General features: G+C 71.9%; 52 protein-coding genes and 2 pseudogenes (2 of these 54 running past the window's edge). 25 read left to right on the top strand and 29 right to left on the bottom strand.

The features are described from left to right. From JOD54_RS27590 to infC, 6 genes are all read right to left on the bottom strand, one after another. Positions 1–686, bottom strand: the 5' portion of a protein-coding gene (locus tag JOD54_RS27590; protein ID WP_204454730.1) for a Rossmann-like domain-containing protein. 97 nt of this gene lie to the left of the window's left edge; 686 of the gene's 783 nt are visible here — the first part of the coding sequence; it begins with the start codon at positions 684–686; its stop codon lies beyond the left edge, outside the window. Continuing rightward, positions 683–1,927 carry an ATP-grasp domain-containing protein gene (locus JOD54_RS27595; RefSeq protein WP_204454732.1) on the bottom strand — a complete coding sequence of 415 codons (1,245 nt, stop codon included), beginning with the start codon at positions 1,925–1,927 and terminating at the stop codon, positions 683–685. Before JOD54_RS27595 ends, JOD54_RS27590 begins: the two co-directional genes overlap by 4 nt. A 135-nt stretch (positions 1,928–2,062) precedes the next feature. After that, complete coding sequence (locus JOD54_RS27600; protein ID WP_307860340.1) at positions 2,063–2,851, bottom strand: TrmH family RNA methyltransferase; 789 nt, start codon at positions 2,849–2,851, stop codon at positions 2,063–2,065. Positions 2,852–2,877: 26 nt separating this feature from the next. Then, positions 2,878–3,255, bottom strand: a complete 378-nt coding sequence (gene rplT / locus JOD54_RS27605; RefSeq protein WP_204454734.1) for a 50S ribosomal protein L20 — start codon at positions 3,253–3,255, stop codon at positions 2,878–2,880. A gap of 62 nt (positions 3,256–3,317) precedes the next feature. Further along, complete coding sequence (gene rpmI, locus JOD54_RS27610) at positions 3,318–3,512, bottom strand: 50S ribosomal protein L35 (RefSeq protein ID WP_204454736.1); 195 nt, start codon at positions 3,510–3,512, stop codon at positions 3,318–3,320. Between the two features lie 91 nt (positions 3,513–3,603). Next, positions 3,604–4,266 (bottom strand): translation initiation factor IF-3, encoded by a 663-nt coding sequence (gene infC, locus JOD54_RS27615; protein ID WP_204454738.1) that lies wholly within the window; start codon positions 4,264–4,266, stop codon positions 3,604–3,606. 285 nt (positions 4,267–4,551) lie between these two features. Between infC and JOD54_RS27620 the strand changes: the two genes are divergently transcribed. From JOD54_RS27620 to JOD54_RS27630, 3 genes are all read left to right on the top strand, one after another. After that, on the top strand, positions 4,552–4,926 hold the full coding sequence (locus JOD54_RS27620) for a DUF1844 domain-containing protein (protein WP_204454740.1): 375 nt from the start codon (positions 4,552–4,554) through the stop codon (positions 4,924–4,926). 81 nt (positions 4,927–5,007) lie between these two features. Continuing rightward, complete coding sequence (locus JOD54_RS27625; RefSeq protein WP_204454742.1) at positions 5,008–6,432, top strand: cation:dicarboxylate symporter family transporter; 1,425 nt, start codon at positions 5,008–5,010, stop codon at positions 6,430–6,432. 115 nt (positions 6,433–6,547) lie between these two features. Continuing rightward, a complete protein-coding gene (locus JOD54_RS27630) occupies positions 6,548–7,759 on the top strand; it encodes a hypothetical protein (protein ID WP_204454744.1) in 1,212 nt (403 codons plus the stop codon). Here the strand turns inward: JOD54_RS27630 and JOD54_RS27635 are convergent. From JOD54_RS27635 to uvrA, 4 genes are all read right to left on the bottom strand, one after another. Continuing rightward, positions 7,756–9,009: a phytase gene (locus JOD54_RS27635; protein ID WP_204454746.1), complete on the bottom strand. Its 1,254-nt coding sequence runs from the start codon at positions 9,007–9,009 to the stop codon at positions 7,756–7,758. The genes JOD54_RS27630 and JOD54_RS27635 overlap by 4 nt on opposite strands. 47 nt (positions 9,010–9,056) lie before the next feature. Next, positions 9,057–11,744 (bottom strand): YcaO-like family protein, encoded by a 2,688-nt coding sequence (locus JOD54_RS35810; RefSeq protein WP_204454748.1) that lies wholly within the window; start codon positions 11,742–11,744, stop codon positions 9,057–9,059. Beyond that, on the bottom strand, positions 11,734–11,934 hold the full coding sequence (locus tag JOD54_RS27645; protein ID WP_204454750.1) for a hypothetical protein: 201 nt from the start codon (positions 11,932–11,934) through the stop codon (positions 11,734–11,736). The genes JOD54_RS35810 and JOD54_RS27645 overlap by 11 nt, the downstream gene beginning before the upstream one ends. Positions 11,935–12,105: 171 nt before the next feature. After that, positions 12,106–14,958 carry an excinuclease ABC subunit UvrA gene (gene uvrA, locus JOD54_RS27650; protein WP_204454752.1) on the bottom strand — a complete coding sequence of 951 codons (2,853 nt, stop codon included), beginning with the start codon at positions 14,956–14,958 and terminating at the stop codon, positions 12,106–12,108. A 374-nt stretch (positions 14,959–15,332) separates the two neighbouring features. Between uvrA and JOD54_RS27655 the strand changes: the two are divergent. Beyond that, a pseudogene (locus JOD54_RS27655) lies at positions 15,333–16,025 on the top strand (maleylpyruvate isomerase N-terminal domain-containing protein); the annotation flags it as partial. Here JOD54_RS27655 and JOD54_RS27660 read toward each other — a convergent pair. After that, positions 15,989–17,224: an acyltransferase family protein gene (locus JOD54_RS27660; RefSeq protein ID WP_307860341.1), complete on the bottom strand. Its 1,236-nt coding sequence runs from the start codon at positions 17,222–17,224 to the stop codon at positions 15,989–15,991. The pseudogene JOD54_RS27655 and the gene JOD54_RS27660 overlap by 37 nt on opposite strands. A 103-nt stretch (positions 17,225–17,327) precedes the next feature. Here JOD54_RS27660 and JOD54_RS27665 point away from each other — a divergent pair, with 103 nt between their 5' ends. Beyond that, positions 17,328–18,005: an MBL fold metallo-hydrolase gene (locus JOD54_RS27665; RefSeq protein ID WP_204454756.1), complete on the top strand. Its 678-nt coding sequence runs from the start codon at positions 17,328–17,330 to the stop codon at positions 18,003–18,005. A 48-nt stretch (positions 18,006–18,053) separates the two neighbouring features. On the opposite strand, the gene JOD54_RS27670 is transcribed toward JOD54_RS27665, so the two are convergent. Beyond that, positions 18,054–18,500 (bottom strand): hypothetical protein, encoded by a 447-nt coding sequence (locus JOD54_RS27670; RefSeq protein ID WP_204454758.1) that lies wholly within the window; start codon positions 18,498–18,500, stop codon positions 18,054–18,056. A gap of 365 nt (positions 18,501–18,865) precedes the next feature. On the opposite strand from JOD54_RS27670, the gene JOD54_RS27675 reads away from it, so the two are divergent. From JOD54_RS27675 to JOD54_RS27685, 3 genes are all read left to right on the top strand, one after another. Further along, positions 18,866–20,113, top strand: coding sequence for a hypothetical protein (locus JOD54_RS27675; protein ID WP_204454760.1), 1,248 nt, complete (start codon positions 18,866–18,868; stop codon positions 20,111–20,113). Between the two features lie 63 nt (positions 20,114–20,176). Further along, on the top strand, positions 20,177–21,013 hold the full coding sequence (locus JOD54_RS27680) for a DUF4262 domain-containing protein (protein WP_204454762.1): 837 nt from the start codon (positions 20,177–20,179) through the stop codon (positions 21,011–21,013). A gap of 11 nt (positions 21,014–21,024) precedes the next feature. Next, positions 21,025–22,269: an alpha/beta fold hydrolase gene (locus JOD54_RS27685; RefSeq protein WP_307860342.1), complete on the top strand. Its 1,245-nt coding sequence runs from the start codon at positions 21,025–21,027 to the stop codon at positions 22,267–22,269. Here JOD54_RS27685 and JOD54_RS27690 read toward each other — a convergent pair. Both JOD54_RS27690 and JOD54_RS27695 read right to left on the bottom strand, forming a co-directional pair. Further along, positions 22,235–23,272: a DUF4429 domain-containing protein gene (locus JOD54_RS27690; RefSeq protein WP_204454766.1), complete on the bottom strand. Its 1,038-nt coding sequence runs from the start codon at positions 23,270–23,272 to the stop codon at positions 22,235–22,237. The genes JOD54_RS27685 and JOD54_RS27690 overlap by 35 nt on opposite strands. A gap of 81 nt (positions 23,273–23,353) precedes the next feature. Beyond that, positions 23,354–25,633, bottom strand: coding sequence for an ATP-binding cassette domain-containing protein (locus JOD54_RS27695; protein WP_204454768.1), 2,280 nt, complete (start codon positions 25,631–25,633; stop codon positions 23,354–23,356). Between the two features lie 64 nt (positions 25,634–25,697). Here JOD54_RS27695 and JOD54_RS27700 point away from each other — a divergent pair, with 64 nt between their 5' ends. After that, positions 25,698–26,477: a TetR/AcrR family transcriptional regulator C-terminal domain-containing protein gene (locus JOD54_RS27700; protein WP_204456711.1), complete on the top strand. Its 780-nt coding sequence runs from the start codon at positions 25,698–25,700 to the stop codon at positions 26,475–26,477. Here JOD54_RS27700 and JOD54_RS35815 read toward each other — a convergent pair. Continuing rightward, the gene (locus JOD54_RS35815; protein WP_204454771.1) at positions 26,464–27,582 is read right to left on the bottom strand and encodes a chromate transporter; all 1,119 of its coding nucleotides are present in this window, start codon (positions 27,580–27,582) and stop codon (positions 26,464–26,466) included. The two genes, JOD54_RS27700 and JOD54_RS35815, sit on opposite strands and share 14 nt — an antisense overlap. A 59-nt stretch (positions 27,583–27,641) precedes the next feature. On the opposite strand from JOD54_RS35815, the gene JOD54_RS27710 reads away from it, so the two are divergent. From JOD54_RS27710 to JOD54_RS27720, 3 genes are read left to right on the top strand one after another with little or no spacing between them, the layout of a single operon-like run. Beyond that, positions 27,642–28,079 carry a YdeI/OmpD-associated family protein gene (locus JOD54_RS27710; protein ID WP_204454773.1) on the top strand — a complete coding sequence of 146 codons (438 nt, stop codon included), beginning with the start codon at positions 27,642–27,644 and terminating at the stop codon, positions 28,077–28,079. 28 nt (positions 28,080–28,107) lie between these two features. Continuing rightward, complete coding sequence (locus tag JOD54_RS27715; protein ID WP_204454775.1) at positions 28,108–28,500, top strand: helix-turn-helix domain-containing protein; 393 nt, start codon at positions 28,108–28,110, stop codon at positions 28,498–28,500. Further along, positions 28,497–28,826 carry a DUF4180 domain-containing protein gene (locus JOD54_RS27720; RefSeq protein ID WP_204454777.1) on the top strand — a complete coding sequence of 110 codons (330 nt, stop codon included), beginning with the start codon at positions 28,497–28,499 and terminating at the stop codon, positions 28,824–28,826. Before JOD54_RS27715 ends, JOD54_RS27720 begins: the two co-directional genes overlap by 4 nt. A gap of 37 nt (positions 28,827–28,863) precedes the next feature. Here JOD54_RS27720 and JOD54_RS27725 read toward each other — a convergent pair whose 3' ends face one another. Both JOD54_RS27725 and JOD54_RS34740 read right to left on the bottom strand, forming a co-directional pair. Continuing rightward, positions 28,864–29,577 carry an endonuclease I family protein gene (locus JOD54_RS27725; RefSeq protein WP_204456714.1) on the bottom strand — a complete coding sequence of 238 codons (714 nt, stop codon included), beginning with the start codon at positions 29,575–29,577 and terminating at the stop codon, positions 28,864–28,866. 60 nt (positions 29,578–29,637) lie between these two features. Then, positions 29,638–30,042, bottom strand: a pseudogene (locus JOD54_RS34740) (DUF6359 domain-containing protein); the annotation flags it as partial. A 78-nt stretch (positions 30,043–30,120) separates the two neighbouring features. Here JOD54_RS34740 and JOD54_RS35340 point away from each other — a divergent pair. Next, entirely contained in the window at positions 30,121–30,243 is a 123-nt protein-coding gene (locus JOD54_RS35340) for a hypothetical protein (RefSeq protein ID WP_275592690.1), read from the top strand. 74 nt (positions 30,244–30,317) lie between these two features. On the opposite strand, the gene JOD54_RS27730 is transcribed toward JOD54_RS35340, so the two are convergent. After that, a complete protein-coding gene (locus JOD54_RS27730; RefSeq protein WP_204454779.1) occupies positions 30,318–31,466 on the bottom strand; it encodes a sensor histidine kinase in 1,149 nt (382 codons plus the stop codon). Beyond that, complete coding sequence (locus JOD54_RS27735; protein ID WP_307860344.1) at positions 31,466–32,173, bottom strand: response regulator transcription factor; 708 nt, start codon at positions 32,171–32,173, stop codon at positions 31,466–31,468. The genes JOD54_RS27730 and JOD54_RS27735 overlap by 1 nt, the downstream gene beginning before the upstream one ends. A gap of 190 nt (positions 32,174–32,363) precedes the next feature. Here JOD54_RS27735 and JOD54_RS27740 point away from each other — a divergent pair, with 190 nt between their 5' ends. Next, positions 32,364–33,062 (top strand): GAF and ANTAR domain-containing protein, encoded by a 699-nt coding sequence (locus JOD54_RS27740; RefSeq protein ID WP_204454781.1) that lies wholly within the window; start codon positions 32,364–32,366, stop codon positions 33,060–33,062. 82 nt (positions 33,063–33,144) lie between these two features. Beyond that, a complete protein-coding gene (locus JOD54_RS27745) occupies positions 33,145–33,519 on the top strand; it encodes an FKBP-type peptidyl-prolyl cis-trans isomerase (RefSeq protein WP_204454783.1) in 375 nt (124 codons plus the stop codon). A gap of 62 nt (positions 33,520–33,581) precedes the next feature. Here JOD54_RS27745 and JOD54_RS27750 read toward each other — a convergent pair whose 3' ends face one another. From JOD54_RS27750 to JOD54_RS27770, 5 genes are all read right to left on the bottom strand, one after another. Next, positions 33,582–34,262: an alpha/beta fold hydrolase gene (locus JOD54_RS27750; RefSeq protein ID WP_204454785.1), complete on the bottom strand. Its 681-nt coding sequence runs from the start codon at positions 34,260–34,262 to the stop codon at positions 33,582–33,584. Between the two features lie 23 nt (positions 34,263–34,285). Continuing rightward, entirely contained in the window at positions 34,286–34,822 is a 537-nt protein-coding gene (locus JOD54_RS27755; protein WP_204454787.1) for a hypothetical protein, read from the bottom strand. Positions 34,823–34,942: 120 nt separating this feature from the next. Continuing rightward, the gene (locus JOD54_RS27760; RefSeq protein WP_204456719.1) at positions 34,943–36,307 is read right to left on the bottom strand and encodes an MFS transporter; all 1,365 of its coding nucleotides are present in this window, start codon (positions 36,305–36,307) and stop codon (positions 34,943–34,945) included. Positions 36,308–37,221: 914 nt separating this feature from the next. Further along, the gene (locus JOD54_RS27765; protein WP_204454789.1) at positions 37,222–38,277 is read right to left on the bottom strand and encodes a Gfo/Idh/MocA family oxidoreductase; all 1,056 of its coding nucleotides are present in this window, start codon (positions 38,275–38,277) and stop codon (positions 37,222–37,224) included. A gap of 18 nt (positions 38,278–38,295) precedes the next feature. Further along, a complete protein-coding gene (locus JOD54_RS27770; RefSeq protein ID WP_204454791.1) occupies positions 38,296–39,333 on the bottom strand; it encodes a transposase domain-containing protein in 1,038 nt (345 codons plus the stop codon). Between the two features lie 278 nt (positions 39,334–39,611). Here JOD54_RS27770 and JOD54_RS27775 point away from each other — a divergent pair, with 278 nt between their 5' ends. Together JOD54_RS27775 and JOD54_RS27780 are read left to right on the top strand one after the other, a co-directional pair. Continuing rightward, complete coding sequence (locus JOD54_RS27775; RefSeq protein ID WP_204454794.1) at positions 39,612–40,004, top strand: SSI family serine proteinase inhibitor; 393 nt, start codon at positions 39,612–39,614, stop codon at positions 40,002–40,004. Between the two features lie 376 nt (positions 40,005–40,380). Further along, positions 40,381–41,676, top strand: a complete 1,296-nt coding sequence (locus JOD54_RS27780; protein ID WP_372440348.1) for a nitric oxide synthase oxygenase — start codon at positions 40,381–40,383, stop codon at positions 41,674–41,676. Positions 41,677–41,756: 80 nt separating this feature from the next. On the opposite strand, the gene JOD54_RS27785 is transcribed toward JOD54_RS27780, so the two are convergent. After that, positions 41,757–43,640, bottom strand: coding sequence for a beta-propeller domain-containing protein (locus JOD54_RS27785; protein ID WP_204454796.1), 1,884 nt, complete (start codon positions 43,638–43,640; stop codon positions 41,757–41,759). 144 nt (positions 43,641–43,784) lie between these two features. Here JOD54_RS27785 and JOD54_RS27790 point away from each other — a divergent pair, with 144 nt between their 5' ends. Together JOD54_RS27790 and JOD54_RS27795 are read left to right on the top strand one after the other, a co-directional pair. Next, complete coding sequence (locus JOD54_RS27790; RefSeq protein ID WP_204454799.1) at positions 43,785–44,369, top strand: DNA-binding protein; 585 nt, start codon at positions 43,785–43,787, stop codon at positions 44,367–44,369. 23 nt (positions 44,370–44,392) lie between these two features. Further along, a complete protein-coding gene (locus JOD54_RS27795) occupies positions 44,393–45,046 on the top strand; it encodes an RES family NAD+ phosphorylase (protein WP_204454801.1) in 654 nt (217 codons plus the stop codon). A gap of 152 nt (positions 45,047–45,198) precedes the next feature. Here the strand turns inward: JOD54_RS27795 and JOD54_RS27800 are convergent, their stop codons facing one another. Then, positions 45,199–47,145 (bottom strand): S9 family peptidase, encoded by a 1,947-nt coding sequence (locus tag JOD54_RS27800; RefSeq protein WP_204454804.1) that lies wholly within the window; start codon positions 47,143–47,145, stop codon positions 45,199–45,201. 142 nt (positions 47,146–47,287) lie between these two features. Continuing rightward, positions 47,288–48,358, bottom strand: coding sequence for a TerC family protein (locus JOD54_RS27805; protein WP_204454806.1), 1,071 nt, complete (start codon positions 48,356–48,358; stop codon positions 47,288–47,290). Positions 48,359–48,714: 356 nt separating this feature from the next. Between JOD54_RS27805 and JOD54_RS27810 the strand changes: the two genes are divergently transcribed. The 4 genes from JOD54_RS27810 (at position 48,715) to JOD54_RS27825 (ending at position 54,838) form a co-directional block, all read left to right on the top strand. Beyond that, entirely contained in the window at positions 48,715–51,564 is a 2,850-nt protein-coding gene (locus JOD54_RS27810; protein ID WP_204454809.1) for an alpha/beta fold hydrolase, read from the top strand. A gap of 71 nt (positions 51,565–51,635) precedes the next feature. Further along, positions 51,636–52,517, top strand: a complete 882-nt coding sequence (locus JOD54_RS27815; protein WP_204456724.1) for an ABC transporter permease — start codon at positions 51,636–51,638, stop codon at positions 52,515–52,517. 38 nt (positions 52,518–52,555) lie between these two features. After that, positions 52,556–53,698, top strand: coding sequence for a nucleoside 2-deoxyribosyltransferase domain-containing protein (locus JOD54_RS27820; RefSeq protein WP_204454812.1), 1,143 nt, complete (start codon positions 52,556–52,558; stop codon positions 53,696–53,698). Between the two features lie 18 nt (positions 53,699–53,716). Next, on the top strand, positions 53,717–54,838 hold the full coding sequence (locus JOD54_RS27825) for a J domain-containing protein (protein ID WP_239573528.1): 1,122 nt from the start codon (positions 53,717–53,719) through the stop codon (positions 54,836–54,838). On the opposite strand, the gene JOD54_RS27830 is transcribed toward JOD54_RS27825, so the two are convergent. Further along, complete coding sequence (locus JOD54_RS27830; RefSeq protein WP_204454814.1) at positions 54,835–55,617, bottom strand: alpha/beta fold hydrolase; 783 nt, start codon at positions 55,615–55,617, stop codon at positions 54,835–54,837. The genes JOD54_RS27825 and JOD54_RS27830 overlap by 4 nt on opposite strands. A 54-nt stretch (positions 55,618–55,671) precedes the next feature. Between JOD54_RS27830 and JOD54_RS27835 the strand changes: the two genes are divergently transcribed. Together JOD54_RS27835 and JOD54_RS27840 are read left to right on the top strand one after the other, a co-directional pair. Continuing rightward, positions 55,672–56,067, top strand: a complete 396-nt coding sequence (locus JOD54_RS27835) for a MarR family transcriptional regulator (protein ID WP_204454817.1) — start codon at positions 55,672–55,674, stop codon at positions 56,065–56,067. Positions 56,068–56,076: 9 nt separating this feature from the next. Then, complete coding sequence (locus JOD54_RS27840; RefSeq protein ID WP_204454819.1) at positions 56,077–56,901, top strand: ADP-ribosylglycohydrolase family protein; 825 nt, start codon at positions 56,077–56,079, stop codon at positions 56,899–56,901. Between the two features lie 550 nt (positions 56,902–57,451). Here JOD54_RS27840 and JOD54_RS27845 read toward each other — a convergent pair. Beyond that, positions 57,452–57,671 carry the final stretch of a toll/interleukin-1 receptor domain-containing protein gene (locus JOD54_RS27845; protein WP_204454821.1) on the bottom strand. The gene runs 980 nt beyond the window's last position, so the window shows 220 of its 1,200 coding nt (coding positions 981–1,200); its start codon lies off the right edge, out of view — the gene reads right to left on this strand; it ends in the stop codon at positions 57,452–57,454.

Here is a 57,671-nt window from a genome sequence, read left to right on the forward strand (position 1 = left end):
CGGGGCAGCACCGCGCTCGCCGTCTGCGCGAACATCACCAGCGGCACACCGCGCGCGGCGGCCTTGTCCCGCAACGCCTCGAAGGTCCCGTTCCCCACCGTCATCCCGGTCGCGAGCACGGCGTCGCACCCGTCGAGGTCGGCGTCGTCGGTGATCGGCTCGCCCCACTCGGTGGTGCCGCCGCGCAGGTCGCACGGCCGGTACCGCACGCCGCGCTCGCGCAGGTGGTGCAGCAACGAGTTCACCACGCCGACCACGAGCACCCGCTGCCCGCGCTGGGCACCGAGCAGGTCGACCACGAAACCGGCCCTGGTCAACGACTTCTCCAGCGACGTCCCCGCCGGGACCCGCACGCTGTCGGTGGCGTGCTCCTCGTGCGGCCGCGCCGCCATGAGGTACGCGTCCAGCGCGGCCACCCGCACCGCGAGGTCCGGGTGGTCGAACAGGGCGTCCACTGTGGATCCGACGCAGTCCTGCACCAGGTCGTCGTCCACCGCGCCCGGTTCCACCGCGCACGACCCGACCGCCTTGCCGACGCGCAGGCTCAGCACGTGGTTGCGGTACCCGGTCCCCCGCGTGCTGTGCCGAACACCTTGGCGCGTCACGAATCCGACGCTGACCTCGGCGTCGAGCGCCCCGAACCGACCGAGGCGCGCCTGGTCGATGAGCTCGTCGACGACGCTCATCCCGCGTACCGGACCTTGAGCCCGGCCACCAACTCCTCGACCCGCGCCCTGGCCCCGAGCCCGAACCGGTCCACCACCATGGCGTGCCCGAGGTAGGTGTTGTTGCTGGTCGGCTCCCCCGCCGCGTGACCGGCGGGTTTCACCGCCCACTCCACGACATCCGGTGCCGCGAGCGCGTCGACGCCGTCGATCTCAGCCACCACTCCCCGGTGCGGCGGCAGCAGGAACGCCACCGCGGCACTGCGCGCCCCGGTCGTGGCCGCCACCACCTCCGGCGTTTCCCCGAGCGCCAGGCGGGCGTGCAGCATCGGCAGGTCGACACCTGTGGTGCGCCGGACGAGTTCGGTGATCCGGTTGCCCGCCGGGCGCGGGTTGACCTCGACGACCTTGGGGCCGCGCGAGGTCAGCTTGATCTCGGTGTGCCCCACGACGCGGTCCAACCCCAGCGCCTCGATCGCCGCGACCGCGGTTTCGGTCACCAGCGCCGTTTCCGCCGCCGTGAGGTCGGCCGGGAACATGTGTCCACTTTCGACGAACCAGGGCGCGCCGACGATCGACTTGTCCGTCACGCCGACCACCGTCGTCTCGCCGTTGGCCGTGACCGTCTCGACGCTGACTTCCGGTCCGTCGAGCAGTTCTTCCACCAGGACAGCGGAACTGCGCACCTGTTGCCGCGCGTTGACCGGGAACCCCTGCAGCGCGCGGACCGCCTCGCCCAACTCGGTCTCGTTGGTGACCACCCGCACGAACATCCCCGCGCACAGGTCGACCGGCTTCACCACCACGGGGAACCCGATCCGCCGGGCCGCGAGCACGACCTCGTCCCACCCGCCGGTCACGGCGAACTCCGGACCCGGAACCCCCGCCCGGCCGAGGACCTCCCTCGTGAGGTCCTTGCGGCAGGCCCGTTCCACGGCTTCCGGTGCCGCGCCGGGCAACCCCAGCCGCTGCGCGATCCTGGCCACGGTCGGCAGGTAGTAGTCGCAGGAGCTGAACACGCCGTCGAACTCCAGGGCGCGGTGCAGGGCGGCGACGTGCTCGAGGAGGGGTTCGACGTCGTTGGTCTCGGCGGTGAGCACGTTGTCCGCGGCGAGCAGGGGGTGCGGGCCGGGGCCGGAGCGCAGGTAGTGCTGCAGGTCCCTGGTCAAGAAGCTGAACCGGTGACCGGCCTCGCGCACCGCCCTGGGCAGCAGGGTGCTCATCGCCCCGACCCAGCTCTCCACCATCAACAGGTGCCCCACGACGCTCCTCAGCTACCGACCCGACATCGGCCGCCAACGATAACCATTGTCGACAACCGCGTATAGATCAGAACTGTGCATATGTCGCGTGAGGACACCGCGCCCTAGCGCGGCGAGAAGAGGGTCGAACGAGGACTACGCGCGCCGCTGGTCCCGGGCGCTCGCGTACAGGCAGACCGCCGCGGCGGTGGCCAGGTTGAGGCTTTCCGCTCGGCCGTACAGCGGCACCTTCACCGCTTCGTCCACAAGCGACAACACCTCGTCGTCCAAACCGTGCGCCTCGCTGCCGAAGACCCAGGCGGTCGGCGCGGTCAGCTCCACGGTGTCGAGGTCCACCGAGGCGTGCCCGTCGGCGGCGACCAAGCGCAGACCCGCGGCCCGGCAGGCCGCCAACACGGCGGCCACGTCCCGGGACCGGGCCACCGGCAGGTGGAAAACACTGCCGGTGGACGCCCGAACGCACTTGCCGTTGTGCGGGTCCACGGTGTCCCCCGCGAACAGCACGGCCCCGGCACCTGCGGCGTCCGCCACCCTCGTCACGGTCCCGGCGTTGCCCGGGTCGGACACGCCCACCAGCACCGCCACCAGCGACGGTCCCCCGGACAACGCGGACGCGACGCTCTGGTCCAGCAGCGAGCACACCGCCACCAAACCCTGTGGCGACACCGTCTCCGACAGGCCATCGGCGGCCTTGTCCGTGACCTCGGAGACGGGGATCCCGAGCTCAGCGGCCCGGTCGAGCAGATCGGCGTTGCGCGCCGCGGCGGCCGCGGTCGCGAACAGCTCGTGGACCTCACCGAAGGCCAGCGCCTCGCGGACGGCCTGGCTGCCCTCGGCGAGGAAGCGGCCCGCCTTGTCGCGGCCCTGGCGTCGGGTGAGGGCCCGAGCGGCAGCGACCCGGGGCGTGCGTTCGGTGAACGGCACTGCCCCGGGTCGCTGGACGCGCGTGCTCAGGAAGCGGCCTTGCCCTGGGTACCCGCGTTCGCGCGGGCGATCTCCACCAGGGCGGTGAAGGCGGTGGGGTCGCTGACCGCGAGCTCGGCGAGGATCTTGCGGTCCACGTCGACACCGGCCACGCGCAGGCCCTCGATGAAGCGGTTGTAGCTCATGTTGTTCTGGCGGGCCGCGGCGTTGATCCGCTGGATCCACAGCTTGCGGAAGTCGCCCTTGCGGGCACGGCGGTCCCGGTAGGCGTAGTTGAGCGAGTGGAGCACCTGCTCCTTGGCCTTGCGGTACAACCGCGAGCGCTGGCCGCGGTAGCCGCTGGCGAGCTCGAGGGTCGTGCGGCGCTTCTTTTGGGCGTTGACCGCCCGCTTGACGCGTGCCACGGGGTCCGTCCTGTCGATCTAGTGGGCGCGCGGGCGCCCGGTGGTCAAGGGTGGGGTGGCCTCTAGCGGCCGAGCAGGCGGTTGAGCCGGGGGGCGTCGACCTTGGCGACCTCTTCGGTGCCCGAGAGCCTGCGGGTGACCACGCTGGACTTCTTCTCCAGCTTGTGGCGCAGACCGGCCTGCTGGCGGCGAAGCTTGCCCTTGCCGGTGATCCGCACGCGCTTGGCGGTCCCGGAGTGGGTCTTCATCTTCGGCATGTTCGATCCTCGTCGTCGTGCCGCCCGCGGGCGCGTGGGCACGCGGGCGGCATTCGGGGGGTTGAGCGCTGACCGGGGCGTCCCGGTCCGGTCACTCCTCGGCGCTGACCTCGGTGGTGGTCACCTCGGCGGTGCTCACCTCGGTCGGTTCCTCGGAGCCTGCTTCTTCGGAGTTCGCCGAGGTCGACTTCGGCTTCGGCTTGATGTTCTTGTGCGGCGCCAGGACCATGATCATGTTGCGGCCGTCCTGCTTGGCGGACGACTCGACGAAGCCCAGCTCCTGCACGTCCTCGGCGAGCCGCTTGAGCAGGCGGAAGCCCAGCTCGGGGCGGGACTGCTCGCGGCCGCGGAACATGATGGTGACCTTGACCTTGTTCCCGTGCTCGAGGAAGCGCACGACATTGCGCTTCTTGGTCTCGTAGTCGTGGGAGTCGATCTTCGGCCGGAGCTTCTGCTCCTTGATGACGGTGAGCACCTGGTTGCGCCGGGACTCGCGGGCCTTCTGCGCGCTCTCGTACTTGAACTTCCCGAAGTCCATGAGCTTGCACACCGGCGGGCGGGCCTGGGGAGCGACCTCGACGAGATCAAGATCCGCTTCCTGCGCCAGGCGGAGGGCGTCCTCGATCCGGACGATCCCGACCTGTTCGCCGTTGGGCCCGACGAGTCGGACCTCCGGCACGCGGATGCGGTCGTTGATGCGTGTCTCCGTGCTGATGGGGCCTCCTTGGTCCGATTGCTGCGTTCCGCCGTCCACCCCAGGGTGGGCGGGCGACGGCACACGTCCGTCTTCGCGACGTGCTCGGCACGTGAGGTCCCCAAAAACAGCTCGAGCCCCACTGCCAGGTGGCAGACGGGGCCCGCTTCCAACCGATTCGCCCGACGCACGCGTCGGGACACACCACAAAAACCACCAGGTCAGACCCGGTGGATCGCGGCAACCGGACCCGGCCGCCGTGAGGTGGCGCGGGTGGGAGCGGGGGCTCCACTTTGCCGCCCCCGAGCTAACGGGGGCTGGTCGCACGTGCAAGGGTAGCAGACCGTGAACGACGCTTCCGCCGCACCCGACCCGGCCACCTCGGACGACACCGACGACAACCTCCGCGAACTGGGCGACATTCCCAGCGTCGAGGTGATCAGCCGAGCCGCGGTCATGCTGATGTCGGCCGCCGCCGAGCGCCTCGGCCTGGCCGACCCCGACCCGCACACCAGCCCCCGCCGCGACCTCGACGAGGCGCGCAGGCTGATCACCGCGCTCGCGGGCCTGGTGACCGCCTCGGTCGAGTACCTCGGCCCGCACGCCGCCCCGATCCGCGACGGGCTGCAGTCGCTGCAGAAGGCGTTCCGCGAGTACTCCGCTTTCCCGGACGAGCCGGGCCAGGGCCCCGGCGAGAAGTTCACCGGACCGGTCCACTGATCGCGAACTCTATGACCACAAGGGTGACCGCGGGCACACCCGGGAGGAGGGTGGAACGACCGGATCCCCAGGGAGGCACCCGTGTCGGACGCCCGCTCACCCGCTGCCCAGCCACCTGATCCCCCCGACCGCACAGCACCGCGGCGCGACCGCACGCACCTGCTCTACGTGGCGGTGATCGCCGCCGTCGTGCTGGGGGTGGTGGTGGGGTTGGTGTTCCCGGCGGCGGCGAAGTCGTTGGCGCCGTTGGGGAGCGGGTTCGTGGCGCTGGTGAAGATGATGATCAGTCCGGTCATCTTCTGCACCATCGTGCTCGGGGTGGGCTCGGTCGCGAAGGCGAGCAAGGTCGGCCGGGTCGGCGGGCTGGCGCTGGGTTACTTCCTGGTGATGTCAACGGTCGCGCTGGCGGTAGGACTACTGGTGGGGAACCTGCTGCACCCCGGCGACGGGCTCCAGTTGACCGACGCGGTGCGCGGTAGCGGGGAGGCCCAGGTCAAGGGCGGCGAGTCGACGACCGGGTTCTTGTTGGGGTTGATCCCGACCACGCTGGTGTCGGCGCTGACCGGGGGCGAGGTGCTGCAGACGCTGCTGGTCGCGTTGCTGGTCGGGTTCGCGCTGCTGCTGATGGGGCGGTCCGGCGAGCCGGTCCTGCGCGGGGTCGGGCACCTGCAGCGGTTGGTGTTCCGGGTGCTCGCCATGATCATGTGGGCCGCGCCGGTCGGCGCGTTCGGGGCGATCGCGGCGGTGGTGGGGGCGACCGGGCTCGCGGCGCTCAAGAGCCTGGCCGTGATCATGCTGGGGTTCTACGCGACGTGCGTGCTGTTCGTCGTTCTTGTGCTGGGACCGCTGTTGTGGGCCGTGGCGCGGCTGAACCTGTTCTCCCTCTTGCGCTACCTGGGCCGCGAGTTCCTCTTGATCCTGTCGACGTCGTCGTCGGAGGTGGCGCTGCCTCGGCTGATCGCCAAGATGGAGCACCTGGGTGTCAGCAAGCCCGTCGTCGGCATCGCGGTGCCGACCGGGTACTCGTTCAACCTCGACGGCACAGCGATCTACCTGACGATGGCGACGCTGTTCGTGGCCAACGCGACCGGGGCGCCGCTGTCGGTCGGCGAGCAGTTCGCCCTGCTGGCGTTCATGGTCATCGCGGCCAAGGGCGCGGCGGGGGTCACCGGGGCCGGGCTGGCGACGCTGGCGGGCGGGCTGCAGTCGCACCGACCGGACCTCGTCGACGGCGTCGGGCTGATCGTCGGGATCGACCGGTTCATGTCCGAGGCGCGGGCTTTGACCAACTTCGCGGGCAACGCGGTGGCGACGGTGCTCATCGGGGCGTGGACCCGGGAGTGGGACCGCGACCGCGCCGTCGCGGTGCTCGCGGGCCGCCAACCGTTTGACGAGGCGACCCACTTGGACGCCGCGGCCGATCACGCTACGCGGGAGTCACCGCCACCGGGCGGCGCGGACTCGTCCGCACGGGCGAACGCACGGGAAGATGACCGTGAGGCGTAGCCTGGCCGCGCTGTCGTTCGTTGTACCGCGTGAGCCGCCCGCGACCGATGCCCCCGGTGCGGGCGGTTCGGCGTAGCGGGGCCCGATCCACTCCGTGCGTTGTACGGTTCTGATCATGACCTCTCGGTGGACCTTCGTCGCCGCCCTCGCCACCACCGGCGCCTTGCTGCTGCGGCACCCCGCGCCGCCGTCGCGGCTGTCGGGCTGGCTGGGGCCGGTGGGCGGGTGGGGCTGGCTGGTCCTGGGTGTCGCGGTGGTCGCTCTGGTGGCGCTGTGGCGGTTCCCCGGGCGCGCGTGGCCGTGGGTGCTGGTCGTCGGTGGCGCACTGAGCATGGCCGACGCGGTGCTGTGGGTGGACAACTGGCCGCTGCCACCGGAGGTCAGCGCCGCGACCCGGCTGCTCGTGGTGTCGGTGGTGACCTCCTCGGCCGCGGTCTTGTTGCTGCTCGGCGCGTTGGGCGGGGCCGCCCGGCTGCTGTCGGTGGGGCACCGGGCGCACGGCGCGGCGCTCGCGGGGACCGCGGTGGGGGCGTTCGCCGTGGGTGGACCGCTGGCGACATCGCGGTTCGAGCCGTCGATCTGGGACTTGGTGCCGTTCGTGGCCGCCGGGGTCGCGATTGCGGGCGCGGCGGGAGCAGTGCTGGTCAGCAGGCGGGACAACCGGGCCGCTGCGGGTCCGCCGTGGCTTCTTGTCGCCGGACTCCTCGCGGTGGCGTTAGGCGCGCTGCCCGAGCTTGATAGGCGTCTGACACTGGTGTCGCTGATCGCGTTGCTTGGCCTAGCAGCGCTCACCACCCTAAGAGCCACACTCGAAACCACTGCGCTCGTAGTGGTCGCCGTAGTAGGGATCGCGCTAGTGCGAGCCGGAGTGCAGCTCGACGGGCACCCTGTCGGCGCGCGACCTGCTTTCCTGGCGTGGGTCGCATTGGTTGGTGGCGTGTTGGTGTTCGCCGCGCTCGGGCTGAGTTCGGCGCGCGCGGTGGTGTTCGCGGCTGTGGCCGCAACGGCGGGGCTGACCCTGCCGGTGTTCGTCGACGACGGCGCCGGGTACGCGGTGGCGTTGCTCGCGGTGGGCGCGGGGCTGATCGTCCTGGTCGGCGCGGTCGTGGCCGATCGCTGCGAGGCGTCGGTGGCGCTGGTGGTGATGCTGGGGGTGATCGCGGCGCCCGCCGGACCGGCGGTGGACCTCTGGCTCGACGGCACTGTGCTGCTGGACAACAACCACCCGACCTGGTGGGTGACCCTGGCGTTGGTCGGCGCCGCGGCTCTGGTCGCCATCGGCGCTGTCGCGGACAAGTACACGACAGCGCCAACAGCCACCGGCTAGCGGAGAACGCCCGCGACCTTCTCCCACCGGACGAACTTGAAGTTCGTGCTCTCCCGGTCGTCGTTGGGCGTGTTCTCGCCGTCGTGCAGGACGAGCAGCCCGTGCGGGTAGTCCCGGCCGAGCGGGGTCGTGACAACGGCCGCGCCGTCGCTGTGCTGGACACCGTCCACAGTGGAGCCATCGGACACGGCGAACCCGCCGGTGCGGCGCGGGTACCCGTGGCTGATGTCGTAGGCGACGAACGTGCTGTCACCCTGGCTCGACGCCAGCAGCTGCTTGGCGCCGTTCTTGCCGTAGGCGATGGTCAGCCCCTCCGCGTCGGCGGTGAGGTAGCGACCGGCGGCAGACGACGGCGGCCCGGTGAAGGCGCACTCCTCGGTGGCCTCGTCATACACGGCGGGCCTGCCGAACTCGCGGACCTTGTCGACCAGGGTCGCCGAACCGAAGTGCCCGTTGCGCACCGGCACCCGCCACACACCGACGTCCTCCTGGGCGGCGTAGAGCACGCCGTCGGTCGGGTCGAAGACCATGCCCTCCACCTGCGGCCCCTCCCCCGGCTCGGCGCACGGCGTCCACGTGCCACCCGGGACCGCGAAGGTGGCCGGCAAATCCAGGGTGTCGACTCGGCGGTAGGTGATCCGACCGGCGCCGTCGTCGGCCAAGCGGAACACGCCGAGGCGCGTGTCGTGCCGCCTGCTGACGATCACCCACGGCGCACCGCCCTCGGGATCGGGCGCGACGGTCAAGCCGTAGGCGGTGCGCTGCTCGTCGACCTCGGCCTCGGTGGCGCTGAACGCGCGCGGCGGGGCGGCGGTGGTGACGTCGGCGAGCGCGCCGTCGCGGATCGCGTAGACCCGGATCCGGTCGCGGCCGCGGTCGGAGACCACGGCGAGGTCGAGGGTGCGGCGGCCGATCCGGGCACCTTGGACGACGTCGACGTTGTTGAAGCGGCCCGCCTCGGCGTCCGGGGTCGGCGCCTGCGGGGTCGCGATGTGCTGGACCTGCTTGCCGTGCAGGTCGAACACCGCCAGGCCGCCGTTCTTCAGCGTGCCGACGACGCGGCTGCGCTCCGGCCGCGCCCGGTCGACCCAGATGGCGGGGTCGTCGGCGTCGGCGTTGCCGCCTTCGTCGTCGTCGAAGTTGGGCGGCGTCTCCGCGCTGGCCCTGACCGTCGGGAGGTCAGCGGCGGCGGCGGGCAGCGCCAGCAGTGGGAGCAGGACCAGGGAGCCGAGGACGGCGGCGGTGCGCATGGGCGGTCATCCTGCCCACCGGCCTTGGCCGTACGGTGAACGCGGGATCACCAGATCGGGTGCACCAGCCTGCGGATGGGGGCGCCGCGGTGGCGCAGCCTGGCCACCGGCAGCCGGTCGACGCCGTGGCCGTAGCTGATCGGCTGCAGGTCCGGGCTGACCGCGCGGACCACCCGCAGCGGGCTGGTGGCCACGTCCGCGCTGGTCACGTCGACCACCGCGACCCGGATGCCCGCGCTGCCCAGGTGCCCGGCGAGATCGGTGACCGAGGTGTCGAACGCGGGCTCCGGCAGGTCGGCCAGGTGCGAGGTGCCGCCGCAGCGGAGCCGGTCGAAGGCCTCCATGCGGCTGGTCGGGAAGTAGTAGGCGGCGTGGTCGAGCATCTCCCGGACCTCACCCGCGTGCCGGGGCGGCCGGTGCCCCTCGCGCAGCAGACCCGCCAGGTGCGGCGCGGTCTGGGCGAGTTCGAGGACGGCCGACCGGATGGCGCCGCGCGGCGAGCGGTCGGCGCCGAGACCGACGGAGACCGCGGGCCACCGCCTGCCGTCACCGATCGCGAGCGCGACCGCGGTGGTGCCGTACGCGGAGGTCGGCAGCACGTACACCTCGACGGCCGGGCCCGCCTCCCGCAGCGCTTCGATCACGTCGACGACCTCGATGTCGAGGGTGTCGTCCAGTTCGACGTACCGGCCCTTGGCACCGGTCAGCCACGCGGACATCATCGCGTCGCGCTCGATCAGCTCGAGCGTCGCGCACACGGCGGCGCTGTCGGCGTCGGTGCCCGCGGCGAGACCGTTGGAGGTGCCCTGGCAGATGAGGTGCTCCTGCAGGAGTCCCATCGCGAGGTAGCTGAACACGGCGGGCACCCAGACGGGTTTGTCGGTGCCGAGCCAGGTGCCGCGCACCCACGGGTGGTCGATGCGCCGGTCGTAGGGCGCGTACGGGAAGCCGCGGCTGGTGTACTGGTCGGGCTCGTACAGCGGGAACTCGCGCGGGTCCAGCACCTCGCCCTCGAGGTCGGCGGCGCGCGCCCAGACGATCCGGTCCGGATCCGGCAGCGACGCCGAGTACCGCTCGATGGCCTCCCCCACCGCCGACATGATCGCGCCGTGCCGGGTCATGCCCTTGCCCCAGCCGATCGGCATCGCGCGGACCTCGGGCCCCACCACCACGTGCGGCGGCGCCGCCGTGCCCACGTACGGGCCGCCGGGCAGCGGTTCGCTCACGGAGATCCACGGGATGACACCGGTCAGCGGGTCGACCCAGCCCGCCAGCGCCTCCAGCAACGCCTCCGGGTCGTCCTCGTCATCGGGCAACCCGACGGTGGCGATCCCGTCCGCGCCACCGCACGAAGCGCACTCCGGCAACGGGATCACCTTGTGCCACAACGGCTCCCCGTCCCCGATCTCGACGACGTACCCGGCCAGCGCCTTGTCGCCCTCGAACGCGGCCCGCAGCATCCGCTCGAACACCCCGACCGCCGCGGCCGGGATCTTCCCCGCCCGCACCACCTCCGTCGCGTCCGGATCACCCGTAGGCGGCCTCCCGGCAGCGGCCGCGGTGCGCCGGGCCCGCGCGCACGCGGCACACCCCGGCTGCCCCGGGACGGCCAACGGACCGAGCTCGATCACCCCACCCTCAACGGCGACCGTCACCGCCCGCACCTTCGCGGCCCTCGCCACCCGCTCGAACGCCGAATCCTCACCCCGCACGACGGCTAGCCGGACACCGGTGCCCAAGGGAGCGCCGGACACCGCGACGCGTGAGCCGAACTCGCGGCGCAGGCAGTCCCGCAGGTGCCGATCCCAGTCCCGGGAGTCGACCGCCCCGCGCTCAACCTTCGGCACAACCATCAACCGGGTCGTCTGGTCCCCAGGACTCTCCGCCACAACCTGAGTCGCGTCAGCGGAGTCCCCACGGGCGGACGCAGAGCTCGCGATCACCACCTGGGTCTCGTCGACGGCCTCCTCGTCGGCACCCGCGACCACAGCGCCCACACCGGAAGCGGCCGCCGCCTCGCCGGACCGCACAACGGCCGAGCCCGCTACCCCACCGACAGGATCCGGTCTCACGACCGTCGAACCGCCGGACACAGCCGCGGCCTCTTCGATCTCAGGCGCCGCCTCGCCATCTGACCGCGCAGCGGCCGGGCCGACCCCACCGGCAGGGCCAGCGCCCATAGCCGGAGCCGCGGCCTTCCCGGAGGCGAGCACCACTCCGCCACCTGGCCGCGCACCGGCCGAACCCACCACCCCACCACCAAGATCCCGGCCCGCCGCCACCGAACCAGCAGCCACCTGGGTCTCGTCGGCCAAGTCCTCATCGCCTGCCGCGACCACGGTGGCCGCGGCAACGGGCACGATCACCGAACCGGGGGTCACCTGGGTCTCATCGGCCAAGTCCTCGGCGGACCGCACAACAGCCGAGCCCGCCTCATCACCGGCGGACGCAGAACCCGCGACCACCGCATCGGGAGTCACCTGGGTCTCGTCACCGGAGCCGGCACCGGCAGCCGCCGCATCCGCGGTGGCGGGCGCCGCCTCGTCCGACCGCGCCTCGTCGTCCGGCTGCATCTGATCATCGGACCGCACGGCGGGCGAGGCCACCACCCCACCGGCGGGTTCTGGTCCGATGATCACCGGACCGGGGGTCACCGCGGTGGTGTCGTCGGTCCCCTCCGGACCGGCGGGGTGGGGCTGTGGGGGCGCGGCGGGACCGGCGTTCTCACCCCGCACGCACCGGCCCCCTCGGGCCGAGGTGGTGCCTGCCCCGGGTCACCAGGCGGAAGTCGGCGGGGGCGGTGACGCCCTTGCGGGTGTCCCAGGCGCGCAGGGCCGGGCCGGCGTCGATGAGGGCGCGGGAGGCCGCGGTGACCCGGTGCGGCTTCACGACCCTGGCCTCGAGTTCGGTTGGCTCGATCAACACACGTCCTCCTCGCGCGACCCGCGACCTGTCGCGGCTACGAGGTAGGAGTCAGCATCCGCGACCGGGATACACCGTGTCCAGATGTCGTTTCCGCTGGTTACCGCAGGCGTACGCGCCGATGCCCGGCGTAGTCGCCGCCGGTGACCCAGGCCACCGGCGGCGCCGGGATCCTCACATCACGTGCGCGAGGAACTCCCCGGTGTAGCTGCCGTCGACCTTCACCACGTCCTCCGGTGTGCCTTCCGCCACAACGGTTCCGCCGCCGGAGCCGCCCTCCGGGCCCATGTCGACGATCCAGTCGGAACCCTTGATGACGTCCAGGTTGTGCTCGATGACGATCACCGTGTTGCCCTTGTCGACCAGGCCGTTGATCACGCCGAGCAGCTTGCGGATGTCCTCGAAGTGCAGGCCGGTGGTCGGCTCGTCGAGGATGTAGACGGTGCGGCCGGTGGAGCGCTTCTGCAGTTCGCTGGCCAGCTTCACCCGCTGCGCCTCGCCGCCGGACAGGGTCGGGGCGGGCTGGCCGAGCCGCACGTAGCCCAGGCCCACGTCGACCAGGGTGGCCAGGTGCCGGTGGATGGCCTTGATCGGCTCGAAGAACGCCGCCGCCTCCTCGATCGGCATGTCCAAGATCTCGGCGATGGTCTTGCCCTTGTAGTGCACCTCCAGGGTTTCCCGGTTGTACCTGGCGCCCTTGCACACCTCGCACGGCACGTACACGTCCGGCAGGAAGTTCATCTCGATCTTGATGGTGCCGTCGCCAGCGCACGCCTCGCAGCGACCGCCCTTGACGTTGAAGGAGAACCGGCCCGGCTGGTAGCCGCGCACCTTCGCCTCCGTGGTCGAGGCGAACAGCTTGCGCATGTGGTCGAACACGCCGGTGTAGGTGGCCGCGTTGGACCGGGGCGTGCGGCCGATCGGCGACTGGTCCACCTGCACCAGCTTGTCGACGTGCTCCAGGCCCTTGACCCTGGTGTGCCGACCGGGGACCTGCCTGGCGCCGTTGAGCTTGTTCGCCAGCACCGTGGCCAGGATGTCGTTGACCAGGGTGCTCTTGCCCGACCCGGACACGCCGGTGACCGACACCAGCGCGCCGAGCGGGAACGACACGTCGATGCCGCGCAGGTTGTGCTCGCGCGCGCCGACCACGGTCAGCTGCCGCTTCTTGTCGATCGCGCGGCGGAGGGCGGGCATCGGGATCTCGCTGCGACCGGACAGGTACGCCCCGGTGAGCGACTCCTTGTTCTTCAGCAGCTCCTTGAAGGTGCCGCTGTGCACGACCTTGCCGCCGTGCTCACCAGCGCCCGGTCCGATGTCGACGACCCAGTCGGAGGCGCGGATGGTGTCCTCGTCGTGCTCGACCACGATGAGGGTGTTGCCCAGGTCGCGCAGCCGGGTCAGCGTCTCGATGAGCCGGTGGTTGTCGCGCTGGTGCAGGCCGATCGACGGCTCGTCGAGCACGTACAGCACGCCCACGAGGCCGGACCCGATCTGCGTGGCCAGCCGGATGCGCTGCGCCTCGCCGCCGGAGAGCGTGCCGGAGGCGCGGTCGAGCGACAGGTAGTCGAGGCCGACGTCGAGCAGGAACCGCAGCCGCGCCTGGATCTCCTTGAGCACGGCACCGGCGATCATCGTCTCGCGCCTGCCCAGCTTGAGCCCGTCGAGGAACGCCGAGCACTCCCCGATGGACATGTTGGACACCTCGGCGATGGACTTGTCGCCCTGCTTGCCGTGGGCGAGGGTGACCGCGAGGATCTCCGGCTTGAGCCGGGTGCCCCGGCACGCCGGGCAGGGCACCTCCCGCATGTAGCCCTCGTACTTCTCCCGCATGTACTCGGAGTCGGTCTGCTCCTGGCGCCGCTCGAGGAACGGGATCACGCCCTCGTAGGCGGCGTAGTAGGAGCGCTCGCGGCCGTACCGGTTCTTGTAGCGGACGTGCACCTGGTCGCTGACGCCGTGCAGCACCGCCTTCTGCGCCTTGGCGGTCAGCCGCCGCCACGGGGTGTCCATCCGGAACCCGATGGTCTCGGCCAGCGAGGTCAGCAGCCGCACGAAGTACTCCGCGGTCTGCCCGCCAGCCCAGGGCGCGATGGCGCCGTCGGCCAACGACAGCTCGTCGTCGGGCACGACCAGTTCCGGGTCGACCTCCTTCTTCACGCCGATGCCGGTGCACTCCGGGCACGCGCCGTAGGGCGAGTTGAACGAGAACGACCGGGGCTCCAGGTCCTCGACGCCCAGCGGGTGGCCGTTGGGGCAGGCCAGGTGCTCGGAGAAGCCGCGCACCCGGTGCGGGTCGCCTTCTGGCAGGTCGACGAAGTCCAGCTCGACCAGGCCGTCGGCCAGCCGCAGCGCGGTCTCCACCGAGTCGGTGAGCCGCTGCTTGGAGCTCGCCTTCACCGCCAGCCGGTCGATGATCACCGAGATGTGGTGCTTCTCCTGCTTCTTGAGCTTCGGCGGGTCGGTCAGCTGGTGCACCGCGCCGTCGACCAGGGCGCGCGAGTAGCCCTGGGTCTGCAGGTTCGCGAACAGGTCGACGTACTCGCCCTTGCGGCCGCGCACGACCGGGGCCAGCACCTGGAACCGGACCCCGGACTCCATCGCCAGCACCTGGTCGACGATCTGCTGCGGGGTCTGCTTGCTGATCGGCTCACCGCAGGTGGGGCAGTGCGGCTTGCCCGCGCGCGCGTAGAGCAGGCGCAGGTAGTCGTAGACCTCGGTGATGGTGCCCACCGTGGAGCGCGGGTTGCGGCTGGTGGACTTCTGGTCGATCGACACCGCGGGCGAGAGGCCCTCGATGAAGTCCACGTCCGGCTTGTCCATCTGCCCGAGGAACTGCCTGGCGTAGGCCGACAGCGACTCGACGTAGCGGCGCTGCCCCTCGGCGAAGATCGTGTCGAAGGCGAGGCTGGACTTCCCGGAGCCGGAGAGCCCGGTGAACACCACGAGGCTGTCGCGGGGCAGGTCGATGTCCACGCCGCGCAGGTTGTGCTCCCGGGCGCCGCGAACGACGAGGCGGTCGGCCACTGAGGTCCCTTCGGTAGTGCTGAGCGGTGGGCCCGCTCGGGTCGGTGAAGTGCGCACGGGTCGAGCGCAGGTGGGTGTAGCCGGTTCTGGGTGCGCGGCCCCCGCCGCACCGCCGGGTGCTACCCGTGGTCGATCCGTCCGACACCACCCGGCTGTGGGACACCGGGCGCCTGCCGGGCTCGACCCGCGGGACGACCTCGTCGCGATGGCTGCGGGAGTGGCGTGGGGGATGCTAGACGGGGGCACCGACAATTCTCGCGGACCGATCTCGCCCGTGCACCCGCGGAGCGGTACCCGCGAGTAGGCGAACCGGCCTACGCTGGTGGTGGGAGCGCGTTGCTCCGATCACACCAGCAGCACCAGACGGGGGTGGGATGAGCGTGTCCAACACGTCAGCGAGCACGGGTACCACGGCCAACGCGGCGCCCGACCTGCCTGGTCAGCGCCGCTCCGACGGCGCGAGCCTCGCCGAGGCCGCCCACCGGGCCGTGCGCGAGGCGTGGGTGGTGCTGCACCGGGTGGTCGCCGACCTGCCCGACCAGGCGTACCGGGAGCCGAGCGGGCTGCCCGGCTGGTCGCGCGGGCACGTGGTGAGCCACCTCGCGCGCAACGCCGACGCGCTGGTCAACCTGCTGACCTGGGCGCGGACCGGGGTGGAGCACCCGGCGTACACCAGCAGGGCCGACCGCGACGCCGACATCGCCGACGGGGCGGCGCGGCTGCCGCAGGTGATCCGCGAGGACCTCTACGCGGCGTGTGATCGATTCCACATCGCCGTCGCCCGGATGGGGGAGGCCGACTGGACCGCGACGGTGCTGCACCCGTCCGGCCGGAGCCTGCCCGCGGCCGAGGTCCCCGAGCTCGCCCTGTTCGAGGCGTGGAACCACATGGTCGACCTCGACAGCGGCGTCGACTACGCCGACATCCCCGCCGCGCACCTGGACCGGCTGCTGGACCTGGCGGTCCGGCCGTACCGGGCGCGCACCGACGGCGAGCCGCTGCGGCTGGTCGCCGACCTGCCGGACGGGCGTCAGCGCACCTGGGAGCTGGCCATCGCGGCCCACTCATCCACCTCACGCGAGGTGGCCGGGCCCGCCGCGGCGGTGCTGGGCTGGCTGGCGGGCAGGACGGCGGGCACCGGCCTGATCGGGACGCTGCCGGACCTGGGTGCCTGGGGCTGACCCGGCTGCTGGGCGCGACCGCGCAGCCAGGCCCAGGCGGTCGGGCCGTGCGTGGTCAGCCAGCGGTGCGCCGGGCGCTCGACCAGCTTGGTGATCGCCCAGCCGAGCAGCACGGCCATCGCGGAGCAGGCCAGCAGCCTGCCCCAGGGGCCGATCCCCTTGTCCAGCAAGTACCTCGCCAGCACGAAGCCGAGTTCCTGGTGCACCAGGTAGACGCCGAAGGAGATGCCCGCCAGCCACTGCACGGGGCGGGTGAGGCCGCGTAAGACGGCCCAGTCCGGCCCGCCCGCGGCGGCGACGATGCCGACCAGCACGACGCCGAAGGCGATGGTCGACGGGGTGTCGACGAAGTAGGAGTGCGCGTCCTGGGCGACCAGCACGGCCACCAGGTAGACCGCCAGGTGCGCGCCGGACATCCGGTGGCGGGTCCACAGCCAGATCGCCACGCCGACGCCGAAGAGCGCGACCCGGTGCAGCGCCAGCCCGTCGAACGCGGACTTGATCCACTGGGCGGCGTCGTCGTGCCGCCAGGCGAACCGGATCACCACCGGGGCCACCACCAGGGTCCACAGCGTGATCGGCAGCGCCTTGCCGCGCAGCCAACCGCGCGGCCACAGCAGCGCGGCGATGAGGAACGACATGATCTGCACCGGCAGCGTCCAGTACGACGCGTCGACCCAGTGGAACTCCGGCGACCACGCCTGCACGAGGAACAGGTTGGCCACCAGGTCGGTGTGCGTCGGCAGGTACCACCCGAACTGGGCGGCGACCGCGCGCGAGACGGCGTAGGTGAGCACCACCGCGACCAGGTACGCCGGGAGCAGCCGGGCGACCCGGCTGAACAACCAGCGCTTGGTGGCGCCGCGGCGGACGGTCACGCAGACGAAGAAGGCGGAGATCACCAGCAGGGTGCTCGCGCCGAACTGCAGCGGGAGCACGAACGGGTAAGGCCCGAGTTCCGCGTGGTTGATCGGCGACTGGTGGGTGATGTGCTGGATCACGACCGAGTACACGGCCACGACCCGCAGCACGTCCCAGCTGATCTTGCGCGGGGACCGCTTCTGGTTCGCTGTCTGGGAGGTCACGGGCTCACAGGTGTCGGCGACAGGGGGCGAGTTTCAGGTCACGCTCAGGTAACAGGATAAGGGGCCCGACCGGGGTCCGCCGGAGGAGGTACCGTCGGCGCCCGTGGACCTCGTCGACGACTACACCGGGCACGTCGAGCCCGGCGGTGCCGCTGCCCGCCGCACCCTGCCCGCGCTGACCATCACCAAGGTGTCGGTCGGCCCCATGGACAACAACGCCTACCTGCTCACCTGCCGCGCCACCCGCGAAGCGCTGCTGGTCGACGCCGCCAACGACCCGCAGCGGCTGTCCGACCTGATCGGCTACGGCCAGGACCGGCCGACCCTGCGCACCATCGTCACGACCCACCAGCACCCCGACCACTGGCAGGCCCTCGGCGCCACAGCGGGCGCGTTCGGCGCCAACACCATCGCGCACGCCCTCGACGCGGACCCGCTGCCGGTCCCGCCGGACCGCCTGGTGGAACACGGGGACGTGGTGACGGTCGGCGAGGTCGCCCTGGAGGTCATCCACCTGCGCGGCCACACCCCCGGCTCCATCGCCCTCCTCTACCGCGACCCCGAAGGCACCCCCCACCTGTTCACCGGCGACTCCCTCTTCCCCGGCGGCGTCGGCAAGACCTCCACCCCCGAGAACTTCACGTCATTGCTGGACGACGTGACCACCCGGATCTTCGACACCCTCCCCGACCCCACCCCCTTCTACCCCGGCCACGGCGACGACTCGACCCTCGGCGCCCAACGCCCCCACCTGGCCGAATGGCGCGCCCGCGGCTGGTAGTGCCCGGTCGGGGGAACCGCGGCGCCGGTTCCCCCGCCCCGTCACGCGTCACGAACAGGCGTCCCACTGCCTGCCCGGCCCCGCGATCCGCCGCCGCATGGTGTCGAACGTCATCGTCGCCCGGTAGACCGGCGGGCTCTTCCCATCCCGCTCGATACGGGCGGCTCGGTCCTGGGCAGCCCGGAGCCGCTCGAAGTGCGCGCAACGCTCGACAGCCGACAGCGTCGGATCCAGCAAGGGCGTCAACTGCCCCGGCGACAACGGAGCGATGGCCTGCCGGTTGACCAACGCGACGAGACCACCCGACGCCTCTTGGACCGCACCGTCCCCGGCGCACTTTGCTTCCAGCGCCAACACGTCACCGAGCCTGCCCGCCTTGGTGCGGAGCTCACCACCGGGCCAGTCGCCATCGTCGCCCAGGTGCTCGGTGGGCAGTCCGAGGTCGTTGAACGCGGCGACTACCGCCCGGCAGCACTGAGGTGGACTGGCGCGCACCGGCGAATCCGAGTCCCAGCGAAACCGGTACTCCGACCGCGCCAGGCTGAGCAACTGCTCGTGCGTGCGCGGGCCCGACTCAAGCGCGTTGAGCAGCTCTCCGACGATCCGGGCATGTCGATGCAGCGACCAGCAGCACCGGGTCGCACGTCGCCAGCCATCGGCGCCCCGGCTCGGACACGGCAATCCGAGTGCCGTCTCTGGTGATCAGACCGGGTCTGGTGAGCCTGCGAGCGGCCTCACCAGCTCGGACGCACAAGATCAGCATCCGCCCCTCGCCGTCGCGGTGTGGCCACGGACCGTCACGGTTCGGGGTGGTCGGCGATACAACCGCCGACGGCTGGCGATCATGGCGGAGGAGGGCGATGCAACCGCACCAGGGTGGCGAAGGGGTTCCGGGGGACAGGCTCGACGAGTTGTTCGCGGATCTGGCGGAGAACCCGACCGGGGTGGTTGGGAGGGGGTTCGACGAGGATTCCGGTGAGGGGTCCGACGGGTCGATGTCGGATCTCGACGCGGCGTTCGCGGAGTTGAGTGCGGGTGGGGTGAGCCGGGGTGAGGTTCGCGACCAGGTGGACCGGGTGTTCACGGCGATCACCACCCCGGGCGCGCAGCTCGGATCGGAGCCGCGGGGGCGGGGGCCTCGGCCGATCGTGGAGCACAACGCCCGGTTCGACGTGTTCGGGCCAGGCCGGGTTCAGCACCTGGCTCTGGACACAACGTCGGGCGGGGTTGTCCAGGTGTTGGTCGTGCGCGGCGATGAGCAGCTGGCTGGCTTGGTGCCGGTCGTGCGGGAGCGGTTCCTGGCGGGCCAGGCGGGCGCGGACCGGCACGCGGAGGCGGTGACCGAACTGCTGAACGCGCGACAGGCTTTACCCACCCTGCGCACCTTGGTCGGCACGCCCACGTTGGACATCCCGCTTCCGCAGGCGGCGGCTGTGGTCAAGTTCTTCGCGCGCTACCCGGACTTCCTGGCCACCTTGCCGTGCAAGCTGGTCTTCGCCTCGCGTGAGGCGAACGGGCGCGGCGGCGGGGTCTACAAGCCCGCCGAGCAGGAGATCCACATCTCCCAGATGCTGGTGACGCCACCCGGGGCGTTCCTGCGGCTGCTGGTCCACGAGATCGGCCACCCCATGTTCGAACTGGCCCTGCTCGACCACCGCCCGATGCCCGTCATGCTCGCCACCGACGACGTCACCGAGCTCCGCGACCGGTTCGACCGCCTGGACGACTCCGGGCTCACCAAGGCGTCGGAGAGCCTCGCGGAGTGCCAGGCCTACTGGAACCAGATGTCCTCGCACGCCAAGACCTTCTACCGGTCCTGGCGGACCCTGCGCCGCGCCGACCAGTACCTGCTCGGGCTCGACCTGTGGGAAGACCCGAACGGCCACCGGCTGTCCCCCCGGCAGCGGCAGGCCTACCAGGCGGAGAAGTTCGGCGAGTTCTGCGCGGAGACCTTCATGCAGTACGCGATGGGCGACCTCCACGGCCACGTCATGAAGCTCCTCGCCGACCCGACCGTCCCGGCGGGGGTGAAGTCCGCGTGGCGCAACGCGTGGAGCGTGGTGGAGGAGCTGGCCGAGCGGATCCTCGGCCGCACCGAGCAGGGGTAGCGGGCCGGGACTGGCAAGCGGGAACGATCACGGGGAGCGTGGGCGGGTCGGTACAGTCCGGGCGTGAGATGTGGCTGCCAGTTGTGCGTGGGGGACCGGGACGAGGGGTTCGCGGAGGTTCTCGACGCCGTTGCCGAGTTCGGGGCTGGGGTGGTCGAGGTCTCGGGGGCCCAGTTCGACTTCGCGCACACCGTGGGGCTGTGGCACAGCGCGGGTGTGCCGGACGTGGCGATGTTCGGGTTGGGTGGCGAGGACATGGCCGGGTGGTTGGGCCGGTGCGTCGAGGTGGGGCGGGCTCGGGGGTGGCCGGAGCCGGACGTGGACTTCGGTGGGGTGATCGATGAGGCCCCCACCCGGTTGCGGCCGGTGCACGAATCGTGGTTCGGGGGGCTGTTCGACTCGGCTCGGTACTTCTACCGGGGGCCCGCGCCGATGTCGGTGCTGTTGTGGCCCGACGGCGCGGGGCGGTGGCCTTGGGACGCCGACGCGGAGGAGGACTGCCGGGTTTCGCAGCCGTGGGCGTGGGGGCCGGTGGCGGCGCAGCCCGCGGGGCCGTGGCGGCTGCTCGGCGAGCTCGGCGCGGACTTCCCGTTCCCGACCAGCCCCGACGTGTGGGCGTTGACCAGCAGGTCCATTGTAGAGGGTAGCCGGTCGCCGGTGTGGTTGGCGCGCGGCGAGGGGCTCTACGACGTCCTCGACGAGCGGGGGTACGGCGCCGACGACCTCGCCCTGGCCTACCTCGGCGACATCACGACCCGGCACCCGGTCCTCTACGGCGCGGCCGACCTGGCCGACGACGCCGCGGTGGTGGTCCACGAGGGCACGTGGACGCCGGTCGAGCGCGGCCAAGAGCACTTGGACGCCAGCGTGGCGGCATGGCAGAGCGCGGGCACCGTATGACCATCACGACCGTGGACCGCACGTTCCGCGTCCCGCTGGACCACGCCAAGCCGGACGGCGAGACGATCGAGGTCTATGCGCGCGAGGTCACCAGTGGACGGTCCGACCTCCCGTACCTCCTCTACCTCAACGGTGGCCCCGGCGTGCAGTCGCCCAGGCCGCTGGGTGGCGAGGGGTGGCTGCGGCGCGCGCTGGCCGACTACCGCCTCCTGCTCCTGGACCAGCGCGGCACCGGTAGGTCCACTCCGGTCACCCGGCATTCCCTTGCCAAGCAAGGAACTCCGCAGCAACAAGCCTCATACCTGAAGCACTTCCGCGCCGACTCCATCGTGCGCGACGCCGAGCTCATCCGGCGCCAGGTGACGAGTGGCAAGTGGAGCGTCCTGGGGCAGAGCTACGGCGGCTACTGCGCTGTCACCTACCTGTCCTTCGCACCAGAGGGTCTCAGCGAGGTCTTCACCACCGGTGGACTTCCGGGCTTGGAGTCCACAGCGGACGATGTGTACCGGATCCTCTACAAAACGGTTCTGGGCAAGAACACCGCTCACTTCGAGCGCTATCCGCAGGACGTCGAACGCGCGCACAGCATTGCCCGATTCCTGAGGGACAACACGGTCCGCCTCCCCGCTGGTCGACCACTTACCGTAGAAGCCTTCCAGGGACTGGGAAACCTCCTGGGATCAGCGACCGGCAGCATCCGGCTGCACTACCTCCTCGAGGCCCCCTTCGACGGGGACCAACTGGCAGACGCCTTCTTGGTCGACGTCGAACGCGAGCTGTCGTGGGCTTCCACCTCTCCCCTGTACTTCCTGCTCCACGAAGCCTCTTACGCGCGGGGAGAAGGCGCCACCAACTGGGCGGCCCAACGTGTGCGCGGCGAGTTCCCCGAGTTCGACAAGGACGACCCGCTGCTGTTCACCGGCGAGATGGTTTACCCGTCCCTGTTCGACACCGATCCCGCGCTGGCGCCGTTCCGGGAGACCGCGCACATCTTGGCCCAAGAGCCGACCTGGACCGAGCTCTACGACGTCGCGCAGCTGAAGGCCAATGAGGTTCCCGTAGCGGCGGCGGTGTACCACGACGACATGTACGTGGCCCGCGAGCTCTCGATGGAGACCGCCCGCACGATCGCCGGGGCGCGGCCGTGGCTGACCGCCGAGTACGAGCACGACGGGCTGCGGGTCAGCGACGGCGCGGTGCTGGACCGGCTGATCTCCATGCTCAGGCGCGGAGAAGGCCCCGGACACGCTGGATGAACTCGTCGGGCAGCTCCTCCGGCGGGGTGAGCAGGACCCGACCCTCGACGGCGATCGCGTTGCCCACCAGCGCCACGTCGGCGAAGCACGGCACCCCGGCTTCCTCCAGCGGCCCGACCAGCGTCCGGAACCGCCCCGAGGTCTGCCGACCGAGCTCGCCGATCTCCTGCCCGTCCACCTTCAGCGCCACGACCACGCTCGTCGAGCGCGGCCCGGCGCGTTCGACGAGGTGCAGGCTGGCCACCACCAACGCCTTGCCCGGCAGGTAGGCCCGCTCCATCAGCGGCACGAGCACGTCCAGGTGGTCGTTCTCGTGGGTCAGCTGGAACGGGCGCCCCGGCGGGATGTAGAGCTCCAGGGGGTCGATCGCGTTGAGCGGTAAGGCGAACTCCGGCTCGGCGAGGTCCAACGCGACCGCGCAGGCGAACTCGGCGTGCTCCCGGGTCCACCACAATCGAACACGGCACCGACCGGAGCCGCCCAGCCGCTCCAGCGGCACCCGGTACGCACGGGCGGCGTCCTCCGGCAGCACCCCCACCGCGTAGCCCTCGACGAGGACCTGCACGGCGCCGTCGCGAAGGCGCAATTCCGCCCGGGTGACCCGCTCCCCCGTCATCGCCGGACCGCAGAGCGCGCGCACCACCGCCGTCTCCTCCGCGACGGCCTGGCAGAACACTCCCCTGCCGCGCAGCGGGGCCGCCAGGTCCGCCGCACGGGGCAGCGGTACCTGCGGACCCCGCCGCGCGGCGAGGATGCCTTGCAGTCGGGCGAAATCGTCTTGGTGGGCGCGGGTGAAGGCGAGCTGGTAGCTGCGGCCGTCGCGCAGCCGGAGATCCAGCCTGCCGTTGCGCAGCGGCCCGGCGTCGTGCACGGTGACCGTCGCGATCTCGCGGAGGTCGACGGTGAGCGGTCCGCCGCCGAGGGCGAGCCTGCCGACCGCGTTGGTCGGGGTGACCCACAGGTGGCCGCCGTCGAGCGCCACGGAGATGCCGATGCCGTCCACGCGCGCCTCCTCGCCACGACCCCCTTCCGTGATATTACGCACCAAGTGCCTGATCAGGTGCGCACTGTCACAAAGCCGCCGTCAGGAGGTCACGTACTCCCGCAGGTGCCGCGCGGTGAGGGTGTCGCCCTGGCGCACCAACTCCGCGGGGGTGCCGGTGAACACGACCCGGCCGCCGTCGTGCCCGGCGCCCGGCCCCAGGTCGATGATCCAGTCGGCGTGCGCCATCACGGCCTGGTGGTGCTCGATGACCACGACGGTGTTCCCCGCGTCCACCAGCCGGTCCAGCAGGCCGAGCAGTTGGTCGACGTCGGCCAGGTGCAGGCCGGTGGTGGGCTCGTCGAGGATGTAGGTGGATCCCTTCTCCGCCATCCGGATCGCCAGCTTGAGCCGCTGCCGCTCGCCGCCGGACAGGGTGGTCAGCGGCTGGCCGAGGCTGAGGTAGCCGAGCCCGACGTCGACGAGCCGGTCGAGGATCCGCCGACCGGCTGGCACCTTCAGGAAGTCGTGCGCCTCGGCGATGGACATGGCGAGCACGTCGCTGATGGAGCGCCCGTCGAGCTTGTGCGCCAACACCTCCGGGGTGAACCGGCGCCCCTCGCAGTCCTCGCACACCGAGGCGACCCCGGCCATCATCGCCAGGTCCGTGTAGACCAGCCCGATGCCCTTGCAGTTGGGGCACGCGCCTTCGGAGTTCGCGCTGAACAGCGCCGCCTTGACCCCGTTGGCCTTGGCGAAGGCGGTGCGGATGGGGTCGAGCAGTCCGGTGTAGGTGGCCGGGTTGCTGCGCCGGGAGCCGCGGATGGCGGACTGGTCGACCACGATCACATCCGGCCGCTTGGACAGCGACCCGTGGATCAGCGAGCTCTTGCCGGACCCGGCGACCCCGGTGACGACGGTGAGCACGCCCAGCGGCACGTCCACGTCGACGTCGGCGAGGTTGTGGGTGTTCGCGCCGCGGATCGGGATCTGCCCGGTCGCGGTCCGGGGGGTCGGCCGCAGCCGGGCGCGGTGGCCGAGGTGGCGGCCGGTGAGCGTGTCGGAGGTGGTCAGACCGGCGAAGTCGCCGCTGTAGCAGAGGTTCCCGCCGTTGGTGCCCGCGCCGGGGCCGAGGTCGACCACGTGGTCGGCGATCCGGATGACCTCCGGCTTGTGCTCCACCACCAGCACCGTGTTGCCCTTGTCCCGCAACCGGATCAGCAGGTCGTTCATCCTGGCGATGTCGTGCGGGTGCAGCCCGACGGTGGGTTCGTCGAAGACGTAGGTGACGTCGGAGAGGCTGGACCCGAGGTGGCGCACCATCTTCACCCGCTGCGACTCGCCGCCGGAGAGCGTGCCGGACTCGCGGTCCAGGCTCAGGTAGCCGAGCCCGATCTCCACCAGCGAGGTGAGCGTGCCGCGCAGCACCAGCAGCAGCGGCCCCACCGAGGGGTCCTCGACCTTGTCGACGAACGCGGCCAGGTCGCTGATCTGCATGGCGGCGCAGTCGGCGATCGTGCGGCCGTCGAGGGTGACCGACAGCGCGGCGGGGCTGAGCCTGCTGCCCTGGCAGCCGGTGCAGGTGGCGAAGGTCGCGATCCGGTCGACGTAGGCGCGGATGTGCGGCTGCATGGACTCGCGGTCCTTGCTCAGCATCAGCCGCTGCACCTTCACCACCAGGCCCTCGTAGGTGATGTTCATCGAACCGGCCTTGATCTTCGTGGCCTCCTTGTGCAGGAAGTCGGCCAGCTCGGTCTCGGTGTAGTCGCGGATCTTCTTGTCCGGGTCGAGCAGGCCGGACTGCACGAACGCCTGCCAGTACCAGGAGTCGACGCCGAAGTTGGGCGCGGTGATGGCGCCCTCGTTGAGCGAGAGGTCCCGGTCGACCAGTTCGTCGATGTCGATGGCCGACACCCGGCCCAGCCCCTCGCACTCCGGGCACATGCCCTCCGGCGAGTTGAAGCTGAACGCGGTGGCGCCGCCGATGTGCGGGGTGCCCAAGCGGGAGAACAGGATGCGCAGCATGGTGAACGCGTCGGTCGCGGTGCCGACCGTGGAGCGGGCGTTGGCGCCCATCCGCTCCTGGTCGACGATGATCGCGGCGCTGAGGTTGTGCAGCGCGTCGACGTCCGGCCTGCTCTGCGCGGGCATGAACGACTGCACGAACGCGGTGTAGGTCTCGTTGATCATGCGCTGGGACTCCGCGGCGATGGTGCCGAACACCAGCGACGACTTGCCGGAGCCCGACACCCCGGTGAACACGGTGAGCCTGCGCTTGGGGATGTCGAGGGAGATGTCGGCCAGGTTGTTCTCCCGGGCGCCCCTGACCTCGATGACGTCGTGGTGGTCTGCGGGGTGGCCAGCGGGGTGAACGTGCTGCATGTGCTGATTCCTTACGCGGTAAACTGACCTCGGCCGGGTCACTTTACGCCATAAGGAGATGCCCGTGGTGGTCTTCGCCGCACAGGGCGACCCCCGTCGGACGATGGCGCTGCTCTGGCGGCGCGCCGACCAGGCGGAAGTCCGCCCCGGACCCCGGCCGACGCTGAGCGCGGACGCGATCGTCGAGGCCGCGGTCGCGGTGGCCGACGCCGAGGGCATGGCCGGGCTGTCCATGCGCGCGGTCGGCGAGCGGCTCGGGCGCACCGCGATGGCGCTCTACACCTACGTCGCCGACAAGAGCGAACTGCTCGACCTGATGTACGACCACGTGCACGGCGAACTGGGCGCCGGTCCCGCCGAGGACTGGCGGGCCGGGGTGACGGCGTGGGCCGAAGAGCTCTGGGCGTTCTACCTGCGCCACCCGTGGGTGCTGCACGTGTCCATGGCCCGACCGGTGCTCGGCCCCAACGAGCTGGACTCGGCCGAGCGGCTGCTGCGCGTCCTGGAGCCGGCCGCGCTGCCCGGGCCGGTGCTGCGCGGGGTGGTCAGCCAGCTGAACTACCTGGTGCAGGGTGCCGCGCGGATGGTCACCGACTCCCGCCGGGCCGCGCGCGAGACCGGCCAGTCCGATGAGGACTGGTGGTACGCCCGCTCCGCCGAACTGGTCGAGGTCGCCCCGGACTTCGGCGCCAGGTACCCGCTGCTGACCCTGCTGGAGAGCAACAAGGACGTCACGCCGAACGAGACGGTGCCCTACATGGAGCACGAGGCGCGGAGCAGCTTCGAGGTCGGCCTGCGGGTGCTGCTCGACGGGATCGAAGCCGCCCGGCTCACAGGAGGCTGATCAACCCGCCCGCGACACCCGCCACCACAAGCGCCGCCACCACTCCCCTGCGCAGCACGAGCAACCACAACGCCGCCGCGGCGAGCAACGCGAACTGCCACCACATGTGCAGCGACAACGCGAGCGGGATGACCGTGCCCGCGATGGCCCCGATGGCGGCAGCTCCCGCGCCGGTGAGGAACGCCTGCGCGCGGTCGTTGCCCCGCAACCGGTCCAGCCGCGGTCCGCCCGCGATGACGAACACGAACGACGGCGCGAACGCGACGGCCGCGGCCAGGAACCCACCCGCCAACCCCGCGGCCGCGTAGCCGACCACGGCGACCGTCTGCACCACCGGCCCCGGGGTGATCTGGCCCAGGGCGACGGCGTTGAGGAACTGCGCGTCGGTCATCCAGCCGTAGGTGTGCACGGCGTCCTGCCGCATCAACGGGATGATCACAAACCCGCCGCCGTAAGAGAGCGCGCCGACCTTCGCGGCCACCCACACCAGTCCCCCACCGGCAGGCAGCGCGGCGACCACCGGCCACGCGGTGCGCCGGTCGGACGGCGTCCGCACCGACATCTCGACCAGTCCTGAGATGACCAGCACCAGCACGACCCACGGCCCGGTGACCGCGGCGGCGACCCCACCGGCGACCAGGTACGCGACCCACCGGCCGCGCGCCGCCCGCTCGGTCCCCGCACGTTTCCAACTCCCTGGGACGAGCCCGTACGCGGCGTGGGCGGCGACCGCCGGGACCGCGGCCCCAGCCCCGGCAGCGGCTCCCAGAACCCACGCGGGAGCGTTGTCGGCCAGGAAGAGGACGGCCAGCGCGAGGATCAACAGCAACCCGGGCACGATGAAGCACAACCCACCGATGATCGCGCCGACCGCGCCGCGCAACCGCCACGCGCACAGGATCGCGAGTTGGGTGGACGCGGGTCCGGGGAGCAGGTTGGTGACCGCGATGCCGTCCTCGAACTCGTCATCGGTGAGCCATTGGCGCCGGGTGACGCACAGGTCGCGCAGCAGGGCGATGTGCGCGGGCGGACCGCCGAACCCGACGCAGCCGATGCGCCCCCACTCGCGCGCGATAGTGCCGAGGCCGACACGGGCGGTGTTCACCTGGCGATCCTCCGGGGTGGACACGGCGGCGGGTAGTCCGGCCGGTTAATACTCACGCCATGAGATTCCAGACGACCGTCGAGTTGGGCGGCAAGAACGCGACCGGCCTGCCGGTGCCGGAAGACGTGGTCGCCGCGTTGAGCACCAAGAAGCGGGTGCCGGTGAAGATCACCATCGGCGGGCACAGCTACCGCACGACCGTCGGCCCCTACGGCGGCAAGTACATGGTGCCGCTCAGCGCGGAGAACCGGGCCGCGGCGGGCGTGGCGGCCGGTGACGACGTCGAGGTCGACATCGAACTGGACACTGAGCCGCGCGTGGTCGAGGTGCCCGAGGACCTGGCCGCCGCGTTGGCCGCCGCCGACGCCCGCGCCGCGTTCGACAAGCTCTCCTACAGCCACCAGAACGCGCACGTGCTGTCGGTGACCGACGCCAAGACCGAGGCGACCCGCCAGCGCCGCGTCGAGAAGGTCGTGACCGCACTAATCACTCCCTGAACACACCTTCATAGGGTAGTTTAGGTACATGGAGTGGTTGTCAGTGGACCAGGTCGCGGAAGAACTGGGTCTGCACGTGCGGACCGTCCGCGGCTACGTGCGGGACGGCAAGCTCAAGGCGGTCCGCATCGGCAAGCAGTACCGGATCGCGCGCGCGGACCTGGAGGCGGTGACCGGGGCACCCCCGGTGACTCGGACCAGGCACGTCGAGGTCGCGACGACCGTGCGCGTGGACGCGATCAGCCGCGAGGACGTGGACCGGGTGTCGACCCTGCTCACGGCCGCGGTCGCGCCGGGTGCGGGGGTACGGCTGCAGCTGTCCTACGACGAGGAGCGGGCCAGCTTGACGGTGATGGTGCTCGGCGGGCTCGCGACGACCTCGGAGCTGCTGCGCCTGGTGGAGGCGGTGATCGGCTCATGACCGTGCTGTACGTCCCCGCCGACGGACCGGTGCTGACCGGCGAGCGGGACGCGGTCGACCTCATCGGCGAGGCGTGGGGCGCCGGGGCGAGCGCGGTGGTCATCCCGGTCGAGCGCCTCGACCCGAGTTTCTTCGCGCTGAGCAGCGGGTTCGCGGGCGCGGTCGCGGGCAAGTTCGTGAACTACCGGATCCTGCTGGCCGTGGTCGGCGACATCGCCGAGCACCTCGAGCGCAGCGGCCCGCTGCGCGACCTCAAGCGGGAGACCAACAAGGGCCGCGACTTCTGGCTGCTCGACACCCTCGACGAGTTCACCGCGAAGCTCTGAGGGGCCGCCCCGGTCGGGGCGGCCCCTCAGCTCGGGCTCAGCCCCAGATCGCGGCCACCCACTCCGGGTGGTCGATGAACGGGTTGCGGTTGTGCTGGAAGCTGTCGTAGATCACCTGGTTGCGGCGCTTCTCGAAGGCGTCCGGCGGGTCCTGCGCGTGCCAGGCCAGCAGGGTGGAGAGCTTGCCGTGGTAGGGCGCGGTGCCGTTGTTGACGCTGTTGTTCACGTCGAGGTCGACGTACCCGTCGCCGCCCTCGTAGCGGACGTCCATGTACAGGATCATCCTGGCCACGTCGCCCTTGACCGCGTCGCGCGGTTCCCAGGAGTCGGCGTCGGTGTAGTTGCCGGGGGCCTCGGCCGCGGGCGAGCCGCCGTTGTCGAAGTCCTTGTTGCCGCGGTTGGAGTTGACGGAGACGTCCTCCGGGCGCAGGTGGTGCACGTCGGTGCCGGGGCCGGTCGCGGTGCCGAAGTCACCGTGCGACTTGGCCCAGACGTGCTCGCGGTTCCAGTCGTTGGCGCCGCCGCCGTTGCTGGACTTGCTCTGCGAGCGGCCGCTGTAGAGCAGGATGACGTTGTTGGCGTTGTTCGGGTCCTGGTCGGTGACCTTCAGCGCGTCCCACACCTGCTCGTAGGTGAGCTTGCTGCCGACCCGGATGATCTGGTTCAGCGCGGCCTTGAGCTGCGGCCCGGTCTTGCCCTGGGCGGCGGCGTAGTAGTCACCGGTCGGCCCACCCGTCGTGGTGGTGGGCACAGTGGTGGTCGGCGGCGTGGTCGTGGTGGTCGGCGCGCCGACCCGGGCGAACGCCGTGGTCGAGGTCAGCCCGGCGTGGCTGAAGTAGGCGCTCAGCGAGCCGGTGACGTCGAGCTGCGCGCCCAGCAGCGACGGGTTCGTCTTGAGCCCGTAGGCCGAGCGGAACGACGTGGTGATCTGCACGTACACCATGCGCGTGGTGTTCGTCTCGGCCGCGGTGTCGGCCAGCGCGAGGGCGTAGTCGGACGGGAAGTTCGACCGGACCACGGTGCTGGTCGCGGTGGGCTGGCCGACGACGTAGCCGCGGACGGTGGCCGAGGCGCCGTTCTGGCCCGCGATCGCCTGCGCCACGGTGATCGGCGCCGCGGCCGACGCGGCCTTCGCGGACGGTTGGGCCTGCAGCGCCACCACGGCGGTGGCCAAGCAGGCGATGAGGGCTAACAAGGACCAGCGACTGCTGCGCACGGGCGGTGTCCTCTCCCCGACGGTGACCAAAGTCGACAGAGCGTGACTCTGATTTCACTTTCGAGTGAAGGATGCCAGGTGATCACCAACCGGAGCGTGAACGCGGTGGAGCGGACCGGTGGCGGCGGGATGGCCGTGCGCCGCGCCGGGGAAGAAGAGGCGGCCCCGCCGTCGGGGGGTGACGGGGCCGCGATGGTGTAGTCGCCGCAGGCCCCGGGGGTGTTACCGACCCGTGTGGACCGGTCAGCGGAGTGTGCGCTCCGCAGTGGACGGTGTCACCCGAACAGCGGAAGGCGGAGGGTGAACCGGGCTCCGGTGCCCGGTCCGTCGCTGTGCGCGGTCACCGTGCCGCCGTGCAGGCCGACCACCGCGCGCACCACGAACAGGCCAACTCCCAGACCGCCTGCGCGGGTGTCCGCCACCCGGGTGAACGACTCGAACAACTCTTCCGAGTGAGCGCTGTCGAAGCCGATGCCCTCGTCGACCACCACCAGCTCGGCCTCCGCCGCGGCCCCGGTGAGGGTCACCGCGATGGCCGACCCCGGCGGGCTGTACTTGACCGCGTTCGACAGCAGGTTGCCCAGCACCTGCCCCAGCCGGACCCGGTCGCCGAGCACCCGCACCCCGGTCGCGGGCACGTCCACCCGAACCGGCCTGCCGATCCCGGCCACCCCGTCGGCCACCACCTCGCGCAGGTCGACCGGCAGCCGGTCCACCCGCAACCCGCCGGAGATCACCCGACCCGCGTCGAGCAGGTCCTCGGTCATCCGGTTGAGCGCGGTCACCTGCCGGTCGAGCACCCCGAGCGCGGCGTGCTCGCCGACCTCGTCGCCAAGCAGCTCTGCGGCGGCCCGCAGCGCGCCGAGCGGGTTGCGCAGCTCGTGCGCGACGGCGGCGAAGAACCGGTCCTTGGCCTGGTGCTCCCGGCGCAGCGCTGCCCCCGCCTCGGCCAACCGGTCGTTGGCCGCCTTGAGCTCCCTGGAGCGGACGAACAGGTCCACCTCCAGCCGCTCCAACCGGGCGTCGGGGCGGGCGGCGACGAGCTCGGTGACGTCCTCCACCCGGTGCAGCACGTACCGGATCGCGCCGTCGGGCCCGATCAGCGGCGTGTTCACCGGGCTCCAGTGCCGTTCCACGAACGCCCCGCCAGGACCGATGGCCAGGTCGTAGCGCTGGATCGGCATGGTGTCTGCGCGCCCGGTGCGCAGCACGGTGTCCAGCGACCGGCGCAGGTTGCGCACGCCGTCGGCGGCGAGCAGGTCGGGGTTGTCCGGGAAGGCGGTGAAGATGTGCTTGCCGAGCAGGTCGGCGCGCGCGGTCCCGGTCGCCGCGAGGTAGGCCGGGTTCACCTCGACGATGACCAGGTCCGGGTCCACCACCAGGTACGGCGACGGCGTGCAGTCGAACAGCAGGCCGAAGTCCATCACAGGTCCATCCGGTAGCCGAACCCGCGCACCGTGGTGATCCTCGGTTCGGTGACCCCGGCGGCGAGCAGCTTGCGGCGCACCCGGTAGACGTGTTCGTCCACTGTGGACGGCGCCTGCCAGCGCGACGACGAGCCCCACACGTTGTCCAGCAACTGCTCGCGGGAGAAGGTCTGCCCCGGCGTCGCGGCGAGGAACTCGACGAGCCCGTACTCACGCGGGGTCAGCGCGATCGGGGTGCCCGCGCGGCGCACCTCGCGGGCGCTGGTGTCGATCACCAACCCGCCCACCCTGATCGCGGTGGTCGCCGGTGCCGGGGCGGTGCTGCGGCGCAGCACGGCGCGGATGCGGGCGGCCAGTTCCCTTGGCGAGTAGGGCTTCACGACGTAGTCGTCGGCGCCCAACTCCAGGCCGACCACCCGGTCGGCCTCCTCGCCGCGCCCCGTCACCACGATCACCGGCACCGCGTCGTCGCGGCCGCGCACCGCGCGCAGCAGGTCGAGGCCGTTGCCGTCGGGCAGCCCGAGGTCGAGCACCACCAGGTCGACGCGCTCGGTCTCCACCAGGTGCAGCCCGGCCCGCACGTCGGCGGCGGGCAGCACCCGGAAACCCTCGCGGACGAGGAAGTCCCGCGCCATCGCGGCGAGATCGGGCTCGTCCTCGACGAGCACCACGGCGGGGCGGTCGTGGGGGTTCTCGGAGTTCACTCCGGCTCGCACTCCGGGTCGGTGGAGGTCTGTGGGGAAAGCGGTCGTTGAGGAAACGTTGAACCGCCGCAGATGGGCTGGCCAAGCCAGGACGGTATCACTGAGCGCAGCACGGGCCGCAAGGGTCGGGTGACCGCCGATCAGGCGAAAACCCGAGGCCAGTTCACCAATTCCGAGCGAGGCGATAACCATGGCGACACGAGCACCGCTTGTCGATGTGCTGATCGAGATGGCCGTGGCCCAGGCTGGCGATGTCGCGCTGCCGCCCTACCTGGGTCAACTCGCCCGGCGCTGCGCCGAATTCGCGGCCGCCGACCTGGTCGGGGTGCTGCTCGCCGACGGTGACCGGACCCTGCTTTCGGCTGACCCCCTCCCGGGAGATGAGCGGTATTCCGATTTGTTCGACCGGCAGTGCGAGACCGGTCCGGCGGCGGTGGCCTTCCGCACCGGAACGGAATCCTCGGGACCGGTATCGGCGTGGCCCGGATTCGCGGGCGACACCGGATTCCGGCGCGCGCACGGCATTCCCCTGCGGGTGGGCGCGACGACGATCGGCGCGATCTGCCTCTACCGGGTGGCCGACCGGCCGTTCAGCGGCGAGGAGGTCGCCGCGGTGCGCGCCATCGCGGACGTGGCGGCCGTGCGGGTGGACACCGAACGCGCTCTGCGGCGGCAACGCCTGCTGGCCGAGCAGCTGGAGTCGGCGCTGCAGTCCCGCGTGGTGATCGAACAGGCCAAGGGGGTGCTCGCCGAGCGGCGCGGCTTCGCGCCGCCCTCGGCGTTCCAGGAGCTGCGGTCGCTGGCCCGCGCGCACAACCTCAAGATCGCCCAGGTCGCCGAGGAGGTCGTGCGCAGCGCCGAGCGCACCAGGCTGGCCGCCCGCGGCTGACCAGCACCGGGGTGGCCGCGCAGACCGCGACCGGCCGGGAGAGGATGGTCGGGACCGAACAGTCGAAACACGAGGAGCACGTATGGCTGCGCAGAAGCCCGAGATCGACTTCCCCGAGGGCGCGCCGCCCGCGGAGTTGGAGATCACCGACATCACCGTCGGCGACGGCCCCGAGGCCGTCGCGGGTCAGCTGGTGTCGGTGCACTACGTGGGTGTCTCGCACTCCACCGGTGAGGAGTTCGACGCCTCCTGGAACCGCGGCGAGACCTTCGCCTTCCCGCTCGGCGGCGGTCGGGTCATCGCGGGCTGGGACCAGGGCGTGGCTGGCATGCGCGTGGGCGGTCGGCGCAAGTTGGTCATCCCGCCGCACCTGGGCTACGGCGACCGGGGCGCGGGCGCCAAGATCAAGCCGGGCGAGACCCTGATCTTCGTCGTCGACCTGCTCGGCGTGAACTGACCGGGAGAACCCACCCCGCCCGGCACCGGCGTCCACCAGCGGTGCCGGGCGGGGGATCCGGTTCAGCGCAGGTACTCCAGCAGCACCGCCACCGCGGCCGGGTCCTCGACGTGGGCGTTGTGCCCGACCCCCGGCAGCACGACCGGGTTCGGCACCAGGGTCCGCAACTGCTCCACCGGGGACATCGGGTCGTGCTCCCCCGCCGCCAGCGTCACCCGGCACCGGGCCGCGGCGAGCAGTCCCGGCAGGTCCGGCCGCCCGACACCGAACGCCCTCGGGTCCAGCGCGGCCCGCCAACCGCCGCCCGCCTCAGCCACGGGACCGCCGGGCAGCCCAGCGAGCTTGCCCGCCCAGGTCTCGGCCTCGGCCTTGGTCTCGAACACCTTGGGCGGCCGCGCGGCCAGCGCCGCGCCCTTCGCCAACTCGTCCGGCGACCAGCTGATCTTGACGCCCAACGCGACGACCGCGTCGACCCGGACGCCGAACCAGCCCGAGGCCAGCGCCAGGGCCACCACCCCGCCGAGGGAGTGGCCGAGGGCCACCACGGGCCGGTCCGGGTCGAGCCCGGCGGCCACGCGAGCGGCGAGCGCGCCGAAGGTGTAGCGCTCCAGCGGCGCGGCACCGGCGTGGCCCGCGAGGTCCGGCGCGACGACCGGCCCGTCCCAGTGCTCGGCCAGGCCGTCCCACAGCGCACCCCCGCCTGCGAGGCCGTGCACCAGGAGCAAGGTCGGGAGTTCAGTCACGGACCCGATCTTGCCTTACCGGGTCAGCAACCGCCGCAGTTGAAGTAGGTCACGTCCCAATGATCATTTTCATGGAAGTACACGTTGCCGCTGCCCGAGCGCCACTGGTTGCCGCCGATCGAGGTGAAGGTGCCCTTGATGTAGTTGGTCAGGCAGCTGCTGAGCGCGAAGTCCAGCTTGTAGCCGTTGTAGTGGCTGTAGGTGCCGCTGGCGTGGCCGACCTCGGTGCCGCCGGTGATGTTGAGCGCGCACCCGGTGGCGCTCTTGAGCGTCTGCGCGCCCTGGATGGTGCTCAAGTTGACCTGCTCGAACGAGGTGCAGTTCGGCTTGGTGCGGTCGCTGCAGCCGCCGCTGGAGGACCAGGTGATCCCCGACGAGCGCAGCCGGGTGGTGGCCTGGCTGTGGGTCAGCTTGGTGACCAGCGCCGACGCGGTGCCCGCGGCGGGGGCGAACACCGGGTCGTGCTCGGGGCCGGTGGTGGCGCCCGCGGTGCTGGTGACGAGTAAGAGCGAGGTCGCGGTGGCGGCCAGGACGGCGGCCGCACGGGCGAGGACGCGCATGGGGGACCTTTCGCCGGGGACTGGGCTGGAGATCAACTCCAGCGCGTAGCGTAGTGGTCACCAACGGGATAACCCAGCAAGTGTACGGAAATTTTCCCACTTGGCCGCCCTGGGGCAACCTCAGCCGACGCTCGACCGGTCCACCCGCTCGGCCGGGTGCGCCCGCCAGTCCCGCACCGCCAGCACCAGCGCGACGGCCACCAGCCCGACCGCGACGAACAGGGCGACCGCGATCGCCGAGGAGTACCGCCCGGTCCCGCCCAGCACCGCGTGGAAGACCGCGGCCAGCGACGCGGTGCCCACCGCGGTGCCGATCCGCTGACCGGTCTGCAGCACCCCGCCCGCCACCCCCGCCAACCGGTTGGGCACCTGCGAGAGCGTCATCGTGGTGTTGGGCGAGATCACCGCGCCGCCGCCGACCCCGGCCAGCACCATCGGGACCACGATCCACAGCCCCGCCGCCGGACCGGGCACCGCGAGCAGCACCACCGCGACCGCCGCCAACCCCACCCCGACGGCGGTCAACCCGCACACGGTGATCACCCGCCCCCAGCGCGCGACCAGCCTGCCCGCGACCGCCGCGGCCACCGCCGACCCGAGCGCGAACGGCGTGACCGCCAACCCCGACTCCAGCGGCGTATACCCGAGCCCACCCTGGAAGAACACCGCGAACACCAGCCAGATCCCGGAGAACCCGCAGAAGTAGGCCAGCGCGATACCCGCACCCGCGACGTAGCCGGGGGTCTCGGTGAACAACCGGGTGTCCAGCAGCGGCGCCCGACCCCGGTCGACCACCCGCCGCTCCCACCGCAGGAACCCCCACCCGAGCGCGGCGGCCAGCGGGAACAACCACCACAAACCACCCAGTCCCCCGCTTTCCGCGCGCACCAGCGGGAGCAGCACCGCGAGCACGGCGGCCCCCAACAGCAGCGCCCCGACAACATCGATGTCCACCCGGCGACGGCCACCCACCGCGGGCAGCACCCGCAACGCGAGCACCAGCGCGGCGATCCCGATCGGCAGGTTCACGTAGAACACCCAGCGCCAGCCCTCCGGGTCGCCGAACACCGCCAGGATCACCCCGCCCGCGATCGGCCCAACCGCCGTCGAGATCCCGATGGTCGCCCCGAGCACCCCGAAGGCCTTGCCGCGCTCGGGGCCGCGGAACAGGTCCTGGATCAGCCCGGAGTTCTGCGGGGTGAGCAACCCGCCCATCAACCCCTGCGCCAAGCGGGCCACCACCAGCCACAGCAGGGAGGGCGCGGCCCCGGCCAAGGCGCTGGTGAGCACGAACCCGGTCAACGCGACCAGGAACATCCGCCGCCGCCCCAGCGCGTCACCGAGCCTGCCACCCGCGACGAGGGAAAGCCCGAAGGTGAGCGCGTACCCGGAGATCACCCACTGGATCCCGCCCGGACTCGCCCCCAGATCCGCCCGCATCGACGGCAACGCCACCGTCACGATGCTGACGTCCAACAACGCCATGAACCCGGCGATCTGGGTCACCGCGAGCGCCCGCCACCGCCGAGGATCCGGTTCAGTCACCCCATCGTCCTACCCGTTCCAGCGACCCCACGCACAGCCGGTCCCATTCCGGCCGCATCGCCCACCACGGTCGAGCGGAAAGAAGCCGCGATCGGGTCACGCGAGCCGTCAGTGCAGCAGGACCGGGCCCCGAGTTCGGCCGAGCGGGAGTGGCGCAGATCGGGCCCGCCCCGACCCGCGCGGCCAACCAGGCCGCCACCTGCTCGGCAGGCTCCCGAACTGGCATCCCTAGCCCAGCCGAGTGGGATGGGACCCCGACAGGTTCGCCGCAACCCCACGCACGGGTCGCACCTCCAGTCGGCTCCCGCCCCGACCGAGCCGGAAGAAGCCGCGATCGGTCACACGAGCCGTCAGTCCAGCAGGACCGGTGCCCCGAGTTCGGCCGAGCGGGAGTAGCCCCAGATCGGGCCCGCCCCGACCCACGCGGTGCGACCACCCACCCCGCCACCCGCTCGGCAAGCTCCCAAACCGGTATCCCAAGCCCAGCCGAGTGGATGGGACTCCGACAGGTTCGCCGCAACCCCACGCACGGTCGCACCTCCGGTCGGCTCCCCGCCCCGGCCGAGCCGGAAGAAACCGCGATCGGGTCACGCGAGCCGTCAGTGCAGCAGGACCGGTGCCCCGAGTTCGGCCGAGCGGGAGTGGCGCAGATCGGGCCCGCCCCGACCCACGCGGTGCGGCCAACCACGCCGCCACCCGCTCGGCAGGCTCCCGAACTGGCATCCCTAGCCCAGCCGAGTGGATGGGACTCCGACGGATTCGCCGCAACCCCACGCACGGTCGCACCTCCGGTCGGCTCCCCGCCCCGGCCGAGCCGGAAGAAACCCCAACCGTGGCGGCCATGACCCGCACCGTCAGTCCAGCAGGACCGGCGCCCCGAGTTCGGTCGAACGGAACGCGGCCTCGATGGTGTCGGCCACGTCGGCCGTCTCGGCTGGGGGCACGGGGTTCGGGGCCTCGCCGCGCAGGCAGGCGGCCAGGGCGGTGTAGAAGCCCAGGTAGTGGCCGTCGAGGGTGGGGGTGGGGTGGGAGCCGGTGGCGGTGGTCAGGTGGCCCCACTGGGACTCGGGGTAGCTGCCGAAGCCGGGGTCGGTGGGGAGGCGGCCGGAGCGGCTGGCGGATTCCTGGGGGTCGAGGCCCCAGCAGTGGTAGCCGACGTCGGGGCCCGCTAGGGCGAAGCGGGGGGCGACGGGGACCGAGGCCTTGCTGGTGCGCAGGTAGGACACGACACCGCCGGGGTGGGTCAGGTGCACGGTGGCGTCCTCGGGGGCGGGCGCGCCCGGCCGGGTCGCCTGGACCTGGGCGTACACCGCCGTGGGGCGGCCGAACAGGACGATGGCCTGGTCGACGAGGTGGCTGCCGAGGTCGTAGCGGATGTCGGCGAGGTCGGCCGGGTCGGCGCTGCCCTTCCAGCCGGTCTTCACCGGCGCGGCGGCGCGCTCGAACCGGGACTCGAACCGGGTCACCCCGGCCAGGTCACCCCGCTCCAGCAGGTGGCGGACGGTGCGGAAGTCGCCGTCCCAGCGCCGGTTCTGGAAGGTGGTGAACACCCGGCCCGCGCGCTCGGCGGTGGCGGCGAGGTCCCGGACCTCGCGCCCGGTCGCGGCGGCGGGCTTGTCGACCACCACGTGCAGCCTGGCGTCGAGCGCGGCGCTCGCCTGGGCCACGTGGTACCGGTTGGGCGAGGCGACGACGGCGAGGTCGAACTCGGCGGCGCGCGGCCAGACCCGCGAGACGGAGTCGATCACCTCGATCCCCGGGTACCGCGCGACGGCGTCGGCGGCCCGGCCGGAATCGCCGGTGACGACGGCCACCAGGCGCAGCCCCTCGGCGGCGGCGATGAACGGCGCGTGGAACGCGCTGCCCGCCAATCCATAACCGATCAAGACCACGGCCGCTTCGGTGGACATCGCGTTCCTCCCCGGTGGTTACTGGTGCGTACCGCGCCGGTGCGGCATCCCGAACCCGCCGGTACCCGACATCGCACCGCGCAGGGCCGCTTCCTTACGACGCCACGGGTGCACCGCTTGGTACACGCAGAGCATCGCCCACAGCTCCTGCGCCACGCCGTGCGGATCCTGCGAGCGCAGCGCGACCGGGCCCGCCTCCAGGGACTCGAACAGCGCCTCGAACCGCCAGCGGGTGCGGTGCAGCGCGGCCAGTTCCGCGGCGGGCGCCTGGTCGGGGTCGAGCAGGGTGGTGACCAATACCGCCTCCGGTGACTGCAGCACCCGCACCGCGAGCGAGTCGGTCACCGGGTCGCCGTCGGCGAGCACCCTGGACAGGAACGAGCCGTCCGGCAGCACGTGCAGCCGGGGCAGCGAGATCGGCGCGCGGGCCCGCCAGAGCAGGTCCGCGCCCCGGTCGGCCGCGGCCCGCCACAGGTCGTGCTCCGCGGCGGAGCGGTGCGCCACCACCAGCGTGCCAGGGCTGATCGTGTCCAGCACCCGGCTGCCGAGCTCCTCGCGCGGCGACCCGACGGCCACGTCGAGCAGCGAGCCGGTGTCGTGGCCCGCGAGCACCGAGACCCGCACCTTGGAGTGGTCGAACGCGGCGAGGTTGGCCGCGGTGTCGGGGATGTCGACCACCCCGGCGTCGAGGGTGCACACCCGCATGCCGCGCCAGCGGATCGCCTCGGCGCGGTCGGCGGCGGCGCGGCGCAGGAACAGCCTGCGCATCACCTCGGGGCCGAGCCGCTTGCGAGCCTTGGTGATCGACCCGGTGCTCGGCGCCGAGCGGGTGCCGGTGGCCACCCCGGCCCAGCGCATGCCCGCGGTGAGCCTGGCGAGCACGGCGTCGTAGCCCGCTCCGCCGAACAGCCATAACGCGAGGGTGAAGTAGACCATTGTGCGCGCGGGCAGCGCGCGCGAGCGCTGCTCCCGCGCGCCCGCCGCGTCGATGGCGGCGTCGACCTCCTCGGGCGGGAACGCCTTGAGCAGCATGCCGATCGCGACCCGGTCGGACAAACGGTCCCGCGACGCCTTAGCCGCACGTGTAATTCCGCCCACAGAAAGGACCCCTCATCCAAGCCTACTTAAGGAAGTAACGACCAGTCGATCTTGTCGACGAGTGCGGCGACATGAATAGCATCGGGGAGGACCCGAGCGCCAGAGGCCCCGGACCGCGAGACAATTCCGGAAGACCTACCCTCGGAATCGCCCGGTTCGTCGACCTGGGGCCGGGCCGCGTTTTCCCTACACCCATTCGGCGGGTTAAGCAGGCCGCCGAGAAGGAGTGATCCGACATGTCCGCAAAGTCCCTCGCCGTCGCGGCTGTGTGCGCCTCGGTGGCCGCACTCGTGCCCGCGACGACCGCCGACGCGACCATAGCCCCGGTGCGCGCCGGGTTCGTACTGACCGTCCAGCGCGCGGGTGAGCTGCCAAGACTCGCGGTGCTGCGCTGCGCGCCCGACGGCGGCACGCACCAGGCCGCCGCCGCGGCCTGCGCGCAGCTCTCGCAGGTCAACGGCCGGTTCGAGAAGCTCAACGTGGTGCCGGACGCGATGTGCACGCTCGAGTACGACCCGGTCAAGGTGACCGCGGTCGGCCTGTGGGGCCGCAGGCCGGTGCACTACCGCGCGGAGTTCGGCAACCGCTGCCAGCTGCACACCGCCACCGGAGCGGTGTTCGGCATCTGAGCGAGACGGGCGCCGTGGCGCCCACTACCGCACCCGGACCGCGCGCACCCGGCCCGGCATTGCGGGGCTGACCGATGAGTAGTTCACGACGGCTTCCACTAACCGTCACCATTCACCTCATCGGGTGTCACGACATCGAATGAGTGGGGCGGAATTGCCGTATCGGTCCGATCCGGTATTCGCCGAGGTGACCACCGCCACCACTGAGCGACCGAATGGCCTTGCCGCCACGGGTTCGGCGGCGCGGCTCGCACCCGAACGCATTGCGGCCGCGCCGTCGGACCAGCGGTGGCGATTCTGCCTTATGGCTTTCCCTGGTGACCCGATCGAGTGAGAGTTGCCGGACACGCCCGACCGGACGGGTAGGTTCTGCCGGGTGACCGGTCAGATCTGGGCACCACCCGCTCCCGCAGGCCACCACCCCACCCCCGGCGCGGTCGACACCGGGGCGGCACCCCGAGCGACCCCGCGGTCGACCGGCGGCGTCGCCGACATCGACGAGGCCGTGGAGTTCCTGGAGCTGTTCCACGCCGAGAACCCGCAGGCCGGTCCAGCCGCGCCGCGGGTGGCGTGGGTGCGCGCCGAGGTCGAGCTCACCGGCACCTACCGGCACACCAGCGCGGAGCTGACCCACGGCGCCCGGGTCGCCTGGCGCAACAGCGCCCGCTGCGTCGGTCGGCTGTACTGGCGCAGCATGCGGGTGCGCGACCTGCGCTCGGTGCGCGCCCCGGCCGAGGTGGCCCGCCAGTGCGCCAGGCACCTGCGGCTGGCCACCAACGGCGGCCGCATCCGACCGCTGATCACCGTCTTCGCCCAGGACGCGCCGGGCCGCCCGGCGCCGAGGATCTGGAACGAGCAGCTCATCCGCTACGCCGGTCACCCGGCCGACGAGCACGGGCGGGTGACCGGGGACCCGCGCTACGCCGGGTTCACCGCCGCCGTGACGGCCATGGGCTGGCGGCCACCGGCCGAGCCGGGGCCCTTCGACGTGCTGCCGCTGGTGATCTCCGGCCCGGACGGCCACGCCAGGCTGTTCTCGCTGCCCCCCGACGCGGTCACCGAGGTCGCGCTGACCCACCCCGAGTACCCGTGGTTCGCCGACCTCGGCCTGCGCTGGCACGCGGTCCCGGCGATCAGTTCGATGCGGCTGCGCGTCGGCGGCGTCGACTACCCGGCCGCGCCGTTCAACGGCTGGTACCTGGGCACCGAGATCGGCGCCCGCAACCTGGCCGACCACGACCGCTACGACCTGCTGCCCGCGCTGGCCGAGCGGCTGGGCCTGGACACCTCCCGCGAGGCGTCGCTGTGGCGGGACCGGGCGCTGGTCGAGCTCAACATCGCCGTGCTGCACTCCTACGCCGCCGCCGGGGTCACCATCAGCGACCACCACACCGAGGCGGCCCGGTTCATGATGCACCTGGAGCAGGAGGCCAAGGCGGGCCGCAAGTGCCCGGCGGACTGGAGTTGGGTCGTGCCCCCGATGTCGGGCTCGCAGACCCCGCTGTTCCACCGCTACTACGACACCGACCACCTGCGGCCCGAGTTCATCGCCGACGAGCACGCCACCGCGACGGCGCTGCACGGCACACCGCCGCCGTTGCCGGGGCAGGCCGACGGGGGTCCGCCGCTGTGGTCGTACCTGCGCGGCACCCGGTCACCGGTGGGCGGGTGAGCGGGTCACCGCCGACCCGCTCACCCGCCCCACCGCCCCGCCCGCGCCGTACCCCTGCCGCACGGCACCGACGGGAGTCCTTATCCGAACGGCACCCAGGCGAGCTGGCCCGCCGTGTCGAGGTCGGCGGCCTGTACGCCCGCCGACGAGATCGTCCACAGCGCGTCGCCCGCCACGAGGGTGCGCCGCACCCGGCTGTCCACCCGGGAGGGCTCGGGGTGGCGCAGCGTGGCCAGCTCGGTGAGCTGATCACCGGAACGGCGCAGCACGAGCACCCCGCCGGACCCGCGCGCGGTGTCGACCGGGATCGCGATGAGGTCGCGCTCGGCCCAGTACAGGAACGCGTGCGGGTCGAACTCGACCTCCGAGTTGGCCCCGGGCAGGTGGTGCTGGGCGACCCGGCGGGCGGGCGCGGTCGTCGTGTCGAACAGCGACACCTGGGTGCCGGTCACCCGTCCCTCGGTGGTGGCCTCTTGGCCCACGCCGAGCAGCCGCCCGTCGTCGAGCGGGTGCAGGTAGGCCGAGTAGCCGGTGATCTTGAGCTCCCCGGCGACCTTCGGCCGGGTCGGGTCGCGCAGGTCGATCGTGTACAGCGGGTCGGTGCGGCGGAAGGTGACCACGTAGGCGGTGTCGCCCAGGTACCGCACGGACTGGATGGCCTCGCCGACGCCGAGCCCGCCGACCTCGCCGATCTTGACCAGGCCCCGGTCGCGCTGGGACAGGACGGTGACCGCGCTGCGCTGCCCCGCCGTGGTCGCGACCCGCAGGTTGCCTTTGTGCTCCGACAGGGCGTACTGGTTGACCAGCGTGCCGCCGACCGAACCGGAGGCGACGTAGACCGGTTTGCCGTCGCCCGTGATGTCGAACCGGTGGATGTCGGTGTGGCTGTCGGTGCCGCGCCTGGGGTCCACCGGCATGTTCCCGGTGCGCGACCACTGGTCATCGGCGACGTAGAGGCTGGTGGCCGTGCCGTAGACGGTGTCGCCGTCGGCGGCGATGGACACCGGCTCGCCGGTCCCGAGGTCGGCGCGGAGGTCGACTGTATACACAGTAAGCATCGCGGTGCCGGTGTAGCCCGACGGCCTGCTGACCGACCCGCAGTCGACCCGCTTCTCCACCCGCTGCCCGTCGACCTCCAGGGTCGCGCGCGGCAGCCACTGCTCCAGCGGCGAGTCGTCGATGATCTCCCGGTTGCGCTCCACCGCCGTCGTCGACGAGGGGTCGGCCGGTTGCGGGAAGGCCAGCCGCGGCCGCGAGCGGGCCACGATCCTGGCCACGGACCCGACCTGGCGCCCGTCGAGGTAGGCGCCGTCCACCGTCAGTGTTCCCTCGATCCGGGCACCGCCGTCGGACAGGTCGACGAGCACCAGCGCGGTGGACGAGTCGCCGCCGGTCGGCGAGTCGTAGTCGATGGCCTCCACCTTCGGCACCGCGACCAGTGCGCGGTCCCGCTCCAGCAGCAGCGCGGTCGCCTGGCCGCCGGGCAGCGGCAGGCTGGCGGTGAGCTTGCGGGTGGCGGTGTCGACGACCCGCAGCGTGCCGTCGACGACGGTGACGATCCGCGCGCCGTCGGTCTTGACCAGGTCGGGCTCGTCGGCGGCCGCCTCGTGGTTGTTGGTGCCCGAGTGGTCGGGGCCCGGCTTGCCCGCGCCGGACTTGCTCGTGGCCGCCTTGCCGGGGGCGGCGTCCCCGGCGGCGGGCGCGGGCATCGGCCCCGACCGGTAGAGCGTCACGTCGTCGAGGCCCCACGCGGTGACCTTCTTGCGCGCGGCGCGCTTGAGGTCGGCCTCGACGTCGGCGCACGAGTCGTAGGCCACCAGCCGCACGCCACCGGTGATCGGGCCGGTGTACGGCACCTCGGTTTCCGGCGCCGCGGGCGTCTTCGCCCCCGACCAGAAGATCCCCCCGGCGACACATGCTCCCGCCACCACCACGGCTCCCACCGTGAACCACTGCCGTCTCATACCCGGATGACGTAGTAGTCGGTGCCATCCGTTGCACTACAGTGGGACAACCGTCGGTGTTTGACCGTGTGCGGTGCGTGGTGATCTGGGTGAGTTCTCCCACAAAGGCGCACGAACCCGCACATCCGGGCTACGCTAGGCGTCATGACGGTCGCGTTGGAGCACGTGCTCGCGAAGGCGGGCCTGAGGGTCAACCCGGTGGAGTTCCTCGAGCTGGTGGAGGAGGCCGCCAGGCGGTTGTCCCCGGCCAACCCGGACCCGGCCGACTACTTCTCCCCCGACCAGCGCGACGCGCTGACCGAGGTGGGCCTCGACCTGACCCCCCGGCGCGGCGACGAGGTGGACTCCCGGGCCCGCGCGGTGGCCGCCCAGGCCGTGCTGCGCGACTCCGCGCTCACCGTCGCCGACGCCGCGGACGCCGTCGGCGTGGACACCAGCCGCATCCGGCACCGGCTCGCCGCGGGCAGGCTCGCGGGCTGGAAGGACCGGGGCGGCTGGCGGCTGCCCGCCTGGCAGTTCGCGCCCTCCGGTGTGCTGCCCGGCCTGGAGGCCGTGCTCGCCGCGGTGCCCGAGGACCAGCCGCCGCTGGTGGTCGCCGCGTTCATGACCAGCCCCCAGCCCGACCTGCGGGTCGACGACCAGCCCGCCACGCCACGGCAGTGGCTGCTCGCGGGCGGGTCGCCCGCGCGGGTGGCCGCGCTGGCGTCGGTGCTGGGCACCCCGGCCTGAGCTGAGAAGGTCCGCGTCCAGAGATGTCCCGGCTCCCCCAGCCGCCAGCCCCAGCCGACCTGAAATCCCTGTTGCGCGTGGACGAGGACGTGGTGGCGCTGCACGGCGGCACCCACCTGGTCCGGGTGTTCGCCGCGGCGGGCGCGCACCGGCAGCGGTGGAACTCCTTCCGCTACACCGGTCCGCTGCCGCACGCCCGCTTCGACCCGCAGCCGCTGGGTCCCGACGGCGGACCGGCCACCGCGCCGGGGCACGGCGTGCTCTACTTCGGACTGAGTGTGCGCACCAGCATCGCCGAGGTGTACCAGCAGACCTCGGTGGTCGACCGCACCACCCGCAAGCCGCACATGGTCGTCTTCCGGCCGCGGCGCACCCTGCGGCTACTGGACCTGTGCGGCCTGTGGCCCACCAGGGCCGGTGCGTCGCAGGAACTCAGCACCGGCAGCAAGGCGGTGACCCAGGCCTGGGCGCGGGCGATCCGCCAGGCGCACCCGGACCTCGACGGGGTCTGGTACCGGTCCTCGATGGACAGCGGCGAACCGGCCGTGTGCCTGTGGGACCCGCCGGGCAGTGGCGTTTTGCCGCGAACCCCGGACGTCTTGCTGCCGCTGGACTACCCGGGTTTGGATCTTCCGCTCGCGCGGGTGTGCGAGGAATTGAACTACACCCTGTTGTAAGGGGCTCGGCTATTCGGCGAAATAGGTCCGGGGTCCGTATTCGGCGTATTCCGGCCACCGGCGAGCACACGGTTCGCAGCCGGTGGGCGAACGCCCTCGCCCACCGGCTGCGAACGGCCCGAGGCCCTACGCCGTCCCCGGGCCGCACCTGATCACAGGTGCCGTGACCACCACCGCAATACCTCGCGGAAACGTTGCTCGCGGTGGCGGGGCTTGCCGGAGCGGGTCAACTCGTGACCCTCGCCGGGGAACAGGACCAACTCGGCGTCGACGCCGTTGCGGCGCAGCGCCACGTACATCCGCTGCGCCTGCTCGACCGGGCAGCGCCAGTCGTGTTCGGAGTGGACGACCGCGAACGGCACGGTGATCCGGTGCGCGTGCGTGAGCGGGCTCTTGGCCAGCAGCTGCGCCGGGTCGGTGCCGCAGTACGCCTCGGCGAACCACCAGCCGATGTCGGAGGTGCCGAGGAAGGAGTCCCAGGCGTTGACCGCGCGCTCGCTCCACGCGGCGCGGAAGCGGTGCCCGTGGTGGGCGGCCAGCCAGCCGGTCATCCAGCCGCCGTAGGACCCGCCCATGACGCCGACTCCTGCCGGGTCCACGTCCGGGCGCTCCAGTGCGGCGTCGAGCACCGAGAGCACGTCGTCGACGTCGACGGTGCCCATGGCGCCGATGAGGGTCCGGCCGTGCGACTCGCCGTACCCGGCGGAACCGCGCGGGTTGGGCAGCACGACCGCGTACCCGGCCGCGGCGTACACCTGGGCCTCGTCGTAAAAACCCCAGCCGTGGTACATGAACGGGCCGCCGTGCACCGCCAGCAGCACCGGGTGCGGGCCCTCGCCCTCCGGCAGCACGAGCCAGCCGTGGGTGGCGTACCCGTCCGGCGCGACGCCCTTGACCTCGACCGGTTGGCGCAGCCCCTTGGCGCGCAGTGCGGCGGAGAAGTCGGTGAGGCGGCGGGTGGTCTCGTCCTCGACCAGCACCACCTCGCCCGGCGCGTCCCATGTGGACACGGTGCAGACGATCCGGTCGCCGTCGGCGGCGTAGCCCTTGACCGCGGCCTGCTCACCGGCGACCAAGGCCAGCTCGGCGAGCGCGGCCCGGTCGGCCCCGAGCGGGACCCGGCGCAGTTCCACCGCGCCCCGGTTGCGCACGGCCACCAGCACCCCGGACGCGGTGAGCACCGGCGGACCCGCGGCGATCTCGGCATCCACCGTCTCCGGGTCGGTCAGCCTGCTCGGCTCGGCCGGGGTGCCCTCGAGGGCGAGCGGGACCGTCCACAAACCGACGTTGCGCGCGACGCAATGCGTGCCGGTGAACTCATCGCCGAGGAAGGCGGCGGTGCCGTCGGCGAACGCGACCGGGTGCTCCACGGTGCCCGCGCTGCGCGCGACCAGGACCGGGTCGCCGCCCTCGGCGGGGATCGCGTACAGGTCGGTGCTGACCGTGTCGGTGACACCCCAGTCGCGCCGGGCCTTGACCAGCACGTGCGAACCGGACGGGGTCCACGCGGGGTGCTCCGGGGTCCCGTACCCCTCGGTGAGCCGGCGGGTATTCGCCGTATTGGGCCCGGATCCGGCCGAGTCCACAGTGAACAGCTGGAGTGGACGGTCACCGAGGAACCCGATGTCGTCGAACCGGTACTCCAGACGGGTGATCACCCGGGGCGCTTCGGCTGCGGCGTCCGGAGCAGCGCCGTCGGCATCCGCCGCACCGTAGCGGCCCGGCTCGGGAACCCGCGCCACGAAAGCGATCCGCCTGGAGTCGGGCGCCCACACCGGGGCGCCTGCGCCCAGCGGCAGGTCGGTGAGCTGCTTGGCCTCGCCGCCGTCGACCGGGATGACGTGCAGTTGCGGTGGCGCACCGGCTTTCGCGCTGCGCAGGAACGCGACCGCGGTGCCGTCGGGGGAGATCGCCGGGGCCGAGTCTCGGTGTCCCCTGGTGAACTCGCGGACTTCGCCGCCTGCCAACCCCACCCGGTACAGACCACCGGCATAGGAGTTGGTCGTCAGGTCCGGGGTGGCGAGGCCGACCAGCAGCAGGTCCCCGCGGAGGGCGGGCGCGCCGGGCGCCGCCGCCAGTTCGATGTCCTCTGGGCGCACGCGACGACCGTACCCGAGGTTACGTTAAACCCAGGACCCCTCGATTATTCCCACTCGTCCACAGAAAAGCGGACGTGCATGGTTCGCCCGTCCGCTTTTCGGCGTCATCCGGCGCGCGGCCGGGTTGTTCGTCGGCCCCGGTTCAGCGCCGGTGGTCGACCGGTTCACCCGATTCGGTGGTGGATTCCCCGGCGGGCGATTCCGCCGCCGTGGATTCGGCGGTGCCGCCCGCGATCGCCCGCTCTTCGTCCCGCTTGGACTTGAGCAGGCTGGCGATGGTGGTGATGGCCAGGACGCTGACGATGACCGCCAGCGAGACCACGATGTTGGGCACCGGGACCGGCAGCGGTTCGCCGCCGTTGAGGAAGGGCAGCGAGTTGGTGTGCAGCGCCTCGAGCACCAGCTTCACGCCGATGAAGGCGAGGATCACCGCGAGCCCGACCGAGAGGTACACCAGCTTCTTGAGCAGCCCGCCGAGCAGGAAGTAGAGCTGGCGCAGCCCCATCAGCGCGAAGGCGTTGGCGGTGAAGACCAGGAACGGCTCCTTGGTCAGCCCGAAGATGGCCGGGATGGAGTCCACAGCGAACAGCAGGTCTGCGGTGCCGATGGCGATCATCACGATGAACATCGGGGTGACGAAGCGCTTGCCGTCGATGCGCACGAACGAGTTCGCGCCGTGGTAGGTGTCGGTCACCGGGAACACCTTGCGGGCGATCTTGGTGAGCGCGTTCTCCTCGTATTCCTCGTCCTCGCCGCCGAGGCCCTGCCGGGACAGGTTCCACGCGGTGTAGATGAGGAAGGCGCCGAAGAGGTAGAAGACCCAGCTGAACTTCGCGATCGCGACCGCGCCGACGGCGATGAACGCGCCGCGCATCACCAGGGCGAGCAGGATGCCGATCAGCAGCACCTTGTGCTGGTGGATGCGCGGCACCTTGAACGCGGACATGATGATGAGGAAGACGAAGAGGTTGTCGACCGAGAGCGAGTACTCGGTGATGTAGCCGGCGAAGAACTCCCCGGCGTAGGTGCCGCCGGAGAACGCCCAGATGGCGCCGCCGAAGGCGATGGCGCACCCGACGTAGAAGGCCACCCAGCGGCCCGCCTCGCCGACGGTGACCTCGTGCGGTTTGCGGTCCACGATGAACAGGTCGATCGCGAGCAGCACCAGCAGCCCGCCGATCGTGGCGAACCAAGCCCAGGTGGGGACGACCATGAAAACAACCTCCGGTGTACGGGCGCGCGCCGACAACCGGAGGTCTCTTCCGCCGCTGACGCGGCCACCGGTCCCGGGACGCGAGGTCCGTGCTGACGACACCGGTGCGAAGGAATACTCCCCTCCGACACATTCGGTGTCCGATTCTTCCTTGTCCAGGCGCGGCACACCAGTCGGGCCCCCGCACCGGGGTGGTCGGATAGGTCACAACCACCGGGCCGCGCAGGGCCCCGACCGCCGCCGGTTGCCCCGCACAGCCTGCCCTGACCAGCGCGGACGCGGAAGCCCTGTCACCCGGAGGTGATCGGTTGGCGGCCCTGGGAGCACTCTCAGGAAGAGTCCAATAAGTTCGGTCTGTGCCCTCTTTCCCCCGACCGCGGCCCCGCCAGGTCGTCGCGGCGCTGGCCGTCGTCGCGGTGGCGGTCGCCGGTGTGGTCTGGCTGAACTCCGGTTCCGCGGCCCCGCCGGTCACCACCCGTGACGCCGCGCTGACCCTGCAGAGCGGTCCCGGCCGCGACGAGCCGATCCGGATCGACACGACGCTGTACCTGCCGGAGCGCACACCCGCGCCCGCGGTGCTGGTCGCGCACGGGTTCGGCGGCAGCAAGGAGAGCGTGGACTCCGACGCCAGGGAACTGGCGCAGCGCGGGTTCGTCGCCCTGGCCTGGTCGGCGCGCGGGTTCGGCCGCAGCGAGGGCCGGATCGGGCTCAACGACCCGGACTACGAGGTCAACGACGCCAGGGCGCTGGTGGACTGGCTGGCCACCCTGCCCGAGGTGACCAAGGACGGGCCCGACGACCCCAAGGTGGGCGTGACCGGCGGGTCCTACGGCGGCGCGCTGTCGCTGCTGCTCGCCGGGGCGGACAAGCGGGTCGACGCGCTGGCGCCGGTGATCACCTACAACGACCTCGGGCAGGCGCTGCTGCCGAACTCCGCCGGTCGGGCGGAGGCGACGGCCGCGGCGAACCCGCACAGCGCCGACGGGGTGTTCAAGCGCTCGTGGGCGGGCATCTTCTTCGCCGCGGGCATGGGCGCCGCCGGGTTGGCCAACCCGACCGGGGACGCGACCGAGCCGGGCACCGAGGACGACGGCAACTCGAGCGCGACCGCCCTGCCTTCGCAGGCGCAGGACCAGTCGGGCGGCGAACGGCAGCGGGAGGGCGCCGGGGATCCGTGCGGCCGGTTCACCGCCGAGGTGTGCCAGGCCTACGCCCAGGTGGCCACGACAGGGCGGGCCGACGCGACGACCACAGCGTTGCTGCGCCGGGTGTCGCCGGTGTCGGTGACCGACCGGATCACCCAGCCGACGATGGTCGTGCAGGGCGAGCAGGACACGCTGTTCGGCCTCGACCAGGCCGACGCGACGGCCAGGCAGGTCAGCGCGGCGGGCGCCCCGGTGAAGGTGGTCTGGTACACCGGCGGCCACGACGGCGGCAAGCCGGGCCCGGAGCTGCGCGGGGAGATCGCGGACTGGTTCGACTTCCACCTGCGCGGGCAGGGCGAGAACCCGGGGACCGGGTTCGAGTACGCCGTGCAGGGCGCGTTGCGGGCCCAGGGGGCACCGTCGGTGCGGACGGTCAGCACCGGGGAGTACCCGGGGATCGGTGGCGCGCCCGCGGCGCAGCGGCGCGAGATCGCGGTGTCCGGGCAGGAGCAGACGGTGGTGAACCCGCCGGGCGGCAACCCGGCGTCGATCACCTCCATGCCGGGGCTGGGGTCGGTGCTGGGCAGCTCGTCGCGGCTGGCGGGGCGGATCTCGGTGGACCTGCCCGGGCAGGCGGCGCGGTTCCGCAGTGAGCCGATGACCTCGCAGCTGCTGATCGCCGGGGCGAGCACCGTGGGGATCCGGGTGGCCAGCGCCCGCGGCGGCGCCCCGGACGGCGCGGTGCTGTTCGCGAAGCTGTACGACGTCGGGCCGGATGGGGTGCGGACGCTGCCGGGGTCGGCGGTGTCGGCGCTGCGCACTCCCCCGCTGCCCGCGGACGGCACCGCGGTGGAGGTATCGGTGGCGCTGCCCGCGATCGTGCGGCCGATCGAGGCCGACCACCGCGTGGAGCTGGTCGTGTCGACCACCGACCAGGCGTACGCGACGCCCACCGAGGCCGCCGCGTACCGGATCTCGCTGGCCCCGGGCGGCGAACTGGCCGTACCGGTGGTGTCGGGGACGCGGTCGAGCAGTGCGCCGCCCGCCGCCCCGCTGATCGGGATCGCCGTGGTGCTGGGCATCGTCGTGGTGGCCGTGGTGTGGGGCGCGCTGCGGCGGCGCCGCGAGGACGACGTCGACCCCGAACTCGCCGACGTGCCGCTGGTGATCGACGGGCTGTCGAAGTCGTACCCCGGCGGGCTCAAGGCGGTCAACGCGCTGTCGTTCCGGGTCGACAGCGGCCAGGTGCTGGGTCTGCTCGGCCCCAACGGCGCGGGCAAGACGACCACGCTGCGGATGCTGATGGGCCTGATCACCCCCACCGGCGGCTCGATCAGGGTGTTCGGCCACAAGATCCACCCGGGCGCCCCGGTGCTGTCGCGGATCGGCTCGTTCGTCGAGGGCGCGGGTTTCCTGCCGCACCTGTCGGGGCGGGCCAACCTGGAGCTGTACTGGTCGGCGACCGGTCGACCGGTCGAGCAGGCGCACTTCGCCGAGGCGCTGGAGATCGCCGGTCTCGGCTCGGCGGTGGAGCGCAAGGTCCGCACCTACAGCCAGGGCATGCGGCAGCGGCTGGCGATCGCGCAGGCGATGCTCGGCTTCCCGGACCTGATGGTGCTCGACGAACCCACCAACGGGCTCGACCCGCCGCAGATCCACCAGATGCGCGAGGTGCTGCGCCGCTACGCCAAGACCGGCCGCACCGTGGTGGTCTCCAGCCACCTGCTCGCCGAGGTCGAACAGGCCTGCGACCACGTGGTGGTCATGCACAAGGGCAGGCTGGTCGCCTCGGGCGCCGTGGAGGACATCGTCGCCGGTGGCGGCGAAGCCACCTTCCGCGTCGACGACCCCGCGGCAGCCGCCGAAGCCCTCCGCGGCGTCACCGGCGTCCAAGCCGTCACCGTGGAAGGCGACCTGGTCCACGCCGACCTCGACGGCCTCCCCCGGTCAGCCGCCCTGAGCGCCCTGGTGCACGCGGGAGTGGCGGTCGAACAGGCGGGCCCCCGGCGCCGCCTTGAGGACGCGTTCCTGCAGCTGGTCGGAGAGGAGACGTCCGCGTGAGTGGGGAGAACGGGCACAAGCCCGCTGAGAACGTGAGCACCGTGCACACCGATCCGGCCGCGATCGACGAGATGGTGGACGCCGCGTCGCACGAGCACGTGGGGTTCGGGGCTGACGGGGCGGTCGAGGGGTTCCGGCAGGGGCGGACGCTGCCGTTGCGGGTGGAGTTGGCCCGGCAGTTGCGGCGGCGCCGGACGCAGTTGTTGTTGGGGTTCTTGGTGTTGCTGCCGTTCATCCTGTGGGCGGCGTTCGAGTTCGGCACCAGCGACAACGGCAGGCGCTCCGGCGGGTTCGTCGACCTGGCGACGGCGAGCGCGCCGAACTTCGTGGTGTTCGTGCTGTTCGCGGCCGGGAGCTTCCTGCTGCCGATGATCGTGGCGCTGTTCTTCGGCGACACGGTGGCCTCGGAGGCGTCCTGGTCGAGCCTGAAGTACCTGCTGGCGATGCCGATCCCGCGCGGGCGGCTGCTGCGCCAGAAGGCGTTGACCTCCGGGCTGCTGTCGCTGTTCGCCCTGGCCCTGCTGCCCGCGGTCGCGCTGCTGGTCGGTGTCGTGTTCTACGGCGCTGGCGAGGCGGTGAGCCCGACCGGTGACGCGATCGAGTTCTCCGACTCGTTGCTGGCCATGGTGTTCGCGGTCGCCTACATCGCGGTGAACCTGCTGTGGGTGGCCGGGTTGGCGATGTTCCTGTCGGTGACCACCGACGCCCCGCTCGGCGCGGTGGGCGGCACAGTGCTGGTGGCGATCCTGTCGCAGATCCTGGACCAGATCACCGCGCTCGAAGGGATCCGCGACTACCTGCCGACGCACTTCGCGTTCGCCTGGTCCGACCTGATCTCCACCGACATCGACTGGTCGAACATGACCCAGGGCGCGTTCTCCGCGGTGGCCTACGCCGCGGTGTTCGGGCTGCTGGCAGCTCGCCGGTTCCGCACCAAGGACATCACCAGCTAGTCGAGGACATCACCAGCTAAGTGGCGGGGAGCAGCGGTATGCGGCGGGTCGTTGTGGTGCGCGCGGGCGAGGAGCCGCCCGAGGCGTGGTCGGCGAGCGTGTTCTTGGCCGGTCCGACGCCGAGGTCACCGGAGGTGCCGTCGTGGCGGCCCGCGGCGGTCGCGGAGCTCGAAGCGCGGTGGTCGGGCTCGGGCACGCTGGTGGTGTTCGTGCCCGAACCGCTCGACGGCGTGTGGCCGGACTACACCGACCAGCGGACGTGGGAGTTGCGCTGGGGTGACCGGTGCGACGTGGTGCTCTTCTGGATCCCGCGCGGGCCAGGCATGCCCGCGTTGACCACCAACGACGAATTCGGCAGGTGGAAGGACAGCGGCCGGGTGGTGCTGGGGACCCCACCCGAGGCGGAAAGCGTGCGCTACCAACGCGGTTACGCCGCCGACAACGGCATCCCCACCGCGGACACCTTGACCGGCACGATCGATCTGGCGCTGGCCGAGCTCTCCGACGGCGTCGAGCGCGAGGGCGGCAGGAGGTTCGTCCCGCTGCGATTATGGCGGACCGAGGGCTTCCGCCGGTGGGTCGTCACCGTCGAGCGGTCGGGCAACGACCTGGTCGACGCCACGCAGCTGTGGGTGTTCCCGACGGCCGGGCCGGTGGTGTTCTGGGCGCTGCGGGTGTCGATGTGGGTGGCCGCGGAGGACCGGCTCAAGGTCGGCGAGGTCGTGCTGTCGCGGCCGGACCTGGCTTCCGTCGTGGCGTACCTGCCCGGGGACACCCCGCACGACACGGAAGTGGTGCTGGTCCGCGAGTTCCGGCCCGCCGCGCGGACCATGGACGGGTTCGTGCTGGAGCTGCCAGGCGGGTCGCACTCGTCGGTGCTGGAGCCGGTGGCGTTGGCGGCGCTGGAGTTCGGCGAGGAGACCGGGCTGACCATCGCGGCCAATCGGTTGGTGGCGCACACGTCCCGGCAGTTGGCCGCGACGATGACCACGCACCGGCAGGCGGTGTTCTCGGTGCGGCTGACCGCGGCGGAGATGGACGGCCTGCGCGGCGCGGCCCCGGTGGTCGACGGCACCGAGGTCACCTACCCGGTGGTGTGGCGGGTGGGCGACCTGTTCGCCGACGGGCGCGCGGACTGGACGACCCTGGGCGCGGTCGCCGAGGTGCTGCTCGGAAGTTGATCATCGCATCCGCTACCGTTGTCCGGCCGCAGGAGTGCGTCCGGGAGGGGTGCCACGCTGGACGAGGTCGACTACTACGAGCTGCTCGGGGTCCGCAGGGACGCCTCGGCCGGGGAGGTCAAGTCCGCGTACCGCGCCCTGGCCAAGGTCATGCACCCCGACACAGGCGGCACCGCCGGGACGTTCCGGCTGCTGAAGTCGGCGTACGAGACGCTCTCGGACTCGCGCCGCCGCGCCGAGTACGACCGGGGCACCGCCACCCAGGCGGCCCCTCCCCCGCCCGCACCCCGGACCAAGCGGCGGATGTACCGGGACGAACCCGCCTTCGTGCCTGCCGCGGTGGACGTGCCGCCGTCGACGCTGCCGTGGTGGCACCTGACCAAGCACCAGCCGCGCATCGGGTACGTCCGCACGCCGGGGCACGCCCCCGCGGTCGGGACGGCGTTGGCGGGGGCCCTGCTGGCCGTCCCGCTGCTGCTGCCGGGTTCGTTGCCGCCGTTCCTGCTCGTCTGCTGGCTGGCCCTGGTGGCGGCCGCCATCGCCGTGGCGGTGCGGTTGGCCCGCCTGTACCTGGCGGCGCTGCGGGCCCAGCGAGCCGCTCAAGCCGAGTTCGGTGAGCGCACCGTGTTCGGCGTCGCGGACGCTGAGCCGGTCGGTGAGCGGTTGACCGCGGACCTGCTGGTGAACTACCTGGCCCGCTTGCCGGGCGCCCGGGTGTTCCACGGGTTGTCGCGGCCGGGTTCGGTGTTCGCCGACGTGGAGCACGCCGTGCTGTGCGGGCACCGGCTGGTGCTGATCGAGTCGAAGCTGTGGCTGCCCGGGCACTACGAGGTCGACGACGACGGGTCGTTGTGGCGCAACGGCCACCCGTTCCGCGGCGGGTCGAGCGACCTGTTCGAGGCGGTGGCCGCCTTCGCCGAGCACCTGCCCGGCGTGGACGTGCGCGGTGTCGTGCTGGTGTACCCGAGCCGGTCCGGCGAGATCACCACCGACGAGACCCCCGGTTTGGGCGTGTCGACGATGACCCCGACCGGGTTCGTGCGGGAGGTCGGTGGGTGGCTCGCCGACGACTGCGCCATTGTCGACCACCACGTGTTGCGCGCGGTGCGGGCCAGGGTGGTCCGCGAGCCAGCCGCCTAGAGCAGGTCCGCGAGGCTCGCGGCGAACGCGGTCGGCCGGGTCACCGGACCGACGTGATCACCGGGGACCTCGATGAAGGGTCGGTCGAGCGCCGTGGCGAGGGCTTGCGCGCAGTGGAACGGGAACGCGGCCTTCGACTTCTCGCCGCCGAGGACGACGACCCGGTCGGCGTTGGGGCGCAACGCTTCCAGGTCCAGCCGGTAGGCGTGCGCCGCAGGTGCGTCGCGGGTCTGGAAGAAGCGCTGGTTGGCGAAGTCCTGCTCGCTCGGGCGGCCGATCTCCACCCCCGGCTCGGTGTCGGAGTGGTCGATGGCCAGCGCGCGGGAGACCTCGCGCCAGTGCGGACCTGGCTTCTCCAGCAGTGCCTGCACCGCGCGCGCCCGGCGTTCCCCCTCCGGTGTGAGCAGGTGCGGCAGCGGCGGTTCGTGCACGACGAGCGCGCGCACCCGCTGCGGGTACCGGGTGGCCAGGTCGAGGGCGATGATCGCACCGAGGCTGCTGCCGAACACCGCCGCGGGCTGCTCGCCGAGGGCGTCGAGGACGCGGGCGGCGTCATCGGCGTGGGTGGCGATCCCGGGGTGCTCCTCGGCGTCGACCAGCGCGCTGCGGGAAAGTCCACGCCTGTCGAAGGAGACCGTCGTGTACCGATCGGACAGTTGAGAAGCCAAGCGGGACAGGGTATCCGCGTCACCTCCGCCGCCGGGCAGGAGCATCAGCAGCGGGCCGCTGCCGGAGACCTGGTAGTGCACGGTGGCGCCGGGTGCTGCTATGGCGGGCATGGTCGAACGATAAACCATCCGGCGAGATGCATCAAGGCTGATACGATCCCAGGTGTGGACGGGGTGGAGCTGTTCCGCCTGGGGCGGGCACTGGCGCGGCTGGGCGAGCGGGCGATCCCGCCGTCGGGCTTCCACGACCTCCCGGTGCGGGTCCGATCCGTGCTGGTGGACGTGTTCGAACACCCCGACAGCTCCATCCAGGACATCACCGCCCGCACCGGCCTGCCGCAGAGCCACGTCTCGGCCTCGGTCGCCCGCCTGCGCGAGGTCGGGGTGCTGACCACCTCCCAAGACCCCACCGACCGCCGCCGCACGCTGGTGCGCCGAGCGAGGGGTGTGCCCACCCGCGTGCACGCCCCCGTCGACGCCGTCATCACCGAGCGGGTCGGGCCCGAACGGGCCCAAGAAGCCATGGCCGCCCTGGAAACCCTCGCGCGGCTGTTCACCTAGGAGAAGACCGTGCTGGTCGAGTTAGCCATCGGCGACGCCTACGGCGCCGGGTTCGAATACGCCCCCGCCCCCTTCGTCGCCGCCAACAACGACGTCACCACCTACCGCCAACACCCCCGCCACACCGACATCAAACCCGGCCAGTACACCGACGACACCCAGATGACCCTGGCCATAGCCGAACTCCTCGCCGACGGTGCACAGTGGACACCCCGAGAACTCGCCGACCGCTTCGTCGCCGTGTTCCACCGCGACCCCCGCGCAGGCTACGCGTCTGGCTTCCACGCCCTACTGTCCGAAGTACACACCGGCGCGGAACTGTTGTCCCGCCTACGCCCCACCTCCGACAAGAGCGGCGCCGCCATGCGAGCCGCCCCCATCGGCCTCCTCCCCACAACCCCCGACGTCCTGCACCACGCCGAACTCCAAGCCAAGATCACCCACAACACCCCCGCGGGCATCGCCTCAGCCCAAGCCGCCGCCCTAGCCGTCCACTACTGCGACCGCGACCTAGGCCCACTAACGGAAGTGGGCACATGGATCAGCGACGTACTAGACGACGACTGGTCCACCCCCTGGTCCGGCAAAGTGGGCTCCCAAGGCCGAATGAGCGTCCAAGCCGCCCTCACCGCCATGTCCGCCGGTTCCCTGACCGCCATCCTCCACACCAGCATCTCCTACACCGGCGACGTGGACACCGTAGCCACCATCGCCCTGGCCGCCGCCTCCCGAGCCCTCCCCCCAGACCTCCCACCCTCCCTTGTGGACGGCCTGGAAAACGGCCCCTACGGCCGTGATTACCTCACAGCCCTCGAATCCCGCCTACTCCCCTGAGCCAACCCAGCCCACCCAAACCCACCCCACCGAGCCAGCCCCGCCAGCCCAACCAGCCGACTCCGACGGCATTGCCGACCACTGGACACTCGGAACAGGCGGTGCCATCCCAGCCGCCCTACCCCGACGCCTCAAGCAACCACTGGACACTCGGAAGTCGCTGGTGCCAACCCAGCCCACCGAGCCAGCCCCGCCAGCCCAACCCACCGAGCCAACCCACCTGGCCGACCACCGCTCCCCGGAAGCCGGCGTGCCAAACCAACCCACCGAGTCAGCCCACCCAAACCCAACCCACCGAGCCAACCCCGCCAGCCCAGCCACTGGACACTCGGAGTCGCTGGTGCCAACTGCTCGATGGGGTGGACCTGTTTTGTGTGGGGGAGCGGCAGCCGTAGCGTCGCCTCGCTGCAGGGCCATGCTTTTCGGCCCCTGCTTTGCGGTCCTGCCACGGCTGTCGTAGGGGCCCCACGCAAAACAGGTCCACCACATCGAGCCTGCACTAAAATCGCGTCCGGGCCCGATGCCGCAGGCGAGGCGTCCCAGAACTCCCCTACCCCCGCGACTGGCACACCAGCCACTTCCCCGATTCCTCCACCATCGGATAAGTCCGCCGATCCGTCTCCGTCGTCACCGAGTCCGTCGCCAGGATCGTGAACGTCGGCGGATCCCCGTTCTCGTCCACCGACTCCAACGTGAACCGCGCATCGGGCCTCAAGAACAGCTCCGGCGCCCGCGCCCGGTCCTGCGCACAAGTCAACTGCCCCAACGCC

It is taken from the genome of Actinokineospora baliensis (assembly GCF_016907695.1).
GTDB lineage: Bacteria > Actinomycetota > Actinomycetes > Mycobacteriales > Pseudonocardiaceae > Actinokineospora > Actinokineospora baliensis.

Excerpts from the sequence above, each read along its gene's own strand:
- JOD54_RS27720 (WP_204454777.1), top strand. The coding sequence starts at position 28,497 with ATGACCGTGCTGTACGTCCCCGCCGACGGACCGGTGCTGACCGGCGAG.
- rpmI (WP_204454736.1), bottom strand. The coding sequence starts at position 3,512 with ATGCCGAAGATGAAGACCCACTCCGGGACCGCCAAGCGCGTGCGGATC.
- JOD54_RS27710 (WP_204454773.1), top strand. The coding sequence starts at position 27,642 with ATGAGATTCCAGACGACCGTCGAGTTGGGCGGCAAGAACGCGACCGGC.
- JOD54_RS27730 (WP_204454779.1), bottom strand. The coding sequence starts at position 31,466 with ATGGACTTCGGCCTGCTGTTCGACTGCACGCCGTCGCCGTACCTGGTG.
- JOD54_RS27790 (WP_204454799.1), top strand. The coding sequence starts at position 43,785 with ATGACGGTCGCGTTGGAGCACGTGCTCGCGAAGGCGGGCCTGAGGGTC.
- JOD54_RS27785 (WP_204454796.1), bottom strand. The coding sequence starts at position 43,640 with ATGAGACGGCAGTGGTTCACGGTGGGAGCCGTGGTGGTGGCGGGAGCA.
- JOD54_RS27675 (WP_204454760.1), top strand. The coding sequence starts at position 18,866 with ATGCAACCGCACCAGGGTGGCGAAGGGGTTCCGGGGGACAGGCTCGAC.
- JOD54_RS27755 (WP_204454787.1), bottom strand. The coding sequence starts at position 34,822 with ATGCGCGTCCTCGCCCGTGCGGCCGCCGTCCTGGCCGCCACCGCGACC.
- JOD54_RS27745 (WP_204454783.1), top strand. The coding sequence starts at position 33,145 with ATGGCTGCGCAGAAGCCCGAGATCGACTTCCCCGAGGGCGCGCCGCCC.
- JOD54_RS27830 (WP_204454814.1), bottom strand. The coding sequence starts at position 55,617 with ATGCCCGCCATAGCAGCACCCGGCGCCACCGTGCACTACCAGGTCTCC.
- JOD54_RS27805 (WP_204454806.1), bottom strand. The coding sequence starts at position 48,358 with ATGGTCGTCCCCACCTGGGCTTGGTTCGCCACGATCGGCGGGCTGCTG.
- JOD54_RS27695 (WP_204454768.1), bottom strand. The coding sequence starts at position 25,633 with ATGCAGCACGTTCACCCCGCTGGCCACCCCGCAGACCACCACGACGTC.
- JOD54_RS27795 (WP_204454801.1), top strand. The coding sequence starts at position 44,393 with ATGTCCCGGCTCCCCCAGCCGCCAGCCCCAGCCGACCTGAAATCCCTG.
- JOD54_RS27815 (WP_204456724.1), top strand. The coding sequence starts at position 51,636 with ATGGTGGACGCCGCGTCGCACGAGCACGTGGGGTTCGGGGCTGACGGG.
- JOD54_RS27635 (WP_204454746.1), bottom strand. The coding sequence starts at position 9,009 with ATGCGCACCGCCGCCGTCCTCGGCTCCCTGGTCCTGCTCCCACTGCTG.
- JOD54_RS27765 (WP_204454789.1), bottom strand. The coding sequence starts at position 38,277 with ATGTCCACCGAAGCGGCCGTGGTCTTGATCGGTTATGGATTGGCGGGC.
- JOD54_RS27740 (WP_204454781.1), top strand. The coding sequence starts at position 32,364 with ATGGCGACACGAGCACCGCTTGTCGATGTGCTGATCGAGATGGCCGTG.
- JOD54_RS27760 (WP_204456719.1), bottom strand. The coding sequence starts at position 36,307 with ATGGCGTTGTTGGACGTCAGCATCGTGACGGTGGCGTTGCCGTCGATG.
- JOD54_RS27775 (WP_204454794.1), top strand. The coding sequence starts at position 39,612 with ATGTCCGCAAAGTCCCTCGCCGTCGCGGCTGTGTGCGCCTCGGTGGCC.
- JOD54_RS27820 (WP_204454812.1), top strand. The coding sequence starts at position 52,556 with ATGCGGCGGGTCGTTGTGGTGCGCGCGGGCGAGGAGCCGCCCGAGGCG.
- JOD54_RS27630 (WP_204454744.1), top strand. The coding sequence starts at position 6,548 with ATGACCTCTCGGTGGACCTTCGTCGCCGCCCTCGCCACCACCGGCGCC.
- JOD54_RS27715 (WP_204454775.1), top strand. The coding sequence starts at position 28,108 with ATGGAGTGGTTGTCAGTGGACCAGGTCGCGGAAGAACTGGGTCTGCAC.